Here is a 57,100-nt window from a genome sequence, read left to right as displayed (position 1 = left end):
ACTACGAAAGGCAACAACCGATGCTCGCCCCCTTCCTTCTCTGCGGCCCTACGAACCCCGGCGGATCGATCACCCGCGACCCAGCCGCGCAGCGCCGCACGCACCTCGACGCCTTCGCGCGAGAGGCGACCGCGCCATGACCTCGCCGGTCGACGACGCCGCCACGACCTGGGATGCGTGGGTGACGCCGTATCTCGTCCTGGGCTTCGTTCCCCGTTCCGAGGCCACCGTGACGTCGACGATCTCGGGAACCACGCTCGACGCGTCGCCCGGACCGAGCGGCCTCGTCGTCGTCACCGCATCGCGAATCGACGTGGCCGACGATCACGCCGTGTGCGATTCCGGCTGGGACGCGGAGCACGTCGCGAACTCGGTGTGGCAGTTGCTCGAACGGATCGGCACGCCCGAGATCGCGTCGTCGTGGCCGGTAGGGCGGCTGGACCAGAAGCGCGCCGCCCAGATCACTACCGACGCGATGCTCGACTCCCGGTATCGGCGGTTCACCGTCGAAGCCCTGCCGATGGTGCCGCACCTGAGCTACAGCCTCGACGAAACCCTCGCCCGCCGTGCGTCTTTCCTCGCTGCTCGCGAAGGATTCGACGCCGGGCTGCTGGGGTGGATCGCGCTCGAACATCCCGACCATGACGTGCGACGCGCCGCCGCGATGAACCTCGCGTGCCCGGATGCGGCGCTCGTCGAACTCACTCGTGCGGAGTCGACCGCGGGCTGGCTGCTGCAGCGTGCCCACCTGAGCACCGACGTGATGCGCGCGCTCGTCGAGGTCGAGGCACTGCGCTACGTGAGTTCGCCGTGCCCCGAGGCATTTCGCCGCCGACTACTCGACCTCGCGCTCCACGACGCCTGCCCACCCGAGCGCGTGCAGGGCCTGATCGCACACGCGACTCTCGGCGACACACGGATGAGCGTCCTCGCCGCCGAACGCGCCTGGAACGCTCCCCACGTCAAACGCGACGAGATCCACCTCCAACTGCTTGCGCACGTCGGACGCGTCAGCATCGCCAGCGCACAATTGCTCGACGCCGTCACCCAGGGCGACGCCGCCCGCATCGCATGGCTCCGCGGCCAGAACGAACGGTACGGCCGGCTACTCGACGGCTGAGCGGACCGCCGTATCCATCGAACGGGCGGTATCCCGGAAATCCACTCGGGCGATGCTCGCACAACCGCCCGTTCGGTGAGGGCCTATGTCACGAGCCGTCGGCTGACCTGCGCTTTGATAGTCTGTGCGCGTTCGCAGGGCGGGGCAAGTCAGGGGGAAGCAGTTGCAGGTCGACATCCACGCGTTACAGTCGTTCGCCCAGTCCACGTCACGGGTCGCAAGCGACATCGGCAACCACGATGTGAGTAGTCCGTTCGCCGACTCCGATGGATCACTTCCGGGCACCGGCTTCGACGGCGTCAACAGGCGCGCGCTCGATGCCGCGATGGCAGGCTATCGCAACGTTGCCTTGCGTCTCGGCGAGGTCGCTCGACTGGCTGGAGGGGCGAACACCCATTACGTCGTCGCCGAAACCGACTTCGTCAAGCAACTCGGCGCGATGGATGTCGAGCCGTGAGTAGCGCCGTCTGCCTGATGACGGTGAGCGTGTCCGAGGTTCGCGGGTGGCGCTCGGGAGACCTCGTCATCACCGCGGACGGCATCGAGGCGTTGGTCGAATTCTTGGACGAGAGCGGGCGCAGCCTCGAAAACGATCAGAACGTGCTCGCGGAGTCATGGCACGGCGACGCGGCGGCGGCGGCCGCAGAACGCGTCGTCGAGGAGACTCGGTTGGCACGCGGCATCGGCTCTGCGCTGCAGGAAGTCGCAGACACGTACCGCTCGGCTTCGAGCGCGCTCGAAGCCGTGAAGTCGACGGTCGAGTCGAAGATTGCGGCTGCGGCGAGCAGCGGGTTCGATGTGGACGACTCCGGCGCCGCCACTCCCGCCGGCTCTGGAGTGATCGCCGCCGAGGAACTCGCCCGACTCGAATCCGATGCGGCTGCCCACACAGCGGCGATTCGGGACGCACTACGCCAAGCCGGCGATGTAGCGGCCGACGCCACCAAGCGAATCGCCGATACCTCCGACATCGTCGAAGATGCGGCGAGCAAAGCTCAGTACGGCAGCGTCGAGCCGGACGGCGAAGGGGAGTTCAGCTGGAAACCCGACTGGCCGGCCACCATCGCGGGAACGATCGTCAGTGAAGCCACCGACAAGACCGGCGCAGCCCTCACGTCCGCAGCAGCGTCCTCCGCTGACGACGTCGCGCGAGGCATCGGGCGCGGCTTGGGACCGATCGGTGCTGCCGTCGGAACAGTTCCGGCCATCGCCAATGACATAAACGATGGTATGGACCCGACGAAAGCTGTTGTCACGGAGGGCGCGGGAACGGTCGCCGGGATACTTGCAACCGCTGGCACGGGCGCCGCGGTCGGGTCGTTCGCCCCTGGGATCGGCACAGGCGTGGGGTTCGCGATCGGACTTGTTGCAGGGGGCGCCGCGAGTTGGGGCGTATCGAAAGGCCTGCAAAAGGTATGGAGCTGATGAAGGAAGAACAGACATTCGCGCGCAATTCGTCGCCGTGGCAGCAGAAGCTAAAATTCACATACGTGACGATCTCGGCGTTTCTGCTTGCGTGCACCGGATCCTCAATATTCGCCCTACTGTATCGACCGATCGAAAACTATTCAGTTGTTGGCTTATTCGCTGGCTCTGCGGTGCTCCTATCAGGGTTGGTCTTCATGACCTTGCGACTGGGTGGCGTCGCGTGGATTGGACGGAGCCGTCGGATCAAGCCAATTCATGGACGCGACGGAGGCGGGGTAGCAGTCCCAGGTCAGTGGGCCATCTATCTGGTCCTCTGGATGATTGCCCTATCCTGCGCAGTGATTGGGTTCTCAGTCTGGTATGCCCAGTCCAACGGCCAAGGGGCAACAGTTGCCACACCTTCTCGCGATAGCGCAGCTGGCGCAGGATTCATGTTGGCAGTCGGGGTCGTGGGTCTGGCTGGAATGACTACCCTGCTTCTACTGCGCCCTATAAACCAAACACACGTATCCACCGACGGAATTCGCCGTATCGACGGCAAGGGCTTGATACGGCGGCGTCGCGATGTGCTTATTCCGTGGACAGCCCTGAGTAAAGTCGTTCCCACAGAGGAACTCGTGGATACGAGGTACGTCACCGTCCGACACCAACTTGTCGAACTTCACCATCCCGGCTTCACACATGACGAACGCGTGCGTCTCGACACTGAGCACCAGACGATCCTCCGTCTTTCCCAACTCGTCGCCGAACCCAACACACTGTTCGCGTTGATCGACGACATGCATCGCCACCCAGACCGACGTGCATTGCTTTCTGGACCCGACGCAACGGCCCTCCTTACCCCTCCGCCCCTGCGCGAACGTTGGCGGGCGGCCCGTGAGCTGCGACAAAGCTCTGGAAAGCAGTGAGCAGCCCGCTTCTCGACTACCTCGACAACTGCGGAGCCCACTGCACACCGTGCGCTCCGGGTTCGCCGTTTGCACCCGCGGTCTCGATTCCCGAACTGCCGGGATGGACTGTTGTACCGCGTGAGCTAGTGCCGGGCGCCTATTCGGCACTCACGAATCCGTCCTACCGGAGCCAAGGCTGGGCGCCCAACGCTGTCGTCCTCCACGGCAGAATCTCCAAGGAGATTTCAGCCGAGGGCCTGCTCGACGCTGCCTGTACCGAGCCAGCCGCCCTCCCGAAGTGGACCGAGCACCTCGCCGCGCGCGAACCGTGGAACGGCCACCCCTCACTGTTCGTCGAGGGCACCTACGAAGTCGAGAATCTCAGCCTCTTCGCCACGACACGCTACGTAATCGTGGACACCGCGGCCGGGCAGTTCCTTACCCAGCTGACCGTTACCGTCGCAACAACGACACTCGACGACCTGCACGTCGATGTTGTGACCTTCAATTCGGCCCTCTCGATCGCTGCGGGCTGAGACGTGTGAATCGGGGTTCCATCGAACGGGCGGTATCCCGGAAATCCACTCGGGCGATGCTCGCACAACCGCCCGTTCGGTGAGCCGATTCCGGTGGCAGCCACCTGATATCGTGTCGACTCGCTGACAGGGCGGCGGTTCGACAGGGGGATCTGATGGACACCGATGCGGAGCGGTCTGCTCGAAGCTGGACGCAGCCTCTTCGCCGCTGGCGTCTGCTCTTCGCGCTCGTGATGCTGGGGCTGGCGGCCGTGATGGGCTTTGCAGTCTGCCGGACGCTGGGCGAGCAATCGGCAGGGGGCTCGGTCGGTCTCGGGGCGGGCTGTTTCCTCATCGTTGCGACAGCTTTCCTCCTCTGCCGCGACTCGGGCTTCGCCCGGATCCGCACGAGCCGACGCATTCGAATCGTGGACGACAAGTATGGGCCGGGCGTGCAAGTACCGACCGAGCGACTGTCGATGGTGGTCCTCGGATTCGTGCTCGCCGCGACCTCCCTCTACTGCATTCTCATCTGGGTGCTGTGGACCGACGGTCGAGCGGACGAGTTGCTGACGCCCGGGCGGAACAACAGCGGCGGTGCGGTCATCGCCCTCGTCTACGGCTGCGTGGCGGGCGTCCTGCTGCTCCTGGGCCTGCTCTCGGACACCACCTCGGTGGTCACTATCTACCGCGAAGGTCTCCGGCGCAAACACAACTTCAAGATCGTCGGAATACCGCGTCGCAGCGACGTTTTCGTACCCTGGGACGCGATCGACAGCGTGGTGCGAAATGAACGGATCGTCAACACGGGCAAAGGCCCGAGGCGGGACGCCGAGATACTCGTCCACCACCACGCCGAACTGGGCACACCTGCAGTCCTCGACGCCGACGGCTGCCTCGTCGTGTCGGTCTCTCGGCTCGTCGCCGAACCCAACACCTTGTTCTCGGTCATCGACGACATGTACCGCAACCCTGAGCGCCGCGAGCTACTGGCCGGAGCCGACGCGAGGGCACTCTTCACTCCGCCGCCACTGCGCGAACGTTGGCGGCGTGCCCGGGCGCATTCGTAGCCACCGAACGGGCGGTCCCTCGGAAATGCACTCGACCGATGCCCGCAAAACCGCCCGTTCGGTGTGGACACGCGCGCCGTGGGAAATATCTCGTTTTTATTACGACGCCTCTGACCTGCACAAATGCGGCAATTTCGGGCGTGTCGAGGCGAGTTCGCCGTCGCGGCGGGGCGCCCGCACTGGCACACTGCCCGGTGACCCGACAACGCGATCACCGAGGGGGAACGCGAATGAAGGATATGCGACGTGCAGGAGTCGTCACCGTCGCACTGGCGGCGGCAACGCTCGGCGTGGGAACCGCCCAGGCCTCCGCGACGCCCGCGCCGGACACGATCACCAACGGCATTCTGTCGATCACACCGGCGTGCCAAGGCACCGTCGACGAGCTCATCAAGGCGTGCACCCGCCTCGAGACGCCGACCCCGAACTACCCGGTGATGCTCGACGTCAACCCGGTGACGACGCACCTCGTCGTCCTCGGTGCGGGCCTCACCGAGGACGGGCAGATCCAGCCGGTCCTCACGCAACGCCTCGAGGCGACGCTCGCGACCGCGCAGCACTACCCCACCGCGCCGATCATCGTGACGGGCGGCGTCCCCAAGAAGGGCATCACCGAGGCGTCGGCCATGAAGAAGTGGCTCACCGACCGGGGCGTGCCGGCGGAGCGGATCACCGAAGAGCCCGAGTCGTCGTCGACCGTCGAGAACGCCGCATTCACCAACGACGTGCTGCATCAGCGCGGCGCGACCGGAGCGGTGCTCGTCACCAATCGCGACCACATCGAGCGCGCGATGATCAACTTCCGCCAGTCGGTCGATGCGCGTATTCCCGTCGCCGGAATCGTCGCGGACTGAGTCCACCGACACGAGCCGAGCGAAGACGAACAAGGCTGTGGTGCTGCACCTCCCGAGGTGCAGCACCACTCGTCATTCGACGGCCGTCGTCTCGCGCTCACGTCTCTTCTCCCAGAAGGTGGCGCCGCGAATGCCGAGAGAGACAGGGTCGAACTGCGGGTCGAGACCCGATCGGCGTTGACGTTCGTAGTCGTCGAGCGCACGCAGCGCGGGCTTCTGGATGATCAGAATGGCGACGATGTTGAGCCATGCCATCACGCCGACGCCGATGTCGCCGAGCGTCCATGCCTGCGTCGCGCTGGCCACCGCTCCCCAGGCGGTCATCACGAGGAAGCACAGCTGCAGCACGCGCGTCGCGACCGGCAATACCGCGCCGTTGCGCACCTTACGCAGCAGGTAGTGGATGTTCGTCTCGGCGATGTAGTAGTACGCGACGATCGTGGTGAATGCGAAGAACGCCAACGAGATCGCGACGAAACTCGCGCCTGCGCTACTCCACACGCTGTCGAAAGCGGTCTGTGCGAACGCGGGCCCGGCATCGACGGCCGCACCGTTGTTGCCGTCGTAGAGCACGTCGCCGTCCTGCCCGCCGCCCGACCACACGGTGTAGACACCGGTGGACAGAATCAGGAATGCCGTCGCCGAGCACACGAAAAGCGTGTCGATGTACACCGAGAACGCCTGCACCAGTCCCTGTTTCGCGGGATGCGACACCTCGGCCGCGGCGGCGGAGTGCGGCCCGTTACCCTGCCCCGCCTCGTTGCTGTAGATGCCTCGCTTGACACCCCACTCGACGGCGAGGCCCACGATCGCACCGAAGCCCGCCTCGAGGCCGAAGGCACTCGAGAAGATCAGCCGCACCACCTCGGGAATCTGCGACGCGTTGACGAACACGACCACCAGCGCCGCGATGATGTAGGCGACCGCCATGAACGGCACCACGATGCCTGCGAAGTTGGCGATGCGCTTGACGCCGCCGACCACGATGAACGACAGCACGATGACGATGCCGAGCGCAGCGACCCACGTGGGCATCCCCCACGCGTTGTCCATCGCCACGGCAATCGAATTGGACTGGATCCCCGGCAGCAGCAGCCCCGCCGCGACCACCGTGACCCCCGCGAACAGCAGCGCATACCACTTCTGCCGCATGCATTTCTCTATGTAGTAGGCAGGCCCACCTCGATAGTGCCCGTCGGGGTCCTTCTCCTTGTAGATCTGCCCCAGGGTGCACTCGACGAAGGACGTCGACGCGCCGAGGAATGCGACTATCCACATCCAGAACACGGCACCCGGGCCGCCGAAGGCGATCGCGGTGGCGACACCCGCGATGTTTCCGGTGCCGACACGACCGGCGAGCGACATCGCGAGCGCCTGGAAGGACGACACTCCCGACGGCGACTTCTCGCCGTGGAGCAGCAGAGAGATCATGTCCGGTATCCGCCGCACCTGGACGAATCTCGTGCGGATCGTGAAGTACAGGCCCGCGAGCAGGCACATGTACACGAGCGGAGGACTCCATACCAAGCTGTTGATGCTGTCGAGCACGTCGGTCACGAGTGAACACTTCCTACAGAACGATTCGGATTCGGCGCAGGGTGACAATCTGGCACAAACCGTGCGTTTTGTCGCGGCGACGCCCGGTATCATCCGTGAATCTGCACGCCGCAATGTCCACCGGAGTCGCCCATGTGCTCACCCGACGTCACCGCCACCGTGTACGAGCAGCTTGCGCGTCGCCGCCTCGGGCGCCGGGCGCTCGTCACCGCGGGCCTGGTCACGGCGGCGACAGCCGGAATGGTCGGCGCGGTCGGGTCACCACGGCGCGCTGTTGCGCACCCTGCGGGAACGGTCTGGGATCTGACGCACGTGGTGGACGAGCACTTCCCGGTGTGGCCAGGCAGTCGGCGCTTCGCGATGCGCACGGTCGCCGACAACAAGAACAACGACACCGGATCACTGGGTTCGCTGCTGCCGCAGAGCATCTTCTACGTCAACGAGCTGAGCTACGACGAGCACACCGGCACCCACGTCGACGCGCCTGCGCATGCCGATCCGGACGGGATCACGGTCGAACGCATCCCCGTCGAGAACCTCACCGCGCCGCTTGTGGTGATAGACATCGCCGCACGTGCAGCGTCCGATCACGATGCGCTGCTGAGCACCGCAGACATCGACCAGTGGGAACGTCTCCACGGGCGGATCCCCGAACGCGCTTTCGTCGCACTGCATTCCGGTTGGCAGTCCCGCCTCTCCGAGCCGGGCGCCTTCACCAACCAGGATGCCACGGGCGTGCAGCACACCCCGGGCTTCGCCCGCGAGGCCGTCGAGCGACTGGTGCACGAGCGCAGTGTCGTCGGCATCGGAACCGACACACTCAGCATCGACGCCGGTCGAGACACCAGCTACAGCGCGCACCTCGCGGCACTCGGGTCGGGCATCTACGCCGTCGAGGTGCTCGCCGATCTGCATGCCGTGCCGGCCTCGGGCGCAACGGTGTTCGTGGGCGCGCCGACCCACGCGGGCGGATCCGGTGGGCCGGCGCGCGTCCTCGCTTTCTCGAGCTGACGCTAGGCGGGAGCGACGCGCAGCACCTGGTCGGCGCCGTCACCGTTGTCGGTGGTGACGAGCAGCGAGCCGTCGGACTGCGGCGTGATCGACCGCAATCGTCCGTGCTGGTCGACGAGCGCATCCGAGCGGGCAGTCACCGACAGCCCGTCCTCGGCGAGGCGCAGGAACATCAGCCGCTTCTCCTTCTGGACGCCGACGGCGAGTGCGCCGTCCCACTCGCCCCACCGCGCACCGTCGACGAACGCGCCGCTCGCGGTGGCGAGCGTACTGGACCCGGAGCTCCACACCGCCTCGATCGCGCCCGGGACGCGGTCCGGGTCGGTCATCGGCACCGACTCGTCGTACACGAAGGGCAGACGGTCGGGTTTGTAGCCGTAGTTGCCGCCCGGCCGCAGCAAGTTCACCTCGTCGTCGCGTGAGGTGCCCTGCTCGACGCCGTAGAGCCGCCCGGTGTCCGGTTGCAACGCAAGGCCTTGCACATTGCGATGACCGAGTGAGTAGACGGGGCTGGCCGGATCGGGGTTGCCGGCGGCGGGCGCACCGTTCGTGTCGATGTGCAACACCTTGCCGCCCCACGAGGCCGGATCCTGGGGCACCGACGCCGACGCGGTGTCGCCCGTCCCGATGTACAGGGTGCCGTCCTCGGCTGCGAGGACGCGGCAGCCGCCGTGCCTCCCGCCCTGCACGGGGATGCCACCGAACACGGTGCGTTCCCGCGTCAGTGCGGTCCAGTCGGGATCCGCTGTCCACGCCACGACGCGGATGTCGGTGCCGTCGCCGGACCGGTGTCCCTGGCACGAGTAGAGCGTGCGCGACTGCGCGAAATCGGGAGCGAGTGCGAGGCCCATCAGCCCGGTCTCCGATTCTGCGTACAGATCTGCGAGATCCGCGTCGACCGGTCCGGTGGAACCGTCGGCGCGACGGACGACGAACCCACCCTCACGCTGCCCGGTGAGTACAGCGCCGTCGGGTGTCGCGACGACGTCCCACGGGTGGTCGAGGCCGTCGAGGACGGTCTCGACCGACAGGGCAGGCAGCGAGTCGTCGGCAGGCGGCCCGCCCGGACCGTCGCCTTCGGAATCCACGCTCCCGTCACCGAGGCTGCCGGTGTCGATCGAGGGTTGAGCGCACGCGGTCGCCGCGCCCACCCCCATCGCCAGAGCCGCTGCACAGGACACGAAGAGGACGCGAGTCGATTTCACAGGGTTGTCTTGCCTCTCGGGGTCGGTTGTGGGTCGTCCTTCTGGATGAGTTCAGCGCCGCACCGCGAGCATCAGCGCGAACAGCCGGCCCTCGTCGGTGTAGGTCTGTTCGACGTCGAAGCCCGCTCGGTCGAGTTCGGCGGCCAGACCTGCCGCGGTGAACTTCGCCGAGATCTCGGTGCGGATCTGTTCGCCTGCATGGAACGGGACATCGATGTCGAGGTCGCCGATGTGGACGAGCATGTCGTCGGTGGCCTCGAGCCGCATCTCGATCCACTCGTTGTGCGGATCCCACAGCGCCACATGACGAAAGCGCGACGAGTCGAAGTCGGCGCCGAGCCGGTGGTTCAGGACGTCGAGGACGTTGCGGTTGAAGCGCGCGGTCACGCCTGCCGCGTCGTCGTATGCGGGCACGACGACGGACTCGTCGACGACGAGCCCGACGCCGAGCAGCAGGTGCTCCCCCGATTCGAGGACGGCTGCGATGCGCGCGAGGAAGTCGGCGCGTTCGTCCGGCACGAGATTGCCGAGGGTGCCACCGAGGAACGCGATCATGCGTCTACCGCCGCGTGGCAGGTGCTCGAGCGAGCCGGTGAAATCGCTGACGACGCCTCGCACCTCGAGCGCCGGATACTGACGGGCGACGGCGTCCGCGGCCGCTTCGAGCGCACCGATCGACACGTCCTGCGGCACGTAGGTGTGCAGTGTGCCCGCCTCGAGCCCGGCGTCGAGCAGCAGGCGCGTCTTCTCCGACGAGCCCGAGCCCAGTTCGACGAGGACCTCCGCGCCCGCACGGCGCGCGATGTCGGCGGCGTGCGCGGTGAGCAGCGCCCGCTCGGTGCGGGTCGGGTAGTACTCGGGTAGCGCGGTGATCTCCTCGAAGAGTGCACTGCCGAGGTCGTCGTAGAACCATTTGGGCGACAGCCACTTCGGGTCGGTGGTGAGCCCGGCGCGGACTTCGGTGCGCATGTCGTCGACCAGTTGCTCGGGGCTGAGATGGACCTCGAGGGTGGTGGCGCTCATGGGACTCCGATCTCGAGTGGTGTGACGATCAGCCGCCCGGGGCGGGCGACGACGAGATGGCGGTCGGCGACGGACTCCCAACGGGGGTCGTCGTCGAGCGGTTCGGACGCGACGACGGCTCGGTCGTCGTCGACCAGGACCGACAGCGAGTGGTACCACGTGGTGGCCCACAGGTCGGTGCCGTTGCACAACAGGAAGTTCAGACGCGCTCCCGGCGCGGCTTCGGCGACCGCATGCGAGAGCGCGGGCAGCGCCGTCTCGGGCGGGTCGTCGCGCAGGGCCCGTGCGAGCAACAACCACAGCGTCGCCGAATCGGTGGAGGCTTCGAGGCCCAGCAGCTCGGTGACGGAGAGAGTTGCCGCGAGCGGCGCGATGCTGTGCGGCCACCCGGGCACGACGCCGTTGTGGCTGAACGCCCACGCTCCCATTTCGCCGGCCTCGGCACCGACGAACGGTGCGCACGCCGACCGTTCGACCGGCATGCCCACCGTCGCCGACCGCGCGGCTGCCACGACCGCCGTCGAGCGTATCGACGAGAGTGTCTCGCGTACTGCGGGATCCGACCACAGTGGCTGCGCGCTGCGGTACCGGCCGATCGCGCTGCCGTCCCACCAGCATGCTCCGAAGCCGTCGGCGTTGATCGTGCCGCCACCGCGCATGTCGCGCGGCGCGAACGACTGGTTCAGCAACGATGTGGACCCTTCGGTGAGGACGTCGGCCACGGCGCGCGCCGGCCCGAGATAGCCCAGATGCCGGCACATTCAGTGGGTACCCCCGGCGTCTCGCGCAAGCCGGAAGCCAGCGAAGATCTGCCGCCGGATCGGGTGGTCCCAGTTGCGGAAGGTGCCGCGGCACGCGACCTCGTCCGTGCCGAACGACCCGCCGCGCAGCACGCGGTAGTCGCCGCCGAAGAACACCTCGGAGTACTCGCGATAGGGGAACGCCTCGAACCCGGGGTACGGATCGAACCCCGAGGACGTCCATTCCCACACATCGCCGATCATCTGCTCGGCACCACTCGCCGACGCGCCCGCGGGATAGGCGCCGACGCGCGCCGGACCGAGGTGTGTGCCACCGAGATTCGCCGTGGCGGCCGTGGGCGTGTCGTCTCCCCACGGGTACCGGCGCGAGCACCCGGTGCGAGGATCCCACCGCGCCGCCTTCTCCCACTCGGCCTCGGTGGGCAGGCGCTTGCCCGCCCACCGCGCGAATGCGTCGGCCTCGAACCAGCACACGTGCACGACGGGTTCGTCGGCGACGACGGGCGCGAGGGTGCCGAAACTGCGCCGCCACCACGCACCGCCCGAGTCGCGTGTCCAGAACTCTGGAGCCTCCAGCCCGGCGTCGACGCGATGCCGCCATCCGCGTTCGGTCCACAGTTCGGGACGCTCGTATCCGCCGTCGTCGATGAACTCCCGGTAGCGCGCGTTGGTGACCGGAAAGGTCTCGATCGCGAAGGCCCGCACGTCGACCGGATGCGCGGGGCGTTCGTTGTCGAGCGCCCACGGCTCGGTGGAGGTCCCCATCTCGAACACACCCGCGGGCACGACGACTTCGCCGGGCCGCGAGCCCGGGGCGGGCGGCGGCGTGGGCGGAGCGCTCAGCACCCGCGCACCCGCACGGAGCTGGTGGGTAGCGAGCATCGTCTCGACGTGCTGCTGCTCATGTTGCGCGATCATGCCGAACGCGAATCCGTCGCGTTCGAGGCGCCGACCGTCGAACCTGGTGTGGTCCAGTACGTCCCAGGTCTTGTCGCGCACGGTGGCGACGTAGTCGCGGGCCTGTGCGGGGTCGAGCAGGGGAAGCGAGGGGCGGGTGGCGCGCGGGTGCTGGAAGGCGTCGTAGAGCTGGTCGATGTCGTCGCGCACCGCGTCGCGGCCCCCGACATCACGCACGAGCCACAGTTCTTCCTGGTTGCCGATGTGCGCGAGATCCCATACGAGCGGGCTCATGAGCGGCGAGTGCTGCGCGACCAGGTCGCCGTCGTCGACACTGTCGGTGAGCACGGTGGTGCGCTCGCGCGCCCGGCTGAGTGCGGCGGCGACGGCCTCACGTGAGGTCATCGCGTCTCCTCGTCGTCGGCCGCGGACGGGCGTCTGCCGCGGCAACATCGAATCGCAGCGGCGTCGAGCAGCCGCACGAACTCCGGGTCGGTCGAGTACGACGCCGCGAGCGACAGCAGCGCGGTGGCCGTCGAACGCAATTCGAGGTCGGCGAGCCCGAACTCCGCCGCGTCGAGCCATCGGCCCGTGGTCGAGCGCGCGGTGTCGAGTGCCTCGGCCATGACGCCCGGCCCCGACAGCAGAGCCTCCACCGCGGCGATCGGCACGCGCCACTGTCGGCCGGGTTGCGCATCGACGTACCGGATCTCGAGGTGGCCGCGGGCGCGCACGGGCGGGAACAGCGTCGACAGGTGGTAGTCGAGATCGGCAGGGCCGGGACGGCGGCCTGCGACGTCGTCGAGCGCGCCGTCGACCCAGTCGCCGAAGGTGGCGTCGGGCGGGCACGTCCAGTCGTCGCCGTCGCGGCGCAGACACAGCAGCGGAGTGTCGAGCGCCCACCGCGCGTAGCCGAGACTCGCGGGCACCGGCGCCGTGCGTGTGGGGTCGAGTTCGAACCAGGCGCGCATCCGCTGCGACACCCACCGGGCCGCAGGAACCCCCGCAAGTGTGGGCGAGGTCGCGAACGCGGCGACGAAGGCGGGGCCGATGGCGTGCACGAGTTCCCAGCGACGGGCAACAGCCGCGACGTCGGAACCCGCGTCGACGCTGATCTGCGTGGCAGCGGTGTTGCACATCATCGCCTTGCCGAACGGTCCGAGACGCGAGAATCGGGTCTCCATCGCGCGATAGCGCGGCGATTCGAGGCGCCGCTGGGGCGGCCGGTCGGCGTCGGCGGCGTCGTCGTGGAGCCGGATCCCCTGCCTGCCCACCAGAGACTCGAGGGCGGCCCGGTCGGCTTCGAGAAAGTCGCACAGCTCGCGCGCGGACCGGTACGGCGCGCTCGACAGTTCGAGTTGCCCACCCGGTTCGACGGTGACGGCGCTGCCACCCGGAAGCACCCGAGCGGGCGACGACTCGTCGATGCTCGTGGGAGTGTGCGGCCCGAGTGCGCGGGTGAGCACGTCGACGTCGGGGCGCGCGCCGTCGGCGGTGGAGGTGAGCCATTCGAGCTCGGCACCGAGGAGTTGCGGTGGGCCGAGCTTGAAGCACACGCCACCGATGTGCGCCTCGGCCGCGGGACGCGACGTGAACGCGTGCGACTGCGTGGGATCTGCCGGCACACCCGATGCGCCCGCGCGGACCGTGGGACGGACTGCGATTGCCATGTCGATCTCCCTTCCGGGCATCGCGGCGGACCACGTGGCCGCGCGAGAAGAACCGAGCCTGGAGACAGAATCGAGAGTAGGGCCGGATACCGACATCGCGCAGGACTACGAGGCCATCCCGGCGCGCCGCGCCGCCCACGACGCGCGAGCTCGACGGCAGATTCGTAGCGCGGCACCGATATCGGACATTCGTACAGTTGGCATTCACCCCGAGCTTCGGGTAGAACTGCTGACGGAGCGGATGTGACCCAACTCACGTCGATGTGATTCGGATCGACGTTAGGCGCCCGGCGCGTGTGGCTATCCCGCTCCTGCAACCGATCCACTTCACCCCTCGGGAGATCCATCCACCATGCAGATGCAGACCGGACACGCCGCGACCGCACACCGTCCCGTTGCCACCCCGCGTCCGTCCATCAGCACCACCGAAATCAAGGCCCGGCTCGAAGCGATGTACGCCGCCGAACCCGCTGCTCCGGCCGACGACGCCGAGCGCCGCGCGTCCTGACGCCCGGCCCGCCCTCCTGTTATCTCGCCACCGGACCGCTCGCCTCGACTAGCGTGGGCACGGTCCGCACGTCACGTCCGGTGGCCACCCGGACGAGAGAACCAGGAGTTCGGCATGAGTGATCAGGACGCCGCCCACCAGCAGATTCTCGACCAGATCCAGACCCTCGTCGGCAAGGAGAAGACGCTGCGGTCGCAGGTGTCGTCGGGCGCACTGTCGCCGGACGACGAACACACCCAGCTCCAGCAGGTCGAGGCCGCCCTCGACCAGTGCTGGGATCTGCTCCGCCAACGCGAGGCCCGCAAGCATGCGGGCGAGAACCCCGACGACGCGGCCGTGCGCCCGGTATCGGAGGTCGAGGGCTACCTGCAGTGACGCGGGCCGACGCTTCGAGCCTGCGACCGACCGACCCACTCGACGCGGTGCGGGCGGACACGCCCGGATGCCGGGACGTCGTCTTCCTCGACAGCGCGGGCTCGTCGCTCGCCCCCGAACCCGTCGTCGAGGCTCAGATTCGTCACCTGCGCCGCGAAACCGAGGTCGGCGGCTATCTCGCGGCCGCCGAACGCGTCGACGATCTCGCCGCCGTCAAGGTCTCACTCGGCCGTCTCCTCGGCACCACGTCCGAGTCGATCGCGTTGACCGACAGCGCAACCCGGGCATGGAACGACTTCCTTGCCGCCGTACCGCTCGGCCCGGGCGACCGGGTTCTGCTGTCGCAGGTGGAGTACTCCTCGAACGCGATCGCGGCGTTGTCGCGTGGCCGAGCCGTGGGGGCGTCCGTCGAATTCGTTCCGGGCGAGCCGTCCGGCCGCCTCGATCTCGCCGCGCTCGACGCGATGCTCGACGAGCGCGTGCGCTTGGTGTCGATCGTGCACGCTCCCACCAACAGTGGCCTGCTCAACCCGGTACGCGAGGCCGCCGCGCTCGCCCATCGCCACGGCGCCCTCGTGCTGCTCGACGCCTGCCAGTCGATGGGACAGGTCGCGCTCGACGTCCACGAACTGGACGTGGACGCACTGTCGGCCACGGGGCGCAAGTGGCTGCGGGGGCCACGCGGCACCGGGCTGCTGTACGTCCGGCCGGAGTTGCGGCTCGAACCCGCGGCGCCCGACATGCGCGGTGCCGCATGGACGGCATCGGACACGTACGCGACGGTGCCCGACGCCACCCGCTTCGAACTGTGGGAATCCGACATCGCGGCGCGCCTCGGGCTAGGCGCGGCGGCCGACTACCTCCTGGACCTCGGCGTCGACGCGGTCGCGGCCGCGGTCGGCGAGCGCGCCGAGTACCTGCGCGCGGGCCTCGACGACATCCCGGGCGTCACGGTGCGCGATCCGGCACCGCCGCGCAGCGGCATCGTGTCGTTCACCGTCGACGGCGTCGAGCCGGACGCGGTGCGTGAGCGCCTGCGAGCGCTCGACGTCGTCGTGACGGTGAGTGTGCGCGGCTCGACCCTGCTGGACATGACGGCGCGCGGCCTCGATTCGGTGGTGCGCGCGTCGGCGCACTACTTCTGTTCGGAGGCCGACCTCGACACCTTCCTGAGCGCGGTCCGGCGACTTCGTTAGGCCGCGTGCCGCCTCCCGCTGACCGGGAATGCGGGACACCACCGCTGGACACGTGTCTACTGTGACCGGCAGCACTGTTGTCGCGCCGCCGTGCGCGAAGCCCGGCCGAGAGGATGCCACCGCCGATGACCGCTCCCACGCCCGTCCGCCCCCGCCCCGAATCGGAGATCTCGCACTGGGACTTCGAAGCCGACGTCGTGATCGCCGGCTACGGCATCGCCGGTGTCACGGCCGCGATCGAAGCGGCCCGGGCGGGCGCCGACGTCCTCGTCCTCGAACGCACCGGCGGCTGGGGCGGCGCCGCGTCGCTCGCGGGCGGCTTCGTCTACCTCGGTGGCGGCACCGCGACGCAGCGCGCGTGCGGCTTCGACGACAGCCCCGAGAACATGAAGACGTTCATGACGGCGGCCCTCGGGCCCGGCGTCGACGAGGCCAAGATCGAGGCGTACTGCGACGGCAGTGTCGAACACTACGACTGGCTCGTCGACTGCGGCGTCACGTTCAAGCCGTCGTTCTGGGGCGAGCCCGCGTGGGAGCCCCCGTTCGACGACGGCCTCATGTACTCGGGCGGCGAGAACGCCGCGCCGTTCCACGAGATCGCGACGCCCGCGCCGCGCGGCCACGTGCCGCAGATGTCGGGCAAGGTGACAGGCGAGAAGGGCGGCGGCTTCATGCTGATGAAGCCGCTCGTCGAGACCGCGGAAGCGCTCGGTGTCCGCGCCGAGTACGACGTGCGTATCGAAACGCTCGTGACCGACACGACCGGCCGTGTGGTGGGCGTGATCGCCAAGCGGTACGGCGAAGAGATCGCGGTACGCGCACGACGCGGCGTCGTCCTGGCGATGGGCAGCTTCGCGTACAACGAGGAGATGGTCGAGTCGTTCGCACCGCGGCTGATCGGGCGGCCCGGCGCGGCCATCGAGCAGCACGACGGCCGGGCGATCCTGATGGGCCAGGCGCTCGGCGCCGCCGTCGCGCACATGGACGCCACCGAGGTCGCGTTCATCGCCGACCCGCAGCACATGGTGCGCGGCATCATGGTCAACGGGCGCGGCCAGCGCTACATCGCGGAGGACACCTATCCCGGTCGCATCGGGCAGGCGACCTTGCAGCAGAACGACAACCAGGCGTTCCTGATCATCGACGAGGCGGGCTACGAGGAAGGCGCCGCCGCGACGTCGGCGACCCCCTTCATGCAGCAGCTGCAGCCGAAGTGGGTGGCCGAGACGGTCGAGGAGCTCGAGGCCGACATGGGCCTGCCCGCGGGCACGCTGACGTCGACCGTCGAGGTGTACAACCGGCACGCCGCCGAGGGCCGCGACCCGCTGCTGGGCAAGAAGCCCGAGTGGGTCAAGCCGATCGGGACGCCGATCGCCGCGATCGATCTGCGCGGACACACGCTCGGCTTCACACTCGGCGGCCTGAAGACCACCGTCGACTCCGAGGTGCTGCACGTGTCGGGCGAACCGATCCCCGGACTGTTCGCCGCGGGCCGGTGCACGTCCGGTGTGTGCGCGGGTGGCTACGCGAGCGGCACGTCGCTCGGCGACGGCAGCTTCTTCGGGCGGCGTGCCGGGGTCAGCGCGGCCCGCGCGGTCCCCGTCGCGCCTGCATCCGGACACGAGAGCGCGCCCGCGACGGCGTGAGACGGTGCCGGTCGGGGCTCGTTCGCTTCGGCGGGTGGCGTCCGGTAAGGTAGATCGAGTTGTCTCGGCGAGGGTGAACCGCCTAGTTCCGCTGGCTCACCGTGATCGACGCGACTACGGCTCAGCTCGGGCATCTCGCCCCAACGGCCGTGCGCGCTCGTCTCGCCGAGCAGGACGCCAGCCATTCGATACGAGCTTCAGGAGCCGCTCCACCATGTCTGACCAGAATCGCCTCGTCGCCGCCACGCGCACCGAGTTCGGCAAGGGTGCCGCGCGTCGTGCCCGTCGCGCCGGCAACGTGCCCGCCGTGCTCTACGGCCACGGCTCCGAGCCCCGCCACCTGAACCTTCCGTCGCTCGAGTTCGCGGCGATCCTGCGTGCACACGGCACCAACGCGCTCGTCGAGCTCGAGATCGACGGCAAGGAGCAGCTGGCGCTCACGAAGTCGGTCGTCATCCACCCGATCCGCAACTACATCGAGCACGCCGACCTCCTCGTCGTGAAGAAGGGCGAGAAGGTCACCGTCGACGTGCCCGTCGTCGTCAGCGGCGACGCGGCTGCCGGCTCGCTGGTCACGCAGGAAGCGGACACCGTCGCGCTCGAGGCCGACGCCCTGAACATCCCCGAGGAGCTCTCGGTCTCGATCGAGAACGCCCCGGTCGGCACCCGCATCACCGCGGCAGACCTGACGCTGCCCGCCGGCGCGGCCCTGCAGGCCGATCCGGAGCTCCTGGTCGTCAACATCGTTGCCGCGCCCACCGCGCGCCAGATGGAAGAGGACATCCCCGAGGAGCAGCTCCCCACCGAGGACGAGTCCTCCGAGGGCTGATCGAATACTGGCTCGCGGCGCGCTCCCGGTTTTCCGGGGGCGCGCCGTCGTGTGTGGAGTGACATGTTGTGGAGCGAACCGAAAGGACGGGTGCACGCGTGAGCGACGGACCTTGGCTGGTGGTCGGTCTCGGCAATCCGGGGCCGCAGTACGAGAAGACCCGGCACAACGTCGGGGCCATGGTGGCGGACGTCCTCGCGGACCGCGTCGGCGGGAAGTTCTCGGTCCACAAGAAGAGCGGCGCCGAGATGGTGCAGGGCCGGCTCGCCGGCGGGCCGGTCGTCGTGGCGAAGACCCGGTCGTACATGAACCTCTCGGGTAAGCCTGTCGCCGCGCTCGCGCGCTTCTTCTCCATTCCGGCCGACCGCATCGTGGTGGTCCACGACGAGCTCGACCTCGACTACGGCACGATCCGGCTCAAGCAGGGCGGCGGCGAAGGCGGGCACAACGGCCTGCGGTCCATCTCGCAGGCCCTCACGACGAAGGACTACGTGCGCACCCGCATCGGGATCGGGCGACCGCCCGGTCGGCAGGATCCCGCCGATTTCGTACTCAAACCGTTCTCGTCGGTCGAGCGCAAAGACCTGCCGGTGCTGCTCGAAGAAGGCGCGGACGCCGTCGAACTGGTCCTGCAGCTGGGCTTGGAGGCGGCGCAGAACCGGCTCCACTGACCCCTTGTGAGCACTTTGCGAGTCCTCGCACGCCGGTTTCGCTCACAGGCACGCCGGTTTCGCTCGCAGGTCAGTGCGGGATCGCGGTGCGTCCGCGGGCGCCCGACCGGCGGTGATGATCACGCGAGAGTCGCTGCAGTACCACGGGAAGCCACAGCACCGTGAGCACCGCGACACCGAGCCAGTCGATCACGAGGCCCGGGCCGACCGAGGCCGCACCCTGCGGCGCCGAATGCTGCGACCAGTACGCGAACAGGCCGAGGGCGGTGGTGACGCCGCTGCCCGCGACGGCGATCCATGCGATCGACCAGCGCCGCACGAGCACCGCGAGAGGCGACGCGACGAGCCCGACAGCCAGCGCGAACGCCGTGAACACCACGGCGAGGAGCCCGGCATTGCCTGCGCCCGGCAGTTCCCACACGTGCAGGCCGCCGAGTTGTGGCAGGACCAGCGCCGCAGCCATGACGACCGACACGGCTCCGACCGCCCGACCACGCCAGCCCAGTTCGATCTCGCCGAGGACCTTGCGTTCGATCCGGGCGAGGTCGCGCAGGACAGCGCGGTCGAGGGAACTCATGGCCTCGATCCTAGGCGGGTGGTCAACCCACCAGTGACGCCGAGCCCGCGCGACGCAGTTTGCCCGACGACGTCTTGGGGATGCTGCCCGGCGCGAGCACCGCGACCGTGCGCGGCCGCACGCCGACTTCGGAGAACACGGCGTGCACGACGGCGTGTTCGATGCGTTTGACCTCGTCCGGGTCGTCGGCCGCGTTGGTCTCGACGACCACGGCGAAGCTCTCGCGTTTCTGCCCGGCGTCGAGCCGCACCGCGACGGCATTGCCCGGGCGCACCCCGGCGACGGTCCCTGCGGCGCGCTCGATGTCGGTGGGATAGATGTTGCGTCCGCCCATGATGATGACGTCCTTGACGCGGCCACACACCACGACGAGGTCGTCCTCGGTGAAGTAGCCGACGTCGCCCGTGTCGAGCCACCCGTCTCCATCCTGCGCCGCGACGAGACCGTCGACGGTGACGTACCCGGGGGTGACGGCGCGGCCCCGCACCTGGACGACGCCGACTCCGCGGGGCGGCAGGGTAGCGCCCTCGTCGTCGACGACGCGTCCCTCGAGTCCCGGCACGAGGCTGCCGAGGGTCGCGAGGGCGCGGGCGTTCGGTTTCGTCGACGGCACGGCGTGGTTCATCGCCTCGAGCAGGTCGGGGTCGACGTGGTCGAGCACCATGCCGTGTCCGGGCGACGGGATCGACACGGCGAGTGTCGTCTCGGCCATGCCGTACACCGGGGCGAGCGCTGCGGGATCGAGCCCGAATCGCGCGCCGGCGTCGGCCAGCGCGTGCATCGTGTCCGGGTCGACCGGCTCGGCACCGTTCCACATGTACCGGACGGAACTCAGGTCGACGGCACCGTCGTCGGCCTGCCGGAGGCGCCGCGCGAGGAGCGAGTAGGCGAAGTTCGGTGCCGCGGTGACCGTGCCGCGGTACTTGCCCATCAGCTGCGCCCACAGCAGCGGGGCCCGCAGGAAGTCCATCGGCGTGATACTGACGACCTCGGCGCCGACCTGCATGGGGACGCTGAGGAAGCCGACCATGCCCATGTCGTGGAAGAGCGGCAGCCAGCTCACCATGACGTCGTCGTCGAGCGAGTACTCGATGCGGTCGATCATCGCGTACGCGTTGGTGTAGAAGTTCTCGTGCGTGATCCGCACGGCCTTCGGCCTGCCCGTCGAACCGGATGTGAGCTGCTGCAGCGCGATGTCGGACTCGGCGGTGTCGAGTGGATCGGTGTCGGGCCCCGCGGCGAGCGCCTCGATCGTGGCCACGGTGATGCCGCGTTCCTCGAGGAGCGGCTTCGCCGAGTCGAACGGCACACCCAGTACCACCGCCTTCGCGTCGATCATCGAGATGACGGTCTCGGTGTCCGCGGCCCACACCGCGAGGTCGGTGCGCGGCGTCGGCTGGTGCAGCATCGTGACGGCACCGCCGCGCATCCAGATCGCCTGACACGACGGCGCGATGTCGACGGGTTCGCCCGCGAGCACGCCGACGGCATCGCCGTGGCCCACCCCGACGGCGGCGAGACCGCCCGCCATGCGGCGCGCGAGCGCGTGGATCTCGCCCCACTGCTGGCGCCGCGGGGCGTCGGGCTCGCCGGTCACGAGGCCGCGCGAGGTGCGGGCGGCGGTCGCGTACATCTCGTCGGTGAACCTGCTCACGTGCCACTCCTGTCGGGTCGGGTCACTCGGGTCCTCACGAAGGAGATCCGGCTGCGGGTCGCGGCCGTTACCGCCGTCCGTGCAGCGTCGGACGCCACCGGCGCGGCGAGTATCCTGGAAACGGCGTTCGTGCCATGCTCCGCGCGCCGTCCCCGCCCCTTCGACCGAGAGGTTCTTCGTTGACTACCCCGACCACCCCGGCCGAAACGACTGCACAGGCCGGGACGGGTTCGCCTGCGAAGGGCCTGGCAGCCGAGGCTCGCCGCCGCCGCACGTTCGCCGTCATCTCGCACCCGGACGCCGGCAAGTCGACGCTCACCGAAGCCCTCGCGCTGCACGCGAAGGTCATCGCCGAGGCGGGCGCGGTGCACGGCAAGGCGGGCCGCAAGTCGACGGTCTCCGACTGGATGGAGATGGAGAAAGCACGCGGCATCTCGGTCAGCTCGACGGCACTGCAGTTCAACTACCTCTCCGAAGATGCGGACGGCGAGATCGAGAACGTGATCAACCTGGTGGACACGCCGGGTCACTCGGATTTCTCCGAGGACACCTACCGCGTGCTCACAGCGGTCGACTCGGCGATCATGCTGATCGACGCCGCGAAGGGCCTCGAGCCGCAGACGCTCAAGCTGTTCCAGGTGTGCAGGCACCGCGGCATCCCGGTGGTCACCGTGATCAACAAGTGGGACCGACCCGGCCGCACCCCGCTCGAGCTGCTCGACGAGATCAACGAGCGCATCGGCCTGACGCCCACTCCCCTGTTCTGGCCGGTGGGCATCGCGGGCGATTTCCGCGGCCTGCTGCGCCGCGGCGAGGACGGCGTCGCCTCCGAGTACATCCGCTTCACGCGCACCGCGGGCGGCGCGAAGATCGCGCCCGAGGAAATCCTGACGCCCGACGCGGCACTCGAACGCGACGGGGACGACTGGGCGACCGCCGCCGAGGAGAGCGAACTGCTGTCGGCCACGGGCCAGGATCACGATCAGGAGCTGTTCCTCGCGGGCCAGACCTCGCCGGTGATCTTCGCGTCGGCGATGCTCAACTTCGGTGTCCGGCAGATCCTGGACACCCTGGTCGACCTCGCGCCGCCGCCCCACGGGCGCGACGCGATCGACGGCACGAGCCGCGAGGTCACGGACCCGTTCAGCGCCGTCGTGTTCAAGGTGCAGGCGGGCATGGACAGCGCGCATCGCGACCGGCTCGCGTTCATGCGCATCGTGTCGGGCGTGTTCGAGCGCGGCATGGTGGTCACGCACGCGCAGACGGGTAAGCCCTTCGCCACGAAGTACGCGCTCACCGTGTTCGGTCGCGAACGCGCGACGGTCGACGACGCGTATCCCGGCGACGTCGTCGGGCTCGTCAATGCAAACGCCCTCGCACCGGGCCACACGCTGTATCTCGACAAGAAGGTCGAGTTCCCGCCCATCCCGTCGTTCGCGCCCGAGTACTTCTCGATCCTGCGCGCCGAGAGTGCGGGCAAGTACAAGCAGTTCCGCAAGGCGGTCGACCAACTCGACTCCGAGGGTGTCGTGCAGATCCTGCGCAACGACCTGCGCGGCGACGCGTCGCCCGTGATGGCGGCCGTCGGCCCGATGCAGTTCGAGGTGGTCGCGGCCCGCATGAAGGCCGAGTTCAATGTCGAGGCCCGCATGGAGTCGCTCCCGTACGGGATCGCGCGCCGCACCGACGCCGAGTCGGCACCCGAACTGGACCGCCAGCGCGGCGTCGAGGTGTTCACGCGCTCCGACGGCGTCATGCTCGCACTGCTCAGCGACAAGTGGCGCCTGCAGTACATCCAGAAGGAGAACCCGCATCTCACGCTCGAGCCGCTCGTGGCGGCCGGCGACGACTGACGCGGGTCCTCCCCCGGGTTCGCCGCGCCGGTCAGGTCGCGAACGCGGGCGCGTGAGGCCGCGCGACGCCGGTCGGGGTCACCTCGAGCACTTCGGCGCTCGCGATGTCGAAGAACAGGCCCGCGACCCGCAGCCGCCCATCCGCGAACGCCTCGCCCACGAGCGGATGCCGCATGAGCGTCTGCACCTGCACGGCGACGTTCGTGACGCCGAGTTGATCGACGGCGCCGAGCCCGAGTTCCGCTGCGGCGCGCGCCGCAGGGTGGCCGCTCCGGAAGGCTCGCACACTCGCGTCGGCGTGGGTGAGCCACCGGTCGATCGCGGCGGGCGTTCCCGGCGACTCGTCGGAGAGCAGCGCGGTCATCGCCCCGCAGCCCGAATGGCCGCACACGACGACAGAGGACACCCCGAGCTCACCGACCGCGAATTCCAGTGCCGCTTCGACGGAGTCGTCGGCCGCGCCGGACGGCACGAGATTGCCGACATTGCGGATCGTGAACAGATCACCCGGCCCGCTGCTGGTGATCACATTCGGCACGACGCGCGAGTCGGCACACGTGAGGAACAGTGTGTCCGGGCGTTGCCCGTCGCGGAGACCGTCGAGGTGAGTGCGCAGCCGCGGTGCGCCCCGTCGGTGGTATTCCGCGACGCCGTCGCGTACCGGCCGCAGCGCGGGTGACTTCGGCGGCTCCGCAGCACTTTTCGACTGCCAGTGCCGCCACGGGACGAAACCCGGGAGCGGGGCGAGTGCGCTGCGGCGGGTAGGCGGTGCGCTGCCGACCTCGTCGACGGCGACCGGGCCGGTCGTTTCGATCGTCACCCGCCCACCGCCGCGGCGGTGGTGCGTGGCCCACTGGTCGATCGCGTCCCACGCCGCATGGTCGAGGAAGTCCACTGCCAGTTCGATCGTCACGTCGGCGCGTTCGGGGATCCGCGAGAGCAACGACGTCAGTTTCGGCAGCGACAGGAAGCTGCACGGTCCCTCCACGGTGACCGTCCACGTGTTCTCGCCCGCACCCCTCTCGACGGCGATCGACGGCCGGATCACGCGCCACAGCAACAGGATCACGGCAAGTGCGAGACCGATCAGGACACCTTCGAGCAGATTCAGGAACACGACTCCCGCGATCGTCACGCCGTAGATCCAGGCATCCCCGGTGCGGCGTGCCTTCGTGATGTCGGCGAGTTTGACCAGTTGCAGTCCGATCACGACGAGAAGGCCGGCGAGAGCGGCCATGGGCACCTGCTGCACGAGACCGGTGAGCAGTACCGCGAATACCAGGATCCAGATCCCGTGCAGGATCGCCGATGCGCGCGTGCGCGCGCCCACCGCGACATTCGTCGAGCTGCGGACGATCACACCGGTGACCGGAAGTCCGCCCACCGCACCGGAAATGACGTTCGCAGTGCCTTGACCGACGAGTTCGCGGCTGAACTCGGTGCGCGGTCCGTCGTGCATCTTGTCGACCGCGACCGCCGACAGCAGACTCTCGACACTCGCAATGAGCGCCACGGTGAGTACACCGGTGGCGACCGCGAGCCACGGGCCGTCCGGCAGCGACGGCAGGGCGATCGCGTCGAAGAGCGATCCGTCGAGCTGGATGCGGGGCACGTCCATCGGAACGAGCAACGACACGATTGTCGCCACGACGACCGCGACCAGCGGACCCGGCACCATCCGCATCCGGTCCGGAAGCCGCTTCCAGCCGACCATGATCACCACCACCAGAATCCCGATCGCCGCCGAATCCCACTGCGGCGAAAAGAGCTGCCCGGGAAGTTCGGTGAGATTCTGCACGACCGTGCTGTGCGAGCTGCCGCCGAGGAGCACGTGGATCTGCTGCAGCGCGATCGTCACACCGATCCCGGCGAGCATCGCGTGCACCACGACCGGCGCGATCGCGAGTGCGGCACGCGCGATCCCGCTGAGCCCGAACACGATCTGCAGGACGCCCGCCGCGACGGTGATCGCGCAGGTGGCCTGCCACCCGAACTTGTCGACGAGTTCGGCGACGACCACCGTGAGCCCGGCGGCGGGTCCGGTCACCTGGAGTGGGGATCCGCCGACCGCGCCGGCGACGATGCCGCCGACGACCGCGGCGATCAGTCCCGCCATCACCGGGGCACCCGACGCGATCGCGATACCGATCGACAGTGGCAGTGCCACCAGGAACACCACGAGCGACGCCGGAAGGTCGTATCTCGTGACGGACGCGACCCGTTCACGTAAAGGCGGCGGCCCGTCCCCTCCCGTGGAACCGGCGGGCGGTCGGTCGCGTTCGTCGGATTTGCGGAGAGTCTGCATGGGGCCCGACGGTAACGGCAACGGGCGCTCGCGCAGCGGGTCGAGCACGATGTGTGGTGCGACTCACCGCAGTGGGGAGAATGCCGAAAACCTTTGGACAACAATGGGTGAGCACTAGGTTAACAGGATGCGTTTTCCGTCCCTCGGAGTGCGGGATCCGGGCGATGCGACCTGCAGCGCCACGCGGTCCACGCGACGGGCGAGAATGTGGGGCAAGATGACGGATGTGAGCCTGCTCTGGGACCAGCACGCGTGCCTGCCCCTGCAACCGGATGCCGATGTCGGCGAGCTGACGAGATACAGCCGCGACGGACCGGCGTTCGTCTCGGTCAACGCGGGCTACTCCCCGCACAGCTTCGCCGATTCGTCACGTCTGCTCGACCACTACCGACGCTCGATCGACGGCCATCCGGGGATGGCCGTGGCGGCAACGGTGCACGATGTGGCCCGCATCGCCGAATCCGGCCGCATCGCGGTGGCCTTCGATCTGGAGGATTCCGGCCCTCTCGACGGCGACCTCGAGAATCTCCGTCGCTTTGCGGAGCTGGGCGTGCGGACGATGCTGCCCACCTACAACCACGAGAACCGAGCGGGCGGTGGGTGTCTCGATTCCTACGACCGCGGACTGACGGCGTGGGGCCGTAACCTGGTCACGGAGATGAATGCGGTGGGGATGGTACCCGACGGCTCGCACTGCAGCGCCCGCACCGGGCTGGACATGTGCGACATATCCACCGGCCCTGTGGTCTACAGCCACTCGTGCATGCGATCGGTCTGGCAGCACCCACGCAATATCACCGACGAACAGGCCCGCGCCTGCGCCGACACCGGAGGAGTCGTCGGAATCACGGGAGTGGGGATCTTTCTCGGGCCCAACACTCCCACGCTCGACGCCATGATCGAACACCTCGAGTACGCCGTCGAACTCGTCGGTGCCGAACACGTGGGCGTCAGCACCGACTTTTCGTTCGACGCCGCCGACTTCCTGCGTGAATCGCGGACCAACCCCGGGCTGTTCGACGACAGCTACACGCGTTGGGGGCCGATCCAGTGGATGCCGCCGGAAGTATTCCTCCGACTCGGCACCCGGCTGCGCGACCGTGGGTGGGCGGACGCCGACATCACTGCGGTGCTCGGCGGGAACTTCTGCCGAGTCGCCGAAACCTCGTGGTGAACCGAGCATCCCGGGACTTCGAGCGGGTGGCGGGAGTCGAACCCGCGTGGACGGTTTTGCAGACCGCTGCCTTGCCGCCTCGGCCACACCCGCGTGGCGCGTCCGGTCAGGACGCGCGGCGCGCAGACGCCTCGAGGCCGACGGCACCCGCGGCGCGTTCGACGGCGTCGCTGTCGACGACCAGGCCCCGCGAACGCAGCCACGGAATCGTGCCGGTGACGATGTGTTCGAGCGCGCCGGGCAGCGTGAGCGGCAACAACGTGACACCGTCTGCGACGTGGGCGGCGCCGATGTCGGCGACGAGCCCGGCGAGGCCGAGGGGTGTGCCGACGTAGCGGAGCGTGGTGGGCGTGGCCGACTCGGCGGCGTCGAGTTCCCGGAGCAGGCGCCGTGCACGGCGGGCATCGGGCGCGAGGAGCACCTCGACGTCGGCGAGCACGACCGGACGCAGCCTGCCGCCGCGCAGCGCGTCGTCGAGCACCGACGCATACGCGGCACGGGCCTCGCGCAGATCGGTGGCCCGCACCCGGACGACCTCCGCGGGCCGCGCGGACAGGTCGAGCGGGCGACTCGACGGCGACGTGAAATCGATCCAGCGTGCGGGCCCGACCGGAGTCGCTCCGGGCAAGCCCGCCGCGGCGGGGTGGTGGCCCGCACCGGACAATTCGACGGCGATGTGGAGGGTGCCGACGTGGTCGGCGCGTGCGGGCAGGGTCGCCGGATCGGCGAACGAAGTAGTCATGCGGATTCCTCGAGATGCAGTCGCTCGGGCACCGAGCGTGGCCTGTGGGTGACGTGCGTGCCCGGCGCGAAGGCCGGACGTCAGTGTCGACAGCGTTCCGAGGAAGTGCGGCAGAAGTCGACGTGCAGGCACGACCAGATGTCGCGTGCGTCGAATGCCGTGGTCATGGACGCGATACTAGCTCGCCCGGCCCGGACGCCGGCGTGCCACGAAGCGTGAAACGGTACGAATTCCGAGGTCAGGAGTTTCCCTCACGCACATCACGAAATCCGGACCCGTCGACTGACCGTCGGAACACGCCGTCCGGTGCGTTCGGTCGCGCTGTGCCCGACACGACCGGTTCCGCGTCGACCAGCGACCGACTGATGCGTGGGACCATCGCGAGGTGCGTAGTACCGAGGTAGACCGGCCCCGCCCGAACCGTCGGCCACGCGAGCGTGCCGGCCGCGCCGCCACTCGCTCGAGCCCGCGCACCCGGCTCGGCGTCTGGCTCTCGCACCCGCTGTCGGACTTCCACCTGATCACCGCCGCGACCCTGCTGCTGCTCGGCCTCGGACTGGTGATGGTGCTGTCCTCGTCCGCGGTCGAGTCGTACGTCGCGTCGGGCTCGTCCTACACGCGGTTCGTCCCGCAGGTGATGTATGCGGCGATCGGCCTGGTCCTGTTCGTCGCCGTGGTGCGACTGCCGACCAGAACCGTGCGCACCCTCGCCCCGTGGGGGCTGGGGATCGCGTTGATCGCGCTCGTCGCCGTTCTGATGCCCGGCATCGGCAGTGAGCAGATGGGTGCGCGGTCGTGGATCATGCTCGGCAGTGTCGGCTTCCAGCCGTCGGAGTTCGCCAAGGTCGTCCTCGTGGTCTGGGGCGCCCACCTGATCGCCTCCGCGCTGTCCACCTCTTCGATGCAGGCAATGGCAGCCTTCAAGCCGCTGATGATCGGATCGTTGGTGATCATGGCGCTCGTGGTCGCCGAACGTGACCTCGGGCAGACCGCGACGATCGGTGCCATCGTCATGGCCTTGCTGTGGTTCGGACAGTTCCCGACTCGGCTCGTCGGCGCCATCGCGCTCGGTGCGGTGATCGCCTTCGTGATCCTGGCGACCACCGCGGCCTACCGATCCGACCGCATCCGCGCGTTTCTCAACCCGGCTGCCGATCCGCAAGGACTCAACTACCAGGCAACCCAGGCGCGGTTCGCCCTCGCACACGGCGGCCTCTTCGGGACCGGCCTCGGACAGGGCCAGTCGAAATGGTCGTATCTCCCCCAGGCATACAACGACTTCATCTTCGCAGTCGTCGGCGAAGAACTCGGCCTGTTCGGCGGGCTACTCGTGATCGCCCTGTTCGCGATCGTGCTGTGGGTGGGACTGCGCATCTCGCAACGCGCGCGCGACCCGTTCCTGCGTGTCATGTCCGCGACCGCGACGGTGTTCGTCGTCGCCCAGGCGGCCATCAACATCGCCTACGTCGTGGGCTTGGTTCCGATCACCGGCCTGCAGCTGCCTTTGATCTCCGCCGGCGGAACCTCGATGATCGCCACCCTGGTGATGTTCGGGCTCATCGCGCACGCCGCGCTTCGCGAGCCGGAAGCGATCACGTCACTGAACACCGACGGCAAACACCGCTGGCTCACCCGCATCTTCGGCACCCCCACGCCACAACGCTTCACCCAGCGACGCACGCCGGCACCGCAGCGCTACCCACGCAAACAGATCTCCCACAAGGAGAACGAGCGCCGCCGTCGCGTCGACGATCGCCGCGACACACGCACCACCTACCGCAACCCGCCACCCCGCGCGCGGAAGAACAACCGCACCGGCAGCAGCCGCAGACGTTGACTCACGGCGAATCGGCGCCTGATCGTCGTGACTCGGCGAGTCCGTCGACGCAACCGGGCAGTCTCGAAGCTGGAGCAAGCAGTGTGCCGAGGGAAGGGCAGCCACTCGCAAACCTGAAAGACCAGAAGAAGGGCAACGAGATCCGGTGACTGCATGGACCGACAGCGAACTACTGCGCGGACGTTTCCACGACGGCGAGTGGCTCGAAGCCGCATTGGCTCCTTCCGGCAATACAGTTGCCTCCCTCGTGCCTGCCGGATACTCCGCGTTCACACGGATCCTTCACCCTCCAGCGCCGGGCAATCTCTGTCCAGGCACCAGCTGGGCAGAGATTGCCCGGCGCCGGAGGAAGACCGTCCATCCCGGAATGCAGTGGGAATACATCGCAGGCTCCGAGCACCCCTTGTTTTCACCGACTGCGCCGGACGTCGGACGTCTGCCACCGGCAACGCTGTCCACCCTCCGCGCAGTGCTCAGTCGATTCACCGCCGCGGGCACCGAATGCTATTTCGGTTTCTGGGAGGGAAAGACCTACCCCGTCGCCTCGGACGCGGCACGGCTGTCGACCCCGGCGGGACCGATGGTGATGTTCAGCGGCACCATCGAACGCGCCTCCGACGAATACAAGCTCGAAGGCGTCAACCTCTGGTGGCCCCGAGGAAAGCAATGGTTCGTCAACACCAATCAGGACCTCACGTCGACCTACGTCGCGGGTTCACGCGAATGCATCGACGCCGTCCTGACAGCCGACTCGCTCGAGGCATTCGTCGTCACCCCCACTGCCGACATCTCGGTCCTGTCCGACAACATCAACCGGCCGTCGCACAACGAGCGACCCTGATCAGCGCGCCTCGTGACCCATCCCACACCTTCGAAGACGGGGAAAGATGCGCTTCCGCCATGCCTTTTCGTCGAGCACAACACTGACCGCGTTCGTCGAGCACAACACTGACCGCGCTCGATTGGCAGCACCCGGCTATCTCTTCGGTCCTCACGAGACACGCGCGCCGAACGCCGAGTGGCGAATCCCGGTCTATCCGGATGGCAACTACTGGCTGCCAGTCGGCCGCGAAACGTCAGAGTCATCAGCGCGTATTGCGGTGGAGAGGCCACAGCTTTGCTGAAACACGAGTGGTCATGGCCGGGTGATCCAGTGGACGCCGTCCACTGGATCACCCGGCATGCTCAATGGCGCCGTGAACATGTCCTCCAAGTACAACGTGCCCGCTGATGCAGGGTCGTCATCTCCGGCCATCACGCTAAGTCTCGACAGTGTGTATCGGTAGCCCATACGGATCCTCGCTGTATCAGCGTTTCCGTAGTAGTCGATAACCGCTTCGATCAGATCATCTGTCGGCGCCACCGAGAACGACACAAGCTGGATTCCGCCACGCCGCTGCCCCAAGATGAGGCCCGCAAGCATGTGTCGAGCGCACTGCATCTCCCAGGTATCGAATATGACGGAATACTCCTGGTGGACGTCTTCGAAGAGCTCGTCACCCGAATCGATCTCACCGTCGGAATCACTTGTCATCCTCGGAACTGTAGTTGCCCAGCGCAGCAGTACCGGACCTGCCGACAACCTCTGGTGAACTACATCTCCCCCACCTGATCAGGCTCCTCGGCTACCGATCTTCGCCTTGATCTGTCGCCTGGTCAGGCTCTCTGCTGATGTATGCGTACGCTCCCCGATCGGTGTCAATTTCAGGCGCCGGCGCGTCCGACAACCGATCCACAATCACCCGCCACCTGGCCCGCTCCGCGCGGAGCACACTGTTCTTCCCCCTGCGGGACGCCATGGCCAGCTGCACGCCTTCCGGCTGATCATCCAGCGCCCGCAGCCGCTCGACATCCTGGTCGGTGGCGGCGACCTCGGCGTTCAGAAGCTCGAGAATCGCCTTGGCCTTCTCCACGATCTCCCCGGATTTCGGCAGGACCGCCACGAACTCGTCAACCGCAGCGGCTAGCTCCTTGCTCGCTTCACCCATACAAGCAGAGTATCCGCCATACGCATTGCGATTCCGCGTGGAAGTGCGCCGGTTCCACATACCCGCCTGGAATTCGTGGCATCAGAGCGGAGGCGACCCCACTCCAATTCCCGCCTGGTCACCAAACCCGCTGCCGCAGGGCACACCGGGACGCAGAGCAAGTATCTTCGCGGCATGAACTGGCCGACACTGCCCGCAACCCTCGTCGCAGTCGCGAACGGGTCCAGGCACGCCGGCAAGGTCCGCACCGCGACGTACCGGCGGTCCGAGATCGGCCGCGGCAAGGCATCTGCAGGCGCACTCCAGGCCGAGCAGATCATGTTCGACGAGGTGACATCCGAGTGATTTCGAGCCGAACCGCATCACGACTGCGCGCAGGGGCACTGTGTGTCGCGATGCTCATCGTCGCCGCGTACGCCTACTTCGGCGTGAAGTACCAGAATCCGAACTGGGTCTTCTCGCCACCGAACGTTCTCCGTCACGAGGGCCGCACCTATCATCCGAGCAACTTCGCCCCCATGGACGCACCGCCAGCGAAACGCGGGTACAACTACACCCAGATCAAGACGCTGCACCCGTTCGGCCAGCCCATCCTCGGGCTCGGCGGCGCATCCCTGCAGATGAACCTCTACCTCGAATGGCACGGGAAGTACGAGGCGTACGGAATCCTAGGCGGGCCCTGACAGGTTCCGACGAAGCAGGCTGCCGGATGCACAGCGTCTGCTGTTCGGCAATGCCTGCCCCCACCCGACGCCTCAACACCCTCCACTGCAGGATGGCTCGGCGGGCTTGTAGGGTGCACGCAATTCAAGGAGTTGACGTGAGTGCCAACAAGGGAATCGCAACCGCCACGCCATATTGGGTGGTCGCGGTCCTTCTCGGCATCTGCGTCTACCCGGTCAGCCGCGACACCATCGGTGGCGGCGAGACCTGGATCGACAACGCCGCCGAATGGCTCAATCTGCCGCTGAGCATCGCGCTGATCGCCGTCTGCCTGATCAGCGAATACCTCCAACGCCAGGGCCGCTACTCCGCGCTCAGGTCGCTCATCCTGGTTCCGTTCATCGCGATCCACGCGCGCTTTTTCGTGCTCTTTCTCTACGGCCAGGTCTTCTTGTTCGGTGTCGCCATCGTCAGCTGCCTCCTGCTGATCACCGCAGCGATCCTGTTCGCGCAACCCCGCCCGCGAAACTTCGCCACCGGCCTGCGCGACCGACCGTCGAGTACCGGTTGACCGTACAGCGAGGAAATCGAACCCGATGGTGACTCACGAGACTGACGCCGGTGGATCTGCGTGCCGACGGGTGTGTCTACTTCGTCAGCACAGAATCGTCCACGATCTCGATCGTGGGCTGGCTGTACGGAGAACAATGCAGTCCGACCCCCACACAGTTCACTCGGCTCGACTCAGTCGGAGGCGGATGGTACGAGTTCGAGTACGGCACCTGAAGCACGTTTCCACCCGTTCGATAACCGAACCGGCGCCGTCTCGACTCGAACCGCAAGCGAGAACCGTCCTCCGGATCAACGACGACGAGAAGGGACCGAGCCGATGCCGCACACCGGCACTGTCATCGCTGACCACCACCAATTCCCGTTCGGCGTCCTCGATGTCGACTTCACCGAACCGGCTGCACACGGCACCCTCCTCGACACCGGCGACGAGTTCGTCGCCTTCTACACCGGAATCTCCTACGGCCCGGCAACAATCACCGTGGACCTGGTCGAGAGCCCTCCCACCGTCGTCGACACCGAAAGCTGGGACGTCGTCGAAGAAACCCGAATCCACGCCACAAGCCCGCTGTTCGTGACCGCGACCGACGGCACCGCCGCAGACCTGCCGCCGGTCCCGGCAGGCGATTACCGTCTCCGCGCGCACGCCCGCGGCCGCGACAGCCACTGGGCAAACGAAGTCACCGAACCTGTCGAGACGTACCTCATCACCCTCTGGCTCACCGACAACCAAGCCGCAGCCGGCCCACCAACCATCGAGACTCTGGTCAAGCGTGATCGGGTCTGGTCCCCCGGAGCCAACGCGCTTCCCGAACTCGACACCAGCGTCGTCCACATCCGCGACAGCAACGGCGAAGTCGTCACCGTCCCCTCGCAAAGCGAACAAGCATGGGAAGTGCGCCACCAGCTCGCGCAATACGGAGGCAAACCCCTCACCCCAGCACTCGACGCCATCTTCACCAGCCGCAAAGTCGCAGGACTCGACCGCGACCTCCTCGACGCCATCGAGGCCGCGACTCCGGACACACAACGCGCCCTCACACGCTGGTGCGTACGCCGCGCCTTCGAACGCGCGAATCTGACTCGATACGGCTGGGTGCGCGAAGCCCTCGACCGCATGGACGCCGGCACCATCGACGAAGACTTCCCCAACAGAACGCTCGAGCGCCTCTACCACGATCCCAACGCCGAATGGACACTCGCGACAGGACTTCCCGCCAAAATCGGCCTCATCACACAACAACAAGCGATCAGCTCCTACACCCGCGCCCTCAGCCCACGGATCGGCCCCCTCGAAGGGGCAATCGAGGCACTACACCGGGCAATGCAGACCTACGGCATGGACTACGAAGAACTCACCGCCGACATCCGCAACGAGTTCTTCAGCTCGTCCGCTCGCGACACGTAAAGCCAGGCCGTCGACACCGGTTGTCGGCACCTGGCCGCAACACTGCTGTTCCCCACCGCTTGTCTTCGCCGATTGCGCCGGATTTCGCACGCCACTACCGGAAACGCTGTCGACCCTCGGTGCAGTACTGGGCAACTATCGGAGAGCCCTCACCCGAGGATGCCGCCCACCTCGCGCAGTTCGCCGACCGCCACGCCCGCGAGCAGCAGCGCAGGGCCCAACGCCGCGCCATGCCCGCATTCCGAAAGCCACCACGGCGCGCCCCGTTCACGAAACAGCCGGCCCCATTCCGTTCGTTTTCGACACCGAATACACGACCCGGTTCGAACTCGCCCGCCTGCGTCGGTACACCACCGGTATCGCATTCGACCTCGTCGCCCGGGACACACGACCACACCACTCGCCGCTCGGTGACCGCGTGAACGTCAGCCACCTCGCCAAGGCCTTCCACATCGGCAGGGTCTACCTCGGGATCGTGCTACCCAGCGGCAGAGTCGTCACGAACAAGACGTGCACCCCACCCGACGCACCGGACGACACCGACTCAGACAGCCCGTGGCACCACGCCGGGGCGCGCTACAGCCACACCGCCGAAACCGGCGCCACCTACTTCCTCAGCCCGCTCCCCCCACCCGACGAGACCGTTACCCTCACCATCTCGTACCCACGCATCGGCATAGACCCCGCCACCATTCCCCTCGACACCACAATCCTCATCGCACGCGCCTGAACATGAGAAGTCGGGTAGCTCCCCCCCCCCGAAACAATGGAAGCCTCTTCGCCGCAGGATTGTTCGTACCGAGCACGCCACGTCAGGGACACACCAACGTACTCACAGATCCGCAAACGAGAAGGAAATCAGCACGAGCCGGTGGAGATAGTCGCCGGTTGCACGCGCTCGCCCGTGAGATCGGAAGGAGCGGAATCGATGTCGGTCAGGGCGGCCGTAGAAGGGATCGGCCCGGGCGTCGACCAGACAGTGACGTGCCCGTCCGCGTCGTCTCCGCTGCCGACGACGACCTCGACGAGCCGGATGCGCGTCACTACACCGCTCGTCACAGGCCCGTCGACCCAGGGAGTAGCTGACAACGGAGCGTCCAGCAGAATCGAATCTCCCTCTCGCACTTCGACCGGATCGACGATGCGGATGGTGATGCCCAACGTGCCACCCGCCGCGGTGCAGACACCATAACCAGGGACGCCGCAGCGCACAGGTAGCTGCCATCCTTCCGCCAGGAAGCGGTACTGCGGCGACAGACGCGCACTCCACAGCAGTGGCGAGCTCAGATGATCACCGACCCCGAACGCGCCCAAACTAGGCAACGCCGAGGAATCGACAAGGACGGGGACAATCATCAACGCTCCCTATCGTCCACCGCTTCGAGCTGCTACGCCCGCGGGGCTGGTTTGGCAATGCGACGTCCGAAACGGCCGCGCGACGAAAGCACCACGAAGCAGTCGTGTTCGACGACCGCGGCAGGAGCGGCCACTATCGCTGTTCCTCGGACGGCTGCCGGTCGCCGATTCCGATCGAGGCGATGGCCATCGACACGACCTCGTAGGCTGCTGCGCGGGCCGCTGCAACGTCTCGCGAGGCGATCGCGTCGACGATCGCGGCGTGCGACTCGTGCCCGCACGAGGGGATCGCAGTGTCGGAATGTACGAGATACAAGCCGTCGCGCAGCCTGCCGACGAAGTACTTGTAGGTCTCGTGCAGAAGCGGATTACCGGCGATCTCGGCGATCGCGAGATGGAACTCCGAATCGTCGACAGCAAACTGCAATGGGTCCGACCGGTCAGACTCCGACGCATCACGTTTCGCAAGAAGCTTGCGTAGCCGCCGTAGTTGCGCGGCCGTGTGCCGTTCGGCAGCCAGTCCGGCAGCTTGGACGTCGTAGGCCATCTGGACCTCGAAGATCTCCGCGACACCCGCGTGGTCGAGCCCTTCGAGCATCGCGGTGGGGCTGTGCCGGGTGCGCACATAGGTGCCGGAACCATGCACCGGGTCGAGCATCCCGAGTCGCGCCAAGCCGCGAATAGCTTCACGCACCACCGAGCGGGATACATTCATTTCCTGCGAGAGCGCGGCCTCGCTGGGCAGCTTGCTGCCGACCGTCCACTCCCCGCTGTTGAGCTGCTCGATCATCTGGGCTGTCACCTGGTCGAGTGTGGTCGGCGTGACCTGCACAGCCTTCAGCGCCATCACTAGCCGCCCTTCCCCGTCGCATGCTTCAGCTTTCCCCCGGCAGCTTACCTCACCGCACTACAGTCACCAGACGTCTGACGACTTTGCTAGGGTGGCCACACCCAGATCTCCAACACCCGCTTCGAGCCAAACGGAAAAGGGCGGCGATCCTCATGACCGACAGCTACGCGTCCTCCCCGGCCGATCACGGCACCTGGAGCCAACTCCTCGGCCGAGAACACCGCTCCGGCATGACCGTGCTCGCCGGCGGTGTCGCTCTCTACGCGACCAATGCCTTCCTCACCACCAGCCTGCTACCCTCCGCCATCGACGATATCGGAGGCCAGGAGCTTTACGCCTGGGCCACAACAGTTTTCCTCCTCGGCTCGGTCGTCACCTCGGTGCTCGTGAGCCGCATCCTCGGAACAGCCGGCCCCAAGACCGCCTACCTGGTCGCACTCGCCGCATTCACCACAGGCTCCGCGATGTGCGCGCTCACCCCTTCGATGTACGTGCTGCTCGCCGGACGCGTAATCCAGGGGCTGGGCGGCGGCCTCCTCGCCGGACTGGGCTATGCCCTCATCCGCTCGAGCCTGCCCGCAACACTGTGGGCACGCGGCACCGCCCTGATCTCGGCGATGTGGGGCGTGGGAACCTTCCTCGGCCCGACACTCGGCGGCGCGATGGCCGAGTACACGCACTGGCGCATCGCATTCCTGCTGCTGATCGTCGCCTCACTCTGCGTCGCAGCCATCGTTCCCCGAGCGTTGACTGCGCCCACGGAGCCCGCCCCGCGAGAACAATTCCCCGTCCTGTCTCTACTGCTCGTGGTTGCCGCAGCCCTGTCCGTCAGCGTCGCAAGCATCCTGGACTCGCAGACCGCGACCATCGCCGGCGTGACCGTCGGCCTCACGCTCCTCGTCCTGTTCTACCTCCACGAGCGCCGATCCGATGCCAGCGTGCTCCCCGCAGTGACATTCACCCCCGGCTCACCCCTGCGCTGGATCTATCTGACGATCGCAGTACTCGCGATCGCATCCACGACCGAGACCTTCGTCCCACTGTTCGGCCAGCGTCTCGGCGGACTCGCCCCGCTGGCCGCGGGCTTCCTCGGCGCAGCCATCGCCGCTGGATGGACACTCGGGGAACTACCCAGCGCCAGCGCCTCGCGACCGCGCACCACCCGGCTGATCGTGCTCGCCTCCCCCATCGTGATCGCGGCAGGACTCGCCGGCACCGCCCTCCTGCAGGCCGACTCCGCCACCGGCACCCGCGTCCTCCTGTGGGCACTGACCCTCGCCGTGGCAGGTGCCGGAATCGGAATCGCATGGCCCCACCTGGCATCCGGCGCGATGCACAGCGTCAGCGACCCGAACGAAGGCGACAAAGCCTCAGCAGCGATCAACATCGTCCAACTTGTCGCCAACGCGCTCGGGGCAGCCCTGACCGGAGTACTCGTCAACGCCGCCGACACCCCACTCGCCCAAGCGCACTACCTCTACGGCGGATTCGCCGTGCTCACCCTCCTCGTCGGCGGCACCGCCGCCACCCTCAGCCAACGCCGACGCACCACGACACCCGACCCGCAGCTCGACGAACCGTCGCTCGCAGAACCACGGTGACGAGACCAGACTGCGGCAAACCTCTTCCACGTGCCCCACACGCTCACGCGTGCGGGGCACCTCACCGGCCCGCCACGCTCGACTGCGCACCACTACGGCAGCACAAGCAACTCCGACGACGGCGACGGCGACCGTCAGCGTCCAGACACCGGCGAGCATACCGATCATCAGGGGCCCGGCCAGGTACGCCAGATACCCCACAGCGGCGATCGAAACGAAAACCCCAGCCGCAGTGAGCTGTACAAATCCGACGAGAAGCGAACCCCGACAATCCCGGAGCATGTTGCCAACAGTCAGCGTCGATCCATACACCACCAGAAGTATTCCGAGTTCCGCTGGTAATGCGTGACCATCGAAGTGTGTGATCTTCGCCGCTCGGATTGTGCGCCGACGTCGACACTGATAGGCACTATGAACGCGGAAGGTACGATACTTAGCGAACCTACTAGCCTTGTCTTCGTGGGTTCCGTCGAACGATTCGCGTCTTACACCGTTTCTTGACCCGGAGGGGGCCACATGACCGCAACTGTCCAAGACCTGTCATTCGACCGGAACATCCCGCGCGACATCGTTCACCGTGAGTCCATCGCCGAGGTGTTCCTCACCGACGCACGCCGCTACTGCAATGGCGCCGTCTTCGCAGCGCAGTTGCCCAGGAACCACTCCTACTTCAGCGACCACCGGGGGACGGCGACGACCTACGACCCGCTTCTGCTCATCGAGGTGTTCCGTCAGGTTGCGATCTACTACGCCCACACTTTCGTCGGCGTCGAGCGTGCCCAGAAGTTCGTCTTCGGGTCCGCGGACTTCGAGATCGTCGATGGCGAGACGTTCCGGATCGGATCGTGCCCGGGCCATTGCACCGTGACTGCAGACGTTCTCGCGGAAAAGAAGCGCAATGGCACGGTCATCGGCCTGACTCTGGAGATGACGGCGTACATCGAGGAGCAGATCGCAGCTCGTGAAACGATGGTGTACCAGTGGATGCCGGCTAACGTGTGGGCGCGCATCAGGCACCGGGGGCGCCAAGAGTTGGGACTTCCTGAGGCCCCTCAGATTCCGGCACCTTCCCCGGTGGCGCGGATGCGTCCCGGCGCCGTCGGACGCAACAACCCGCGCAACGCGATCTTGGCCAATCCGGCGTTCCAAGCAGGCGAGATCAGCGCACTTACCGTGATCGACACGAACCATCCGTCGCTGTTCGACCACGCCCTTGACCACGTGCCCGGCATGCTGCAGTTCGAAGCAGCTCGACAGATCGCGATGGCCGCGACCAATGCCTCGCTCGGGCTCGACACCAGTCGCATGGTCATGCACCACCTCGAGATCAGCTTCGGCAAGTTCGCTGAATTCGAGATCGCCACCATGGCACGGGCTGTCGCCGCACTCGACCCCGACAGGGAAGGTGGCGTCACCGCCGAGATTCGCATCATGCAAGACGACGCGACCGTCGCCTCGGGACGCGTGGGCCTGCAAGTGATGCCTGTCGATATCTGGACGCTGGTTCAGTGAGTACACCCGAGACATTCGTCTGGTTCGATTTCGGTGGTGTCCTCTCACCACCACTGACAGCACTCTTCGCCAGTTACGCTGCCCGCACCGGCATACCGACACCTGTGCTCCAGCAGGCGATGGCAACGGTGGGTGCCGAGTATTCGATGCCGACCCTCGCCCCGATCGAGCTCGGAATGATCGACGAGCACACGTGGGTTCGCCAGATCCATACTGTGATCAGCCGTGAACACCCTGGAATGGATCTTTCTCGGAGCGAGCTCGATTTCGGACGGCAGTGGTTCGACGGCCATCGCGTGAACGGCCAGGTTCGAAACTTCGCAGTCGAACTGGCTTCAGCGGGTACTGCGGTCGGCGTGCTGAGCAACAACGTCCACGAGTGGGAGCCGTACTGGCGACCGATGGTCGGGCTCGACGACGTCGCCACCGACTTCGTCGACTCGTGCAAGGTCGGTGTACGTAAGCCTGATCCTGCAATCTTCGCGCTCGCGGCGCAGCGCAACGGTGTCGCGCCGGACGACTGTCTCCTGCTGGACGACCTCGCGGAGAACTGTATTGCCGCAAGGGAAGCAGGCTGGTCAGCGGTGCAGTTTATCGACGCAGACCAAGCGATCGGCGAGATCCGGGCGCTACTGGGTGATGCTGCAGCGTAGGTAGCCATCGGGATCGATGTACGCCGCGCGCCACGGCGGGGCGGGAGCGATCCGGCCTGTCATCGTTATCCGATCCGGGTCGTTCTCCCCCAGTCGTGGCACGTTCTCGTCGACGCGGAGCTCGACAGCGCGCCCCGTGCGCAGCAGGCGCGTAAGGCTCGTCACCTCCCCTGTAGTCCGGTCGGTAACGGCGCAATCGGTAACAAATCCTGGTTGGAACTGGCCGGAGATCATCTCCGCGATACCGTCGTGGATCGCAGGTACCGTCATCATTGCCTGCACAGCGTCTCGAAGATCGCTCATAGCGGGATTCATCATTCGCGATTGGAGAACGGTGTTGCCGACGACGACTGCCGCAACGGCAGCACGTCGGCGAGACCAGTCGTCGAGAGTGTCCATGGGCGCCTTGGCCTTGACCACGTCGGCAAGGCGCCATCCCAGAGTGAAGGCATCTTGCATGCCGGTATTGAGCCCTTGCCCTCCGAGCGGGTAGTGGATGTGGGCAGCATCGCCGACCAGCAGCAGCCGGCCGTCGCGCAGGACCGAGTGGTAGCGACCATAGTCGCTGAATCGGGTCAGATGGGAGATGTCCGTCAGGTCGGGTTCGGTGCCGAGGACTGCCGTCATCGTCGCGAGGTATTCGGCTTCCGATGGATCGGATCTGTCCGTTGCCGGGCCACTGAAGTCCATCCCGATCACACGGCCTTGACCGATAGCGCTCGGGTTGTGCATCGTCCAGCCGTCCGTGGTCTGGTTCCAGCCCGGCGGCGGTCCAGCGCGCCCTGAGCGTGCGAGCGCGGAGAAAGCCGTCATCGTCGGCGGGACTTCCACGGCCGGGAAGGCCCCGGCTGTGGCAACCAGGCTGCGTGCACCGTCGGCGCCGACACAGAACTGTGCGTGCACAGTGATGTCGGTTCCCGTGGCGCTACCACTGGGGGCGGCCTCGACCTGCACACCGGGGCTGCCGCTCGCATCCACGACCGTTTCGATGGTCTTCGCGGTCATACCGCGCCTGATGTCGGCTCCGTGCCCACGTGCGCGCCGCTCGAATGCCGCCTCGAGGGCTGCCTGCGGGATCCCGGCCAGTGGTGCTGGTTCTTCTGCCGGTGCACTCAGGGTCAGCCCGGGTGCGCCTGCGAACTGGAACGATGTGCTGCGCAATTCACCTGCGACACTGACAATTTCGTCGGGCGGAACTGAGGCAACGTATGACCGGCGGGCGAGGTGCGACAGCGACCGGGCATGCACAGTTCCCGCGCGGGGTCGCTCGTCGACGGCGGTCCGCGACTCGACCACCAGCGGATTCACACCGCGTTGGGCGAGCTCGGCAGCGAGAAGCATTCCTACCGGCCCTCCCCCGACGATGACGACGTCGACGTCGACATGGATCGGTGCGTTCATGATCTCGGCCGTGGTTGCACAACACTCATACGAGCTACTATAACGGTAGTACCTACGACGGAAGTGAGACTTTCTTGTGACCGCCACCTCGAACGCCTCCGTAGACACCACTCCGGCCCCGAGCCGCTGGACGCTCCCGATAGTCCTTGCCGCGCAGTTCGTCACGCCGATGTCCATCGCCGGCACCGCGATAGCCCTGCCGAGAATCTCCGGCGACCTCGGTGCCCAACCCACGGCCCTTCAATGGGTTGTCAACGGCTTCAATGTCGCCTTTGCGCTCGGCGTCCTCGCCTGGGGCGCAGTCAGTGACCGGATCGGCTACCGAGTGACCTTCGCTCTCGGCGCAGCCCTGTTCACCACAGGCAGTGTGATCAGCGCCGTCGCACCGATACTGATCGTCCTCGACGCGGCGAGAATCGTCGCCGGGATCGGCGCCGCAGCCATCCTTACCGGCGCTAGCTCGATGCTCTCGAACGCCTACCAGGGCACTGCTCGAACCAAGGCATTCGCACTGTTCGGAACCATCAACGGCCTCGGACTTGCCCTGGGACCGACAGTCTCGGGCCTACTGGTCGCAGGCGTCGGCTGGCGCGGCGTGTTCATCGTGCAGGCCATAGTGCTGGCCATCGCCGCCGCGAGCGCTCGGATTCTCCCCGGCGCTTCTCCCACATCGGTGACCACCGGCGGCAAACGCGTGCCGATCCTCGATTTGTCCCTGCTGCGCAACAGGGAGTTCCTCGCGATGTGCCTAGTCCCCGTCGCCGGTTCCATCGGCTTCGTCACGCTCCTGACCTATCTGCCGTCCGCGCTGAGCGGTATCAAGGCGATGAGCCCCGGTAGCGCAGGGCTGGTCATGCTGGCTATGACCATTCCTGTGCTCGTTGCGCCGACCGCTGTCGCCAAGCTGATCAACTCTGTCCGGTCCATCCATGTCGGATCGGTGGTCTACGCGAGCCTGGCTGCGCTCGTCCTCGGCAATGCCGGGATTCTTCTACTGTCCGAGGGCCGTTCGATCGCATGGGTGATCGTCCCGATGGTCCTGCTCGGTCTCGGCTTCGGCCTGCCCATCGGCCTCGTCGACGGGCACGCACTCGCTGTGGTCCCCGCTGAACGCACGGGCACAGCGGCAGGGCTGCTCAACTTCTTCCGGATCGGCAGCGAGGCTGTGTTCGTCGCCGGCTACGCGTTCGTCCTTTCGACGGTCGTCGGCCACCATCTCACCGGCGCGGCAGCGCAGGACACCTCCGCGGGCCAGCCCGGCAACGCCGAGGTCTACCGCACTGCCTTCACCACGACGATCACCGGCGTGATCGGGCTACTGGTCGCAATCACCGTCGCGATCCTCCTCGTCCGAGGCAAGGACGCCAACTCGACCACGGAGGCATGATGTCTGCCCCCACGAACCCTGGCCGGGTCCGTTTCGACATCCGAACCATCCCCGGCATCACACCACCCGCGATGATCTCTCGCAGATCGGAGTTGTCGCCGGGTGGGCTTCCTCGAGTCACACTGCCAACGGGCCACACCGCGGTACACCTGACGAGCTACGCCGACGTACACCAGGTGCTGACCGACGTTTCGTTCATTCGTAGCGATACCAACGTCGCCGACGGCCCCAGCTTCCTGCCGACGATCATGCCGCCGGACATGCTGCTCAACCTCGACCACCCAGACCACGGGCGACTCAAGAGGTTCGTCGCTTCGGCATACAGCGTCAACACGATGACCGGACTCGCGCCGGCCGTTCGTCGCCTCACCGACAGGGCTGTCGACGGTCTACTCTCTTCCCTCGCTGCAGGTGAGCCTGTCGATCTGATGATCGACGTGCTGGATCCGCTCACGATCGCTGTGAATGCCGACTACCTCGGGATACCGCGAGCGGATATCCCCGAATTCCGACACCTGTCGCGGGAGATGCAACTCGCCCACGACACCGACGTGCCGCGATTGCTCGAAGACTTCTGGGAGTTGTACGGCTATATCGAAGACCTGGTCGGCGGCCGACGCCCACTGAACGTCGGGCTGATTCAAGATCTGCTCGACGCGCGGGATACCATCGAGCCGACAGTCACCGACGCCGAATTCGCTGCCACACTGCTCGGTTCCCTCGTCGGAGGCGACCAGAACGTCCTGTCCGTCTTGTCCAAGATCGTGTACACCGCTCTCGTCGAACATGACCTCTGGGAGCTCATGGCTGCCGACTCGACCACCATTCCCACCGTGGTCGAAGAGCTGTTGCGCTTGCTCCCACTCGGACGGATCTCCACTTTTCCGCGCATCGCAGCACACGATGTCCGCTTCTCCACTGGCATCCTCAACGAGGGAGAGACCGTTTACGCCGATGCTCACGAGGCGAACCGCGACCCCGACGTGTTCCCGGACCCGTGGCTGGTCGACACGACCCGGTCGGGGAAGCGACACCTACAGTTCGGTTATGGGATGCACCACTGCATGGGATCGGCACTGGCGCGCATGGAGATCATCGAGGTGATGGCAGTGCTCACCAACCGTGTTCCGGACCTGCGCCTCGCCGTGGATCCGCAAACCTTGGCCTGGGATACAGGTGTGCTCGTGCACCGGCCATTGAGTCTGCCTGTGGATCGCCTTGCTTGATAACACAGGTGTGCAACCCGAGCGTTCGATAGGTACCATTTATTTAGTAGATGTTAGGTATCTAGTAACAATGAGCGAGTCGCCGGAAAGGGGACGCGGTTGCCATGGCTGACAAGGACGGACATCCAGATCTCGAAGAATTCGATCTGTCGAAGATCCTGCACGCCCTCTCCGACGCTAATCGACGCAGTGTGGTCGCCCAGCTCGCGGAGCAGCCGGACGGCACCGAGCAGTTCTGCAGCGTCTTCGGAATGCCGTGGGCCCAGTCCACACGCACTCATCACTTCAAGGTGCTCCGGACCGCGGGGCTGGTCTGGCAACGCGACGTTGGAAACGGCCGCATGACCCGGCTGCGCCGCGACGACCTCGAGTCGGCGTTCCCCGGGTTGCTCGACCAGATCATTGCGGCCGACCGCAAGGGACGTGTCGGCAGCCAGTAGCGCTCGGCCGCTAGTTCACTCGCACAATTCGAGCATCGGCCGGTCGCCATCGCCGGATCCCCACATGGCCAGCTTTGTTCGACCCCGTCGACTGTGGTGTCGAGGTGAGCGCCACCGTGCGAGAGGAGTCGGCACCCTCGCAAGCAACTGCGTTGCGTGCGTTGTGCTGTCAGGTAGTGCGGGCCGTGAGGGCGACCGTGGCAACGACGACAGCGCAGGCTGTGCCGACGACGGCGACGGTGACTGGCAGCGTCCACACACCGGCGACCATGCCGATCATCGGCGGCCCGGCCAGGTACGCCAGATAACCCACTGCGCTCACCTGTGCCGCCGCCGCGGCCACCGTCGATCGTGATCTCTCGGACGCGAGGGAAACTGCAAGCGGAAACAGCGGCCCCGAAGCAAGGCCCACGACGGTGAGCGATACGAACACCCCAGTCGCAGTGGGCTGTGCAAGTCCGACGAGAAGTGAGCCCGCGATGACCGCGGAGCATGTTGCCAGTAGTCGACGGTGGCCCAAGCGCGCAGCGAGCACGTCGCCAGCTGACCGTGACACGAACATCGCGACACTGAACGCCACGACGACCGCGGCGCCGACACTCGCACCGCCGTCGTAATCGCGACCTACAAGCAGCGCCGACCAGTCCGTGACCATGCCCTCGAGCAACAGGGCGCCGATCGCGAGCGCGGCCACAGTCACAGGGACCACCGACAGGCAAGGGCCTGCCGTCTGCCGACTGCGGTCGCCAGGAACCTCTGCCGCAAACTCGGCTGCGTGAGATGCCGTGCGCGCGGCATCGGGGAAATGAACTGCGGCGCCGACAATCAGCGGGCACAGCACGACGCTGACCACGACGAAATGGGCCAACACACTGACCTGCAGATGTGTGGCCCACGCACCGCCTGCAGCGCCGGCCAGGACGCCGAGGCTGTAGCCGCCGTGCAAACGCGAGATCACCTGCGCGCGGCTATCGCGCTGGAACTCGAGCCCCGCCGTGTTCATCGCGACATCGAGACAGCCACTCGCAGCGCCAAGCATCATCAACACCACCCCGAGCGAGACGGGGCCCTCGGCAGCGGAGATCAGCGGCAGAAACGCCGCAAACGCCAACCCGGACACCACACACACCCGCCGCGACGAGACGTACCGCAGCAGTAGACCGGTCGACACCAGGGCGGGGACCGATCCTGCGGCCACACCGAACAACGCGAAACCCAGCGCCGAGTCGGACAGATCCAGCTCAGACTTCACCTGCGGGATCCGCGGCGCCCAGCTCGCAAGGACGACACCGTTGACGAAGAACACCAGCCACAGACTCGCGACCGGCAACCGAGAGGACAGAATCCGAACAGACATGACAGGGCGGCCTCATGGCCGCCCTGACGGGATGGTGACACAGTCCCCGGACGGTCAGGAACCGCACGCCCCGAAGGGCTCTACCAGCGCCACCTAAACACACGCGCCCCAGGACTTCAACCCAATCCTGCTGGCCTCAGCGACATCATAGGCCAGGGCCGCGGCTACCGGGAGGACGGTCACGGAGCCGGTGAGCGGCATGCCCGCCACGTAACGGTAGGAACGTCCCAGTGTCGCGACAACCGCCATGTGTTCGAGGAGACGGAAAACCCGCTGAACTGGCCTGCTCCGCCAACGCAATCGGCGCTCCTCGAGTTCTCGGGCGAGCCCAGGAAGGTCGCCTGCGAATAGCGCGCCTGAACCCTCACCCCGCGTTGGCCCTGGCCTCGTTCAGCCGGCTAATACGCTGGCCCAACCGCGAAATCTCGCGATCGAGGTCGTACGCAACCCAGTACCAAATACCGGATGAACACCAGCCGACCCACCTGACCAGACGGCACCCTTCACCTCGCGCACGCACACCCGCGGCCCACGCGAGCGCCCCGATAATCCACAGTGGCGCGGCCATCGCCACCGTCAATATCGCTACAACTGTGAGGTCACTGGTGTCATCCCAGGGCGAGTACGCGAGGAAAGCCATCGACGCCGTGTAGAGACCACCCACCGCGAGCAGAACCCACGCCGGCCTCTCACGGTGGGAGTCTCGACGAGCTTGAGACTTCCACCGGACTGAGACTGCCTGCCACGAGAACCACTGCGATACGAAGACCACACCTATCAACACCGGAATGTAATCCGATTCGACGACAGCAATGTCGCCAGCAAGCCACACCACGATGAGCAGTACGACCATGAGGGTCAGGGCGAAAGTCAAAAGGGTGGAAACAGCGAATTGCCGCCACAGTCCCTCAGGCTGCGAAGGTACGCCAACCAATCGCGCGCGTCGGCCCCTCAGCTGTCCGAGCCTCTTGCTCGCAGTGATGGTGGACAGCCGCTTTCCAGCACCCGAGTGGTCCGACATTCGCACTGTTGCGGCAAACCCAACAGAGAAAACAGCAGTGAGCGCGACGCCCAACGCGACACCAATATTGTGCCGAGGATCTATGCCAATCCCGGCCGCGACAATAACCGCCGCCGTGACACTGAGCGCGCCCGCACACAGCGCCAGCCACGACATCACCGTCGTCCACACCGACGTCTCCACTGCTGCCTCGAGCGTGCGAGCATCGTTACGTGCCGGTGATACCGCTGTATTGACCGCCAGAGTGATCGCGACAAGCCCAACATTCACCGTCAGTGCCGTCTGCGGATCCAGCAATCCGGTCCATGACGATCGCCACGCATCGAAATCGCCGGCACGGTCTACTGACTCACTCGTTGAAAGACCCTGATAGGCGGCGCACACGATAGCAGCTAGGGCACTGACCCCCATTCCAAGAACCAGAACGGACCAAGCTCCCACCCACATCGCAACACGTGCGCTCGCCGCAGCAGAATCGATCTCGCTATCGGACGCCTCTTCTAGAACAGACCGCGCTTCCAGCGGATATGCTGATGTCGACGAAACACCGACGCCCACCTGGCGGTTCTGCAACAGGCCACTCCGGGGGGCTCGACGCGACGCCCGCGAGAGACCTGCCACACCGGCAATCGCGATCAACACCACCACAAATCGCCCCTGACTACTTCCCATCCATGTCCCTCCCTCGTTGCCAGTACCCGCAGGAGCGCGGTGCATCCTGCAACTCGCGCCGATGCGACCGAGCACCTCTCCCGGACTCGCCACATGGCAGCAACACGGTTACCACCCGACACCGACACCGAAAACCCACCGCCGAGCATCGGACCCACCCCGGCATGCAGAAATCGGCAACGGCTTACCACCACCGTCACCAATTCACCAACTCTGCCATTCGAATTCACTCTGGACTCGGGAGATTCGCGATCAGTGAAGCCAGCGAATGTTGCTGGGCGAAGCCCGCGAGGCGACCTGAATCTGCAGCTTTCGAATCCGGGGGATCCACGGATTCAACCTTCAATGCCTGGTCTCCGCCATGTGTCGGTGTCCGAACACCCGCGTGCCACAGGCCGATCCGACGACTCTCGACCGGCACCAGAAGCGGCCTGCACATCGATCCGAGGACTCGCCCGACCGGTTGATCACGCCCTTCGGCCGACGACGCTGAGCGGCGCCTCAGCGAATCGGAGACTGCGGCCAGTCGTCGGGATAGCGGTGCGCGCCTTGCTCGAACTGCCTGTAGAGCTGTGTGCGTGCCCGCGTGGACAGTCGGTCGCCGAACACTGTGCCCTTGGTGTGGTCGGTCTCGTGCTGCAGGCAACGGCCGAGGGTGCCGCCTGCGGTGATCTCGATCGGGTCGCCGTACTGGTCGAAGCCACGGCAGGTGGCGATATCCGGCCGATCGACATCGACGTACGCGCCGGGCAACGACAGGCACCCTTCGCCGAACGAAACGAGTCGCCGGTCGCGGCCCTCGGGCAGGTCCAGCTCGGGATTGCACACGACACCCGCACGGCGGGCGCCGGTGTCGTCGGCGCAGTCGTACACGAAGACGGCGAGATCGACGCCTACCTGCTGCGCTGCCAATCCGGCACCGTCGGCCGCCGTGTTGGTGGCGAACATGTCCGCGAGCAGTTCCTGCAGCGGCGCCCCGAAATCGGTGACCGCGCGCGCGGGCGTGTGCAACACAGGATCGCCCCAGCGGACGATGGTGCGGGGCGTTCCCAGGCGGAGCAATTCGGCAACCGGCATCTCAACCTCCTGCCTCGAGGGTGCCCCACCGGCCGACCTCGTGCAATGCTGCGGCCGTGCGGAACCGGATCGCGGGCGTGCCGTCGTCGAGCGTGATGTCCGCCGCAACGCCGTACACCCGCGCCACGAGATCCTCGTCGATCACGTCGGCGGGCGCACCCACCACGACGACACGGCCACGGTCGAGGACGACGACGCGATCGCAGAACATCGCGGCGAGGTTCAGATCGTGCAGCGCGACAACGGTGGTCAACGGCAGGTCACGCACGAGCGACAGGATGTCGAGCTGGTGCCGGATGTCGAGATGGTTCGTCGGCTCGTCGAGCACGAGTTCACGCGGCTCCTGCGCGAGCGCCCGCGCGATCTGCGTTCGCTGACGCTCGCCCCCGGACAGCGAACGCCACCGCCTGGTGCGCAGGTCGCTCATCCCGGTCGCGTCGAGAGCCGCGTCGACGGCGCGGGCGTCGTCGCCGCTCGCTCCGAACAGTCCGCGATGCGGCACGCGACCGAGCCGCACGACGTCCGCGACGTCGACGTCGACCTCCGTGTCGGCGTGCTGCCCGACCAGGGCGACACGGCGCGCCACCTGCTTGCGATTCCACGAGCGCAGCGGCGCACCGTCGAGCAGAACGCTTCCCGCATTCGGCCGCCGCACGCCCGAAAGCACATGCAGCAGAGTCGACTTTCCCGACCCGTTCGGCCCCAGCAGGCCGACTGTCTCCCGTTCGCGCACGTCGAAGCACACGCCGTCGAGCACGCGCGCGGAGCCGCGGTCGACGCTCACGTCCTCCACCGACAGCACGACGGGTGCACCGGATCCGGTGGTACTCACGAGTGACTCCCGCGCATGCGGAACAGGATCACCGCGAACGCGGGGACGCCGACGAGTGCGGTGACGACCCCGACGGGCACCTCCTGCGGCTCGAAGACGGTGCGCGCCACGGCGTCCACCCACACCATGAACAGCGCACCCGCGAGCGCCGCGGCGGGAAGCAGGCGCGTGTGCGTCGCTCCGACCAGGAAGCGCGCGGCATGCGGAACGACGAGGCCGACGAACCCGATGGCCCCCGCCGCGGCGACGAGGACCGCGGTGAGCAGCGCCGTCGCGACCAGCAGGGTCGTGCGCACCCGGACGACCGAGACGCCGAGTGCCGAGGCCGCGGAGTTACCGAAGGTGAACGCGTCGAGCGCGGGCGCGTGCGCGAGACATACCGCCAGCACCGCCACGAGCACGACGGCGCCCGCGGTCACCAGGGTCCAGTCGGCACCGCCGAGCGAACCGAGCAGCCAGAACAGCACGCCGCGCGTCTGTTCCGCGTCCGCGGACGAGATCACGATGAACGACGTGAGCGCCGAGAACAACTGCGTACCGGCAACTCCCGCGAGCACGATGCGCGACGTGCCGCCGCCCGCGCCGTACGCGAGCGCCAGCACGAGCCCGAACGACACGAGTGCCCCGGCGAACGCGCCCGCCGACAGCGACAGCACCCCGCCGCCGACGCCGAGCACCGCGACCGAGACGGCGCCGACCGACGCGCCGGAGGAGACACCGAGCACGAACGGATCGGCGAGCACGTTGCGCAGCAGCGACTGCAGGACGACGCCGCACAGTGCGAGACCCGCGCCGCACAGCGCCGCGAGCAGCGTGCGGGGCAATCTCAGCTCCCACACGATCGCGTCCTTCACCTTCGAGACCCCGGCACCGTCGCCCGCACCGAGGTGACCGAGCACGATGCGATAGACGTCGGGGACCGACAGGGAGGCGGGACCGATCGTGATCACGAATGCGATCGAGAGCACGAGAAGCACGGCACCGCAGGCCATGGCGATCACGAACACCGGACGCCGACCCGATCCGGCCGCCCGGCGTGCCGGCGGCGCGAGGACACCCGTCACTACTCGGCGCCCCACTCCCGCAGTGCCACGGCCACCTTCTCGATGCCGTCGACCGTCCTGATCGACGGGTTGAGATCGGCGCCGTTGACGACGATGTACCGTCGCTCGCGCACGGCGGGCATCTCGCGCGTGACGGGATCGCTCTCCAGGAAGGCGATCTTGCTGTCGAGGGCATCGCCCTCGATGCTGCGCCTGCTCAGATCGGCCAGCACGAGCGCGGACGGGTCACGCTCGGCGATGACCTCCCAGCCGATCTGCGGCCACTCGTCGGTGGTGTCCGCGAATACATTGGTGGCGCCGACAGAATCGGTGATGATGCCCGACGATCCGCAGCAGCCCGCCAGGTACGGCGTGCGCAGATCGGCGAACCAGAAAGCGAGCGACGTTCCCGCGGCGTCGAGATCGCCCGCCGCGGCCGCGTACCGCGCCTCGAGGTCGGCGACGAACTGCTCACCGCGTTCGACGACGTCGAAGACCGCTGCGATGTCCCGGATTTCGCGGTACACCGTATCCATCGTGAGCGGTTCCGTGCGGGCACCGTCGGCGTTGACACTCTGGTCCGTCTTGCCGATGCAGTCGGTGGGCGACAGATAGCTGGGCACACCGAGCGTGTCGAACTGTTCGCGTGTGGCGACGCCACCCGGGCCGAGCGTTCCGCCGAAGGACGCGGCGACGAAGTCGGGTTCGGTGTCGAGCACGACCTCGAGCGACGGCTTGTCGTCGGCGAGTCGCGGTACCCGTTCGTTGTCGGCGGCGAGGTTCTCCCGGACGGGGTCGGTCCAGGTGGCGGTGCCGACCATGCGGTCGGCCAAACCGAGCGACAGCATGATCTCGGCGGCGCCCTGGTTGAGCGCGACGGCACGCTGCGGCGGTTCGTCGACGGTGACGGTGTGCCCGCAGTTCTCGAGCGTGAGCGGATACGCGCCCCCGCCGGAGTCGGTCGTGCTCTCGCCGGAGTCGGCGACGCCTGCGCCGCATCCCGCGGCACACGCCGCGGCCACTGCGAGCATCGCGACCCGCGACGTGACGGCGGCACGGGAAGGACGGGCGATGAAGGACATGCGCGAGCGCGCAGACAGTGACACGGGAGAGGTTCTCCTCGCTCGGGGCTCGGTCGCGGAGCCGGACGGACGTACGCATTCCACGCCGAGAGATCGGACTTGCGGGCGAGGTGCCCGTCACCGTTGCGCGTCAGTCCCGGAATCGCACCGGGTTCACTCGCCGTGGAACGGCCGCAGGTGCGGCGCGGCCCAGCCTACGAGCCCCCCGCCACGCCTCCGACGCCGGGGCCGTCCGGTTCGCAGGTGGCCGGGCTACGCCGACGCGGCGGGCGGTTCGGGCGCGTCCCAACGGTTGAAACCGAGCCGGAAGCTCGGCAGATCGGCGAGCGAGATGGCCGACTCCCACGTGCGCTCGTAACCCGTGTGCGAGATCAGCCACCGACCGTCGGGGCCGCGGACGTACTCGTCGTGGTAGTACGCCGATCCGCGGAGCAGCAGGTTGTCCTCGGGCACGATCGTGATGTCCGACAGGCACCACACGCCGGTCGCATGATCGCCGTCGACGTCGATGTCGGGCTGTCCGCAGTGGTGTTCGGTGATGACGTGCGTGCCCAGTGTGTTCTCGAGGAAGGACACGAAAGAGTCACGGCTGTCGAAGTGCAGGTACTGCCCGTAGATCGCGGACACGTCGGAGGTGAGGGTGGCGGCGAGCTCGGGCCACGACTTGGTGTCGAGCGCGCGGCAGTAACGGCCCTTGAGCTGCTCTATCGCCTTGATCGACTCGAGATCCATTCCCGCGCCTCCTGAGGACACGACATGCACACCGTCCCTTCGAACCCTAGCCGGGAACACGTACTCGGGGCAGGAGAACGATCGACACCGGCGTGTCCATCGGACGCGCCGCCGCGCGCGTAACGATTCAGTCGAGCTGGTCTGCCGGGCGGACCGCCGTCATTCCTCCTCGCTCAGCAGGCCCGCGACGAGCACGTCGATCACCTCGTCGGTCGAGACCTCGGGATCGATCGGCGTGGTCAGAAGGTCGAACAGCAGACCGTCGATCGCGTAGTGGAACAACGCGATCTCGCGGCGGCCGCCCGGTAGTCCGGCGGCTCGGTTGAACGCGAGGTCTCCGTCGAATCCGGCACGGAGCCACCCGCCGACGATCTCGGCGAACTCGGGCCGACGTCCCGATTCCAGCCGCAGCTCGAACAGGGCCCTCGCGACGTCGGCTTCCGTCGTCATGCGCCGCACGATGTCGCGGATGTAGTCGGCGAACAGGGCACGGCTGGGCTTCCGACCGGCCCGCCGGGCCAGATCCTCGGCGGTCGGTCCGATTCTCTCGCCGATCCGCTCGAACAGCCCGGTGATCAGCGCACCTCGGCTGCGGAAGTAGTTCGACGTGGTGCCGCCGGGAACTCCGGCCTCCTTGTCGATCGCGCGATGGGTCAGCCCCCGCGCCCCCTCGCGCGCGAGCACCGCGATGCCCGCGTCGGCCAGCAGGCGACGACGTGCCTCGTTTTTGGCCATGAACGAACACTAGCGCAACCACTGCACCTGTTGTACTTTGAAACCACTACAACTGTTGTTGTCGTAGCACCTCACTGCGAGCGGAGAAACGATGCGAGAACTCACCTACTACGTTGCGGTCAGCCTCGACGGATACATCGCGGGCCCCGGCGGCGAATTCGACACCTTCCTCGCCGAAGGCGACCACATGGGACCGATCTGGGAGCGCTACCGCGGCACGGCACCGACGCAGCTGGCCGAGGCCGTCGGCCTGTCGGTCGCCGACGGTCCCTTCGACACGGTGCTCATGGGCTGGAACACCTACGCCGTCGGCATGCCCGACCACCACCTGGCCGACCCGTACCAGCACCTGCGGCAGATCGTCTTCACCCGCACACACGGGGCGCAGCCCGGGAGCGGCGAGGTGCAGTTCACCGACGTCGACCCCGTGGACACCGTTCGTGCGCTGAAACAGGAAGAAGGGAAGGGCATCTGGTTGTGCGGGGGCGGCGCACTCGCCGCGGCGCTCACCGACGAGATCGACCGGCTCGCACTGAAGATCAACCCGGTGATCCTCGGCGACGGCATCCCGCTCTTCGAGGCGGGCAAGTACGACCCGGCCGCATGGGAGCGGACCAGCACACAGGCGTTCGAGTCCGGGGTCGTCTTCGCGGAGTATCGGCGTCCGGCAGCCTGAGGGCACCTACTCGGGAGGCGCCGCGCGTGAACGGATTCAGTCGAGGTCGGCGGCCAGCTCCATCCACTGCTCCTCGGCCGCGTCCTTCTCGGCGACGACGGCCCTGAGCTGCGCGTCGAGTTCCTGCAGCCGGGCCGGATCGGTCGCGGCCTCGGCGAGCTTCACGTGCAGCGCCGCCTCCTTCTCCTCGCACTTGGCGACGGCGCGTTCGAGGCGCGCCAGTTCCTTGCGGGCCGCGCGGTCTTCCGCTCCCCCGCGCGCCCGGCCCGCGCTCGCAGGCGCGTCGGCGCCGACCGTCGCGGCGACCGACGGCGTCGCACTCGGACCCGATGCGGCGCGCCTGCGCAGGTACTCCTCGATGCCGCCGGGCAGATTGGTGAGCTTGCCGTCGCCGAACAGCGCCCACGTCGAGTCCGCGATGCGTTCGACGAGATAGCGGTCGTGGCTGATGACGACGAGGGTGCCCGCCCAGCCGTCGAGTAGATCCTCGAGCTGCTGGAGGGTGTCGATGTCGAGGTCGTTCGTGGGCTCGTCGAGCAGCAGCACATTCGGTTCGGCCATCAGCACACGGGTGAGCTGCAGCCTGCGTCGTTCGCCGCCCGACAGGTCCCCCACCGGCGTGCGCTGCCGCGCGGGTGTGAAGCCGAGCCGCTCGGCGAGCTGGCCGGCCGAGATCTCCTTGTCGCCCAACGTGATCCGCTCGGCGACGTCCTGCACGGCCTCGAGCACGCGCATGTCGGTCGGAAGGTCGTCGAGTTCCTGCCGGAGCCAACCGATCTGCACGGTCTGACCCTCGATCCGCTTGCCGGCCGCGAGCGGCGTGTCGCCCGCGAGCGCGCGCAGCAGCGTGGTCTTGCCCGAGCCGTTGACGCCGACGAGCCCGACCCGCTCGCCGGGGCCGAGACGCCAGGTCAACCGGTCGACGAGGACGCGGCCGTCGGGCGACTCGAGCCGCGCGTCTTCGAGTTCGACCACGACGCGGCCGAGTCGCCGCTTGGCGAACGACGCGAGCGCGACCGAGTCGCGCGGGGCAGGCACGTCCGCGATGAGCGCCTCGGCGGCCTCCACGCGATAGCGCGGCTTGGACGTGCGAGCCTGCGGGCCACGCCGCAGCCACGCGAGTTCCTTGCGCGCGAGATTGCGGCGCCGCTCCTCGGCGGCGTCGGCCTGCCGGGCGCGTTCGGCGCGCGCGAAGATCCAGTCGTTGTAGCCGCCCTCGTAGCTCTCGACCCTGCCGCCCACCACTTCCCACGTACGGGTCGCGACCGTGTCGAGGAACCACCGGTCGTGGGTGACGACGACGAGCGCGCTGCGGCGCGCCACGAGATGCTCGGCGAGCCATTGCACGCCCTCGACGTCGAGATGGTTGGTGGGCTCGTCGAGCACGAGCAGGTCGAGTTCCTGCACGAGCGCGGCGGCGAGCGCGACGCGGCGCCGCTCGCCGCCCGAGAGCCCGTCGACGCGGGCGTCGAGCCCGAGTTCGTCGATGCCGATACCGGTGAGCACCGAGCGGATCCGCGCGTCGCCCGCCCATTCGTGTTCGGCCACACCGAGCGGGCCGAGCACGACGTCGCGCACCGTCGAGCCCGCGGGCAGCACACCGCGCTGGGTGACGACGGCCATGCGCAGCCCGTTCACGCGGCTCACCCGGCCCGCGTCGGGCTCTTCGAGCCCGGCGAGCACCTCGAGCATCGTGGTCTTACCGCCGCCGTTGAGGCCGACGACGCCGATGCGTTCGCCCTCCTGGACGCCGAGGGACACCGAGTCGAGGAGCGGCTTGACGCCGAACGACTTCGACACCTGCTCGAGATTGACGAGATTGGCCATCAGTGGGATTCCTCCGACTCCGATTTCACTTCGCGTGCACCCGCGACGGGGCCGGTCGCGATCCGGACGGTGCGGCACACGCCCGCACCGGCGAGTTCCGCGCTCACCTCGACCGCCGAGTCGCGGTCGCTGCACAGGAACGCGCACGTGGGGCCGGATCCGGACACGATGCCTGCGAGCGCGCCCGCCGTGACGCCCGCCCGCAGCGTGCGCCGCAGCGACGGATCGAGCGAGAGCGCCGCCGCCTGCAGGTCGTTGCCGAGCAGCGGTGCGAGGGCGGCCGCGTCGCCCGCCGCGAGCGCGTGCAGCAGCGGTTCGGTGTCGCCGAGCCGCGGTGTCTGCCCGCTCGCGCGCAGGCGATCGAGTTCGCCGAACACGACCGGAGTACTCAGGCCGGTCTTCGCGAGCGCGAGCACCCAGTGGAAGGTGTTGCGCGCCAGCACCGGCAGCAGCTTCTCGCCCCGCCCGGTGCCGAGCGCCGTGCCCCCGTGCAGGCCGAACGGGACATCGCTGCCGAGCCGCGCCGCGAGCGCGTCGAGCTCGGTACGCGGGAGGTCGAGTTGCCACAGCGCGTTGAGCGCGACCAGCGTCGCGGCGGCGTCCGCACTGCCGCCTGCCATCCCGCCCGCGACGGGGATGCCCTTGTCGATCGTGATGTGCACGCCCGGGGTGCGCCCGACGGCCGCGCCGACCAGCTCGGCGGCCTTCCACGCGAGGTTGGTCGAATCGGCGGGCACCGACGCCGCGTCGGCGCCGCGGACTGTGACGCCGAGTTCGTCGGCGGGCACGACCGAGACCGTGTCGCTCAGCGACAGCGCTTGGAACACCGTGGTCAGCTCGTGGTAGCCGTCGTCGCGCAGGTCGCCGACACCGAGATGCAGGTTGACCTTGGACGGTGCCCTGACCACGAGCGGGCTGTGAACGACGGAAAGCACAATGTTCCACAATAGGCGCCGCGCCGCGTCGGACCACAATGCACAGGTCGGCGCCGAGCCACTGTCGCCGCGTGACCCCCGCCCCTGGTCGACAGGTGATAGCGGACACGATTCGACCGCATTGTCCGGCATAGTGAGCGCATGCGGGAAACGTCTGCGCGACTGTTGCGGCTGCTGTCGCTGCTGCAGGTGCGCGCCGAGTGGTCCGGCCGGGATCTCGCGGAGCGCCTCGACATCACCACCCGCACCGTGCGCCGCGACGTCGACAAGCTGCGCTCGCTCGGTTACCCGGTCGAGGCGACCGTCGGCGTCGGCGGCGGGTACCGGCTCGGTGCGGGCGCGCAGATGCCTCCCCTGTTGCTCGAGGACGACGAGGTGGTCGCCGTCGCGCTGGGCCTGCAGTCGGGCGCCCTCGCCGTGTCGGGCCTCGACGACGCACCCGCCCGCGCACTCGCGAAGCTGCGCCAGGTGATGCCGTCGCGGCTGCGGCACCGGCTCGCGAGCCTCGACGTGGAAGTCGACCGTCGCGTTCAGTCCAGTTCGGTCGACGCCGGCGTACTGTCGGCCGTCGCCGCGGTGTGCCACGCGCACGAGCGGCTTCGCTTCGACTACGTGACGCACGACGGGGAACGAGCGCGCCGCGAGGTCGAGCCCCATCGCGTCGTCCGGTCCGGCACCCGGTGGTACC

The 57,100-nt window shown here is 67.5% G+C and carries 57 protein-coding genes and 1 tRNA gene (1 of these 58 running past the window's edge); 32 read left to right on the top strand and 26 right to left on the bottom strand.

What is annotated here, in order from left to right:
• Positions 1–136 precede the first annotated feature (136 nt).
• The 7 genes from HCA44_RS08020 to HCA44_RS07990 all read left to right on the top strand — a co-directional run bounded on the left by HCA44_RS08020 (position 137) and on the right by HCA44_RS07990 (position 5,877).
• On the top strand, positions 137–1,120 hold the full coding sequence (locus tag HCA44_RS08020) for a hypothetical protein (protein WP_169648009.1): 984 nt from the start codon (positions 137–139) through the stop codon (positions 1,118–1,120).
• Positions 1,121–1,283: 163 nt separating this feature from the next.
• A complete protein-coding gene (locus HCA44_RS08015; RefSeq protein ID WP_169648008.1) occupies positions 1,284–1,577 on the top strand; it encodes a hypothetical protein in 294 nt (97 codons plus the stop codon).
• Positions 1,574–2,545: a hypothetical protein gene (locus HCA44_RS08010; RefSeq protein ID WP_169648007.1), complete on the top strand. Its 972-nt coding sequence runs from the start codon at positions 1,574–1,576 to the stop codon at positions 2,543–2,545. Before HCA44_RS08015 ends, HCA44_RS08010 begins: the two co-directional genes overlap by 4 nt.
• Entirely contained in the window at positions 2,545–3,456 is a 912-nt protein-coding gene (locus HCA44_RS08005; RefSeq protein WP_169648006.1) for a hypothetical protein, read from the top strand. Before HCA44_RS08010 ends, HCA44_RS08005 begins: the two co-directional genes overlap by 1 nt.
• Positions 3,453–3,974, top strand: coding sequence for an LpqN/LpqT family lipoprotein (locus tag HCA44_RS08000; protein ID WP_169648005.1), 522 nt, complete (start codon positions 3,453–3,455; stop codon positions 3,972–3,974). Before HCA44_RS08005 ends, HCA44_RS08000 begins: the two co-directional genes overlap by 4 nt.
• Positions 3,975–4,129: 155 nt before the next feature.
• Positions 4,130–5,023, top strand: a complete 894-nt coding sequence (locus HCA44_RS07995; protein ID WP_169648004.1) for a hypothetical protein — start codon at positions 4,130–4,132, stop codon at positions 5,021–5,023.
• Positions 5,024–5,253: 230 nt separating this feature from the next.
• Positions 5,254–5,877 carry a YdcF family protein gene (locus HCA44_RS07990; RefSeq protein ID WP_346764633.1) on the top strand — a complete coding sequence of 208 codons (624 nt, stop codon included), beginning with the start codon at positions 5,254–5,256 and terminating at the stop codon, positions 5,875–5,877.
• 72 nt (positions 5,878–5,949) lie between these two features.
• Here the strand turns inward: HCA44_RS07990 and HCA44_RS07985 are convergent, their stop codons facing one another.
• Complete coding sequence (locus HCA44_RS07985; protein WP_169648003.1) at positions 5,950–7,434, bottom strand: alanine/glycine:cation symporter family protein; 1,485 nt, start codon at positions 7,432–7,434, stop codon at positions 5,950–5,952.
• 132 nt (positions 7,435–7,566) lie between these two features.
• Between HCA44_RS07985 and HCA44_RS07980 the strand changes: the two genes are divergently transcribed.
• Positions 7,567–8,445, top strand: coding sequence for a cyclase family protein (locus HCA44_RS07980; protein ID WP_169648002.1), 879 nt, complete (start codon positions 7,567–7,569; stop codon positions 8,443–8,445).
• Between the two features lie 2 nt (positions 8,446–8,447).
• Here the strand turns inward: HCA44_RS07980 and HCA44_RS07975 are convergent, their stop codons facing one another.
• The 5 genes from HCA44_RS07975 to egtA form a co-directional block, all read right to left on the bottom strand.
• The gene (locus tag HCA44_RS07975) at positions 8,448–9,602 is read right to left on the bottom strand and encodes a PQQ-dependent sugar dehydrogenase (protein ID WP_169648106.1); all 1,155 of its coding nucleotides are present in this window, start codon (positions 9,600–9,602) and stop codon (positions 8,448–8,450) included.
• Positions 9,603–9,701: 99 nt separating this feature from the next.
• Positions 9,702–10,673 carry an L-histidine N(alpha)-methyltransferase gene (gene egtD / locus HCA44_RS07970; RefSeq protein WP_169648001.1) on the bottom strand — a complete coding sequence of 324 codons (972 nt, stop codon included), beginning with the start codon at positions 10,671–10,673 and terminating at the stop codon, positions 9,702–9,704.
• The gene (egtC, locus tag HCA44_RS07965) at positions 10,670–11,434 is read right to left on the bottom strand and encodes an ergothioneine biosynthesis protein EgtC (protein WP_169648000.1); all 765 of its coding nucleotides are present in this window, start codon (positions 11,432–11,434) and stop codon (positions 10,670–10,672) included. The genes egtD and egtC overlap by 4 nt, the downstream gene beginning before the upstream one ends.
• Complete coding sequence (gene egtB, locus HCA44_RS07960; RefSeq protein WP_169647999.1) at positions 11,435–12,736, bottom strand: ergothioneine biosynthesis protein EgtB; 1,302 nt, start codon at positions 12,734–12,736, stop codon at positions 11,435–11,437. It abuts the gene before it with no gap.
• A complete protein-coding gene (gene egtA / locus HCA44_RS07955; RefSeq protein ID WP_169647998.1) occupies positions 12,733–14,001 on the bottom strand; it encodes an ergothioneine biosynthesis glutamate--cysteine ligase EgtA in 1,269 nt (422 codons plus the stop codon). Before egtA ends, egtB begins: the two co-directional genes overlap by 4 nt.
• Between egtA and HCA44_RS07950 the strand changes: the two genes are divergently transcribed.
• The 7 genes from HCA44_RS07950 to pth all read left to right on the top strand — a co-directional run bounded on the left by HCA44_RS07950 (position 14,000) and on the right by pth (position 19,226).
• Positions 14,000–14,248 (top strand): hypothetical protein, encoded by a 249-nt coding sequence (locus HCA44_RS07950; RefSeq protein WP_169647997.1) that lies wholly within the window; start codon positions 14,000–14,002, stop codon positions 14,246–14,248. The two genes, egtA and HCA44_RS07950, sit on opposite strands and share 2 nt — an antisense overlap.
• 105 nt (positions 14,249–14,353) lie before the next feature.
• On the top strand, positions 14,354–14,509 hold the full coding sequence (locus HCA44_RS07945; RefSeq protein WP_169647996.1) for a hypothetical protein: 156 nt from the start codon (positions 14,354–14,356) through the stop codon (positions 14,507–14,509).
• Positions 14,510–14,623: 114 nt separating this feature from the next.
• A complete protein-coding gene (locus HCA44_RS07940) occupies positions 14,624–14,884 on the top strand; it encodes a DUF2630 family protein (RefSeq protein WP_169647995.1) in 261 nt (86 codons plus the stop codon).
• Entirely contained in the window at positions 14,881–16,080 is a 1,200-nt protein-coding gene (locus HCA44_RS07935) for an aminotransferase class V-fold PLP-dependent enzyme (protein ID WP_346764632.1), read from the top strand. The genes HCA44_RS07940 and HCA44_RS07935 overlap by 4 nt, the downstream gene beginning before the upstream one ends.
• Positions 16,081–16,205: 125 nt before the next feature.
• Positions 16,206–17,726 (top strand): FAD-dependent oxidoreductase, encoded by a 1,521-nt coding sequence (locus tag HCA44_RS07930; protein WP_169647994.1) that lies wholly within the window; start codon positions 16,206–16,208, stop codon positions 17,724–17,726.
• A gap of 214 nt (positions 17,727–17,940) precedes the next feature.
• Positions 17,941–18,555, top strand: a complete 615-nt coding sequence (locus HCA44_RS07925) for a 50S ribosomal protein L25/general stress protein Ctc (RefSeq protein WP_169647993.1) — start codon at positions 17,941–17,943, stop codon at positions 18,553–18,555.
• 98 nt (positions 18,556–18,653) lie between these two features.
• Positions 18,654–19,226 carry an aminoacyl-tRNA hydrolase gene (gene pth, locus HCA44_RS07920; protein WP_169647992.1) on the top strand — a complete coding sequence of 191 codons (573 nt, stop codon included), beginning with the start codon at positions 18,654–18,656 and terminating at the stop codon, positions 19,224–19,226.
• Between the two features lie 70 nt (positions 19,227–19,296).
• Here the strand turns inward: pth and HCA44_RS07915 are convergent, their stop codons facing one another.
• Together HCA44_RS07915 and HCA44_RS07910 are read right to left on the bottom strand one after the other, a co-directional pair.
• Positions 19,297–19,803, bottom strand: coding sequence for a hypothetical protein (locus HCA44_RS07915; RefSeq protein ID WP_169647991.1), 507 nt, complete (start codon positions 19,801–19,803; stop codon positions 19,297–19,299).
• A 22-nt stretch (positions 19,804–19,825) separates the two neighbouring features.
• Positions 19,826–21,457 carry a fatty acyl-AMP ligase gene (locus HCA44_RS07910; protein WP_169647990.1) on the bottom strand — a complete coding sequence of 544 codons (1,632 nt, stop codon included), beginning with the start codon at positions 21,455–21,457 and terminating at the stop codon, positions 19,826–19,828.
• 179 nt (positions 21,458–21,636) lie between these two features.
• On the opposite strand from HCA44_RS07910, the gene HCA44_RS07905 reads away from it, so the two are divergent.
• Entirely contained in the window at positions 21,637–23,310 is a 1,674-nt protein-coding gene (locus HCA44_RS07905) for a peptide chain release factor 3 (RefSeq protein ID WP_240945365.1), read from the top strand.
• 31 nt (positions 23,311–23,341) lie between these two features.
• Here HCA44_RS07905 and HCA44_RS07900 read toward each other — a convergent pair whose 3' ends face one another.
• Positions 23,342–25,615, bottom strand: a complete 2,274-nt coding sequence (locus tag HCA44_RS07900; RefSeq protein ID WP_169647988.1) for a bifunctional SulP family inorganic anion transporter/carbonic anhydrase — start codon at positions 25,613–25,615, stop codon at positions 23,342–23,344.
• Positions 25,616–25,832: 217 nt separating this feature from the next.
• Between HCA44_RS07900 and HCA44_RS07895 the strand changes: the two genes are divergently transcribed.
• Positions 25,833–26,789 carry a membrane dipeptidase gene (locus HCA44_RS07895; protein ID WP_169647987.1) on the top strand — a complete coding sequence of 319 codons (957 nt, stop codon included), beginning with the start codon at positions 25,833–25,835 and terminating at the stop codon, positions 26,787–26,789.
• A gap of 21 nt (positions 26,790–26,810) precedes the next feature.
• On the opposite strand, the gene HCA44_RS07890 is transcribed toward HCA44_RS07895, so the two are convergent.
• Together HCA44_RS07890 and HCA44_RS07885 are read right to left on the bottom strand one after the other, a co-directional pair.
• Positions 26,811–26,882, bottom strand: a tRNA-Cys gene (locus HCA44_RS07890).
• Between the two features lie 13 nt (positions 26,883–26,895).
• Positions 26,896–27,531 carry a hypothetical protein gene (locus HCA44_RS07885; RefSeq protein ID WP_169647986.1) on the bottom strand — a complete coding sequence of 212 codons (636 nt, stop codon included), beginning with the start codon at positions 27,529–27,531 and terminating at the stop codon, positions 26,896–26,898.
• Positions 27,532–27,916: 385 nt separating this feature from the next.
• Between HCA44_RS07885 and ftsW the strand changes: the two genes are divergently transcribed.
• Positions 27,917–29,368 carry a putative lipid II flippase FtsW gene (gene ftsW / locus HCA44_RS07880; protein ID WP_169647985.1) on the top strand — a complete coding sequence of 484 codons (1,452 nt, stop codon included), beginning with the start codon at positions 27,917–27,919 and terminating at the stop codon, positions 29,366–29,368.
• Between the two features lie 469 nt (positions 29,369–29,837).
• Positions 29,838–30,209, top strand: a complete 372-nt coding sequence (locus HCA44_RS07875) for a hypothetical protein (protein ID WP_169647984.1) — start codon at positions 29,838–29,840, stop codon at positions 30,207–30,209.
• Positions 30,210–30,503: 294 nt separating this feature from the next.
• On the opposite strand, the gene HCA44_RS07870 is transcribed toward HCA44_RS07875, so the two are convergent.
• Positions 30,504–30,902, bottom strand: a complete 399-nt coding sequence (locus HCA44_RS07870) for a hypothetical protein (RefSeq protein ID WP_169647983.1) — start codon at positions 30,900–30,902, stop codon at positions 30,504–30,506.
• A 91-nt stretch (positions 30,903–30,993) separates the two neighbouring features.
• The gene (locus HCA44_RS07865; RefSeq protein WP_169647982.1) at positions 30,994–31,356 is read right to left on the bottom strand and encodes a hypothetical protein; all 363 of its coding nucleotides are present in this window, start codon (positions 31,354–31,356) and stop codon (positions 30,994–30,996) included.
• A gap of 174 nt (positions 31,357–31,530) precedes the next feature.
• Here HCA44_RS07865 and HCA44_RS07860 point away from each other — a divergent pair, with 174 nt between their 5' ends.
• From HCA44_RS07860 to HCA44_RS07840, 5 genes are all read left to right on the top strand, one after another.
• The gene (locus HCA44_RS07860) at positions 31,531–31,701 is read left to right on the top strand and encodes a hypothetical protein (RefSeq protein WP_169647981.1); all 171 of its coding nucleotides are present in this window, start codon (positions 31,531–31,533) and stop codon (positions 31,699–31,701) included.
• Positions 31,698–32,039, top strand: a complete 342-nt coding sequence (locus HCA44_RS07855) for a hypothetical protein (protein WP_169647980.1) — start codon at positions 31,698–31,700, stop codon at positions 32,037–32,039. Before HCA44_RS07860 ends, HCA44_RS07855 begins: the two co-directional genes overlap by 4 nt.
• Positions 32,040–32,176: 137 nt before the next feature.
• Positions 32,177–32,590, top strand: coding sequence for a hypothetical protein (locus HCA44_RS07850; protein WP_169647979.1), 414 nt, complete (start codon positions 32,177–32,179; stop codon positions 32,588–32,590).
• A gap of 318 nt (positions 32,591–32,908) precedes the next feature.
• Positions 32,909–33,997 (top strand): hypothetical protein, encoded by a 1,089-nt coding sequence (locus HCA44_RS07845; RefSeq protein ID WP_169647978.1) that lies wholly within the window; start codon positions 32,909–32,911, stop codon positions 33,995–33,997.
• A gap of 418 nt (positions 33,998–34,415) precedes the next feature.
• On the top strand, positions 34,416–34,727 hold the full coding sequence (locus HCA44_RS07840) for a hypothetical protein (RefSeq protein WP_169647977.1): 312 nt from the start codon (positions 34,416–34,418) through the stop codon (positions 34,725–34,727).
• Positions 34,728–34,855: 128 nt separating this feature from the next.
• On the opposite strand, the gene HCA44_RS07835 is transcribed toward HCA44_RS07840, so the two are convergent.
• Entirely contained in the window at positions 34,856–35,353 is a 498-nt protein-coding gene (locus HCA44_RS07835; protein WP_169647976.1) for a hypothetical protein, read from the bottom strand.
• Positions 35,354–35,486: 133 nt separating this feature from the next.
• Positions 35,487–36,200 carry a FadR/GntR family transcriptional regulator gene (locus tag HCA44_RS07830; RefSeq protein WP_169647975.1) on the bottom strand — a complete coding sequence of 238 codons (714 nt, stop codon included), beginning with the start codon at positions 36,198–36,200 and terminating at the stop codon, positions 35,487–35,489.
• 155 nt (positions 36,201–36,355) lie between these two features.
• On the opposite strand from HCA44_RS07830, the gene HCA44_RS07825 reads away from it, so the two are divergent.
• The 3 genes from HCA44_RS07825 to HCA44_RS07815 all read left to right on the top strand — a co-directional run bounded on the left by HCA44_RS07825 (position 36,356) and on the right by HCA44_RS07815 (position 39,969).
• The gene (locus HCA44_RS07825) at positions 36,356–37,804 is read left to right on the top strand and encodes an MFS transporter (protein WP_169647974.1); all 1,449 of its coding nucleotides are present in this window, start codon (positions 36,356–36,358) and stop codon (positions 37,802–37,804) included.
• 516 nt (positions 37,805–38,320) lie between these two features.
• Positions 38,321–39,316, top strand: coding sequence for an AfsA-related hotdog domain-containing protein (locus HCA44_RS07820; RefSeq protein ID WP_169647973.1), 996 nt, complete (start codon positions 38,321–38,323; stop codon positions 39,314–39,316).
• Positions 39,313–39,969 (top strand): HAD-IA family hydrolase, encoded by a 657-nt coding sequence (locus tag HCA44_RS07815; protein WP_346764631.1) that lies wholly within the window; start codon positions 39,313–39,315, stop codon positions 39,967–39,969. The genes HCA44_RS07820 and HCA44_RS07815 overlap by 4 nt, the downstream gene beginning before the upstream one ends.
• On the opposite strand, the gene HCA44_RS07810 is transcribed toward HCA44_RS07815, so the two are convergent.
• Positions 39,946–41,370 carry an FAD-dependent monooxygenase gene (locus HCA44_RS07810; protein ID WP_169647972.1) on the bottom strand — a complete coding sequence of 475 codons (1,425 nt, stop codon included), beginning with the start codon at positions 41,368–41,370 and terminating at the stop codon, positions 39,946–39,948. The two genes, HCA44_RS07815 and HCA44_RS07810, sit on opposite strands and share 24 nt — an antisense overlap.
• Positions 41,371–41,446: 76 nt before the next feature.
• On the opposite strand from HCA44_RS07810, the gene HCA44_RS07805 reads away from it, so the two are divergent.
• The 3 genes from HCA44_RS07805 to HCA44_RS07795 all read left to right on the top strand — a co-directional run bounded on the left by HCA44_RS07805 (position 41,447) and on the right by HCA44_RS07795 (position 44,423).
• Positions 41,447–42,757: an MFS transporter gene (locus tag HCA44_RS07805; RefSeq protein WP_346764630.1), complete on the top strand. Its 1,311-nt coding sequence runs from the start codon at positions 41,447–41,449 to the stop codon at positions 42,755–42,757.
• 176 nt (positions 42,758–42,933) lie between these two features.
• Positions 42,934–43,983 carry a cytochrome P450 gene (locus tag HCA44_RS07800; protein ID WP_346764629.1) on the top strand — a complete coding sequence of 350 codons (1,050 nt, stop codon included), beginning with the start codon at positions 42,934–42,936 and terminating at the stop codon, positions 43,981–43,983.
• Positions 43,984–44,087: 104 nt separating this feature from the next.
• Positions 44,088–44,423 (top strand): helix-turn-helix transcriptional regulator, encoded by a 336-nt coding sequence (locus tag HCA44_RS07795; RefSeq protein ID WP_169647971.1) that lies wholly within the window; start codon positions 44,088–44,090, stop codon positions 44,421–44,423.
• Between the two features lie 169 nt (positions 44,424–44,592).
• Here HCA44_RS07795 and HCA44_RS07790 read toward each other — a convergent pair whose 3' ends face one another.
• From HCA44_RS07790 to HCA44_RS07755, 8 genes are all read right to left on the bottom strand, one after another.
• Positions 44,593–45,780, bottom strand: coding sequence for an MFS transporter (locus tag HCA44_RS07790; RefSeq protein WP_346764628.1), 1,188 nt, complete (start codon positions 45,778–45,780; stop codon positions 44,593–44,595).
• Between the two features lie 364 nt (positions 45,781–46,144).
• On the bottom strand, positions 46,145–47,473 hold the full coding sequence (locus HCA44_RS07785; RefSeq protein ID WP_169647969.1) for a hypothetical protein: 1,329 nt from the start codon (positions 47,471–47,473) through the stop codon (positions 46,145–46,147).
• Between the two features lie 501 nt (positions 47,474–47,974).
• Positions 47,975–48,550: a peptide deformylase gene (gene def / locus HCA44_RS07780; protein ID WP_169647968.1), complete on the bottom strand. Its 576-nt coding sequence runs from the start codon at positions 48,548–48,550 to the stop codon at positions 47,975–47,977.
• Between the two features lies 1 nt (position 48,551).
• Complete coding sequence (locus HCA44_RS07775) at positions 48,552–49,349, bottom strand: ABC transporter ATP-binding protein (RefSeq protein WP_169648101.1); 798 nt, start codon at positions 49,347–49,349, stop codon at positions 48,552–48,554.
• Positions 49,350–49,378: 29 nt separating this feature from the next.
• A complete protein-coding gene (locus HCA44_RS07770) occupies positions 49,379–50,374 on the bottom strand; it encodes an iron chelate uptake ABC transporter family permease subunit (protein ID WP_169648100.1) in 996 nt (331 codons plus the stop codon).
• Between the two features lie 71 nt (positions 50,375–50,445).
• Positions 50,446–51,456, bottom strand: a complete 1,011-nt coding sequence (locus HCA44_RS07765; RefSeq protein ID WP_169648099.1) for an ABC transporter substrate-binding protein — start codon at positions 51,454–51,456, stop codon at positions 50,446–50,448.
• Positions 51,457–51,759: 303 nt separating this feature from the next.
• A complete protein-coding gene (locus tag HCA44_RS07760) occupies positions 51,760–52,239 on the bottom strand; it encodes a nuclear transport factor 2 family protein (protein WP_169647967.1) in 480 nt (159 codons plus the stop codon).
• Positions 52,240–52,398: 159 nt separating this feature from the next.
• A complete protein-coding gene (locus tag HCA44_RS07755; protein WP_169647966.1) occupies positions 52,399–52,974 on the bottom strand; it encodes a TetR/AcrR family transcriptional regulator in 576 nt (191 codons plus the stop codon).
• A 91-nt stretch (positions 52,975–53,065) separates the two neighbouring features.
• Between HCA44_RS07755 and HCA44_RS07750 the strand changes: the two genes are divergently transcribed.
• A complete protein-coding gene (locus HCA44_RS07750) occupies positions 53,066–53,650 on the top strand; it encodes a dihydrofolate reductase family protein (RefSeq protein ID WP_169647965.1) in 585 nt (194 codons plus the stop codon).
• A 36-nt stretch (positions 53,651–53,686) separates the two neighbouring features.
• Here HCA44_RS07750 and HCA44_RS07745 read toward each other — a convergent pair whose 3' ends face one another.
• Entirely contained in the window at positions 53,687–55,477 is a 1,791-nt protein-coding gene (locus HCA44_RS07745; RefSeq protein ID WP_169647964.1) for an ABC-F family ATP-binding cassette domain-containing protein, read from the bottom strand.
• Entirely contained in the window at positions 55,477–56,412 is a 936-nt protein-coding gene (locus HCA44_RS07740; protein WP_169647963.1) for a 4-(cytidine 5'-diphospho)-2-C-methyl-D-erythritol kinase, read from the bottom strand. Before HCA44_RS07740 ends, HCA44_RS07745 begins: the two co-directional genes overlap by 1 nt.
• Positions 56,413–56,553: 141 nt before the next feature.
• On the opposite strand from HCA44_RS07740, the gene HCA44_RS07735 reads away from it, so the two are divergent.
• Positions 56,554–57,100, top strand: the 5' portion of a protein-coding gene (locus tag HCA44_RS07735; RefSeq protein ID WP_169647962.1) for a YafY family protein. It continues 416 nt past the right edge of the window; the window shows 547 of its 963 coding nt (coding positions 1–547); the start codon lies at positions 56,554–56,556; the stop codon falls past the right edge of the window.

It is taken from the genome of Rhodococcus sp. HNM0569 (genome assembly GCF_012726205.1).
GTDB lineage: Bacteria > Actinomycetota > Actinomycetes > Mycobacteriales > Mycobacteriaceae > Rhodococcus_F.
This window is presented reverse-complemented; position numbering and strand designations above follow the sequence as displayed.

Coding starts and splice junctions, on each gene's coding strand:
- egtA (WP_169647998.1), bottom strand. CDS start 14,001: ATGGCAATCGCAGTCCGTCCCACGGTCCGCGCGGGCGCATCGGGTGTG.
- def (WP_169647968.1), bottom strand. CDS start 48,550: ATGCCGGTTGCCGAATTGCTCCGCCTGGGAACGCCCCGCACCATCGTC.
- HCA44_RS07975 (WP_169648106.1), bottom strand. CDS start 9,602: ATGGGGGTGGGCGCGGCGACCGCGTGCGCTCAACCCTCGATCGACACC.
- HCA44_RS07765 (WP_169648099.1), bottom strand. CDS start 51,456: ATGCTCGCAGTGGCCGCGGCGTGTGCCGCGGGATGCGGCGCAGGCGTC.
- HCA44_RS07770 (WP_169648100.1), bottom strand. CDS start 50,374: ATGGCCTGCGGTGCCGTGCTTCTCGTGCTCTCGATCGCATTCGTGATC.
- HCA44_RS07995 (WP_169648004.1), top strand. CDS start 4,130: ATGGACACCGATGCGGAGCGGTCTGCTCGAAGCTGGACGCAGCCTCTT.
- HCA44_RS07900 (WP_169647988.1), bottom strand. CDS start 25,615: ATGCAGACTCTCCGCAAATCCGACGAACGCGACCGACCGCCCGCCGGT.
- HCA44_RS07865 (WP_169647982.1), bottom strand. CDS start 31,356: ATGGGTGAAGCGAGCAAGGAGCTAGCCGCTGCGGTTGACGAGTTCGTG.
- HCA44_RS07755 (WP_169647966.1), bottom strand. CDS start 52,974: ATGGCCAAAAACGAGGCACGTCGTCGCCTGCTGGCCGACGCGGGCATC.
- egtD (WP_169648001.1), bottom strand. CDS start 10,673: ATGAGCGCCACCACCCTCGAGGTCCATCTCAGCCCCGAGCAACTGGTC.
- HCA44_RS07835 (WP_169647976.1), bottom strand. CDS start 35,353: ATGATTGTCCCCGTCCTTGTCGATTCCTCGGCGTTGCCTAGTTTGGGC.
- HCA44_RS07990 (WP_346764633.1), top strand. CDS start 5,254: ATGAAGGATATGCGACGTGCAGGAGTCGTCACCGTCGCACTGGCGGCG.
- HCA44_RS07895 (WP_169647987.1), top strand. CDS start 25,833: ATGACGGATGTGAGCCTGCTCTGGGACCAGCACGCGTGCCTGCCCCTG.
- HCA44_RS07870 (WP_169647983.1), bottom strand. CDS start 30,902: ATGACAAGTGATTCCGACGGTGAGATCGATTCGGGTGACGAGCTCTTC.
- HCA44_RS07860 (WP_169647981.1), top strand. CDS start 31,531: ATGAACTGGCCGACACTGCCCGCAACCCTCGTCGCAGTCGCGAACGGG.
- egtB (WP_169647999.1), bottom strand. CDS start 12,736: ATGACCTCACGTGAGGCCGTCGCCGCCGCACTCAGCCGGGCGCGCGAG.
- HCA44_RS07915 (WP_169647991.1), bottom strand. CDS start 19,803: ATGAGTTCCCTCGACCGCGCTGTCCTGCGCGACCTCGCCCGGATCGAA.
- HCA44_RS07750 (WP_169647965.1), top strand. CDS start 53,066: ATGCGAGAACTCACCTACTACGTTGCGGTCAGCCTCGACGGATACATC.
- HCA44_RS07950 (WP_169647997.1), top strand. CDS start 14,000: ATGTCGATCTCCCTTCCGGGCATCGCGGCGGACCACGTGGCCGCGCGA.
- HCA44_RS07945 (WP_169647996.1), top strand. CDS start 14,354: ATGCAGATGCAGACCGGACACGCCGCGACCGCACACCGTCCCGTTGCC.
- HCA44_RS08005 (WP_169648006.1), top strand. CDS start 2,545: ATGAAGGAAGAACAGACATTCGCGCGCAATTCGTCGCCGTGGCAGCAG.
- HCA44_RS07885 (WP_169647986.1), bottom strand. CDS start 27,531: ATGACTACTTCGTTCGCCGATCCGGCGACCCTGCCCGCACGCGCCGAC.
- HCA44_RS07845 (WP_169647978.1), top strand. CDS start 32,909: ATGCCGCACACCGGCACTGTCATCGCTGACCACCACCAATTCCCGTTC.
- HCA44_RS07795 (WP_169647971.1), top strand. CDS start 44,088: ATGGCTGACAAGGACGGACATCCAGATCTCGAAGAATTCGATCTGTCG.
- HCA44_RS07820 (WP_169647973.1), top strand. CDS start 38,321: ATGACCGCAACTGTCCAAGACCTGTCATTCGACCGGAACATCCCGCGC.
- HCA44_RS07930 (WP_169647994.1), top strand. CDS start 16,206: ATGACCGCTCCCACGCCCGTCCGCCCCCGCCCCGAATCGGAGATCTCG.
- HCA44_RS07760 (WP_169647967.1), bottom strand. CDS start 52,239: ATGGATCTCGAGTCGATCAAGGCGATAGAGCAGCTCAAGGGCCGTTAC.
- HCA44_RS07745 (WP_169647964.1), bottom strand. CDS start 55,477: ATGGCCAATCTCGTCAATCTCGAGCAGGTGTCGAAGTCGTTCGGCGTC.
- HCA44_RS07980 (WP_169648002.1), top strand. CDS start 7,567: ATGTGCTCACCCGACGTCACCGCCACCGTGTACGAGCAGCTTGCGCGT.
- egtC (WP_169648000.1), bottom strand. CDS start 11,434: ATGTGCCGGCATCTGGGCTATCTCGGGCCGGCGCGCGCCGTGGCCGAC.
- HCA44_RS08020 (WP_169648009.1), top strand. CDS start 137: ATGACCTCGCCGGTCGACGACGCCGCCACGACCTGGGATGCGTGGGTG.
- HCA44_RS07940 (WP_169647995.1), top strand. CDS start 14,624: ATGAGTGATCAGGACGCCGCCCACCAGCAGATTCTCGACCAGATCCAG.
- HCA44_RS07830 (WP_169647975.1), bottom strand. CDS start 36,200: ATGGCGCTGAAGGCTGTGCAGGTCACGCCGACCACACTCGACCAGGTG.
- HCA44_RS07825 (WP_169647974.1), top strand. CDS start 36,356: ATGACCGACAGCTACGCGTCCTCCCCGGCCGATCACGGCACCTGGAGC.
- HCA44_RS07790 (WP_346764628.1), bottom strand. CDS start 45,780: ATGTCTGTTCGGATTCTGTCCTCTCGGTTGCCGGTCGCGAGTCTGTGG.
- HCA44_RS07925 (WP_169647993.1), top strand. CDS start 17,941: ATGTCTGACCAGAATCGCCTCGTCGCCGCCACGCGCACCGAGTTCGGC.
- HCA44_RS07785 (WP_169647969.1), bottom strand. CDS start 47,473: ATGGGAAGTAGTCAGGGGCGATTTGTGGTGGTGTTGATCGCGATTGCC.
- HCA44_RS07810 (WP_169647972.1), bottom strand. CDS start 41,370: ATGAACGCACCGATCCATGTCGACGTCGACGTCGTCATCGTCGGGGGA.